Here is a 54,738-nt window from a genome sequence, read left to right as displayed (position 1 = left end):
TCGGCGCTGGGGCCCCACCGCGCCGCCTCACCGCGCTCGACGGCGACCCGGACCCGCTGCTCCCGGCCGCCGGACTGCGGGTGCTGGACCTGACCCGGGTGATCGCCGGGCCGGTCGCCACCCGCACCCTCGCGCTCCTCGGCGCCGATGTCCTGCGCCTCGACGCGCCCCATCTGCCGGAGAGCCCGGACGCCCACGCCGACACCGGCTTCGGCAAACGCTCGGCCACGCTCGACCTCGGTTCCCGTGCCGGACGCGCGGCTCTCGACGCCCTCCTCGCCACCGCCGACGTGGTCGTCACCGGCTACCGGCCGGGCGCCCTGGACCGGTTCGGCCTGGCGCCCGAGGTCCTGGCGGAACGCCGGCCGGGCCTGGTCGTCGCCCGGCTGTCCGCCTGGGGCGGCCACGGGCCGTGGGGCGGACGGCGCGGCTTCGACAGCCTGGTGCAGGCGGCCACCGGTATCGCCGTCATCGAGGGGGACACGGACGGCACCCCGGGCGCGCTGCCCGCCCAGGCCCTGGATCACGGTACGGGCTATCTGCTGGCCGCGGCGGTGCTGCGCGCCCTGACCGAACAGTCCCGTACGGGCGGTACGCGGCTGGCCACCCTCGCCCTGGCCCGGACCGCCACCTGGCTGCTCGACGAGGTCCCCCGGCCGGACCCCGCCCCGCGGCCGACCGCCACCCGGCCGTACGACCCCGCCCGCTGCCTCACCGATTCGCCCAGCCCCCTCGGCCCCCTCCGCCACGCCCTCCCGCCCGTCGCCTTCGAGGGCGGCCCGCGCAACTGGCACCGCCCGCCGGGACGCTTGGGGGCCGACGCTCCGGCCTGGGAGGACCGCTGACCCGGCGGGCCCGGAAGCACGCCCCGCGGCTCGCGCGCCCCGCCGGAATGCCTGGCGCGGCGGCTCGTCACTTCGTACGATCGGACGATGGGTGACGATCATTACCTCGCCACCGGTCCGCGGGTCGGCATCCGGCACTTCACCGCGGCGGACCGGACGGAGTTCACGGCGCGGGCGCGCGAGAGCGTGCCGCTGCACCGGCCGTGGCTGTCGCCACCGGTCACCGACGCGGCGTACGACGGCTACTTCGCCAAGCTCCAGGAGCCGACGCGCGAAGGGTTCCTCATCTGCGAGCTGGAGACCGGCGGCATCGCGGGATTCCTGACGGTCAACAACATCGTGTACGCCGCCTTCCGCAACGGCGCGGTCGGATACGGCGCGTTCGCGCACGCCGCCGGGCGCGGCCTGATGAGCGAAGGGCTGCGGCTGGCCATGCGGTACGCCTTCGACGAGCTGGGGCTGCACCGCCTGGAGATCAACGTCCAGCCGGACAACGAACGCTCCGTGGCCCTCGCCCGGCGCGCGGGCTGCCGTCTTGAGGGATACTCACCGGACTTCCTGTTCATCGACGGCGCCTGGCGGGACCACGAACGCTGGGCGATCACGAGCGACATGTTCGAGGCGGCCTGATGTCCGAGATCACCTTCCGGCACCCCGTCCCGGTGCTGCGCGTCTTCGACGTGCCCAAGGCGCACGAGTTCTACCTCGGCTACCTGGGCTGCGCCGTCGACTGGGAGCACCGCTTCGCGCCGGAGCTGCCGCTGTACACGCAGGTGTCCCGCGGCGGCCTGGTCCTGCACCTGTCCGAGCACCACGGCGACGGGACGCCCGGCTCGGTGGTGTACACGGAGCTGTCCGGCGTGCGCGCGCTGCACGCCGAACTGTCGGCCAAGGACTATCCGTTCCTCAGCCCCGGCCTGGAGGAGGACGGCGAGATCGGGCTGACGCTGACCCTCACCGACCCGTTCGGGAACCAACTGCGGTTCAACGAGCCGCCCGCGCGGTGAGCGGGCTCCCGGCCCCGAAGGCCGGCCGGACTCAGCGGCCCTTCCGGTTGATCTTCATGGTGTCCATGTCGGTGGCCGAGGAGCGCAGGTCCCGGTAGCCGTACCCGGCCGCGGTGAGCGCCGCCTCCGCCTTCTCCTCGGCGAGGGCGGCCGCCAGCTCCTCGCCGTCCGCCGCGTCCGAGACGATCACGTACCGGTAGGTGAACGAGCGCAGCGTGGCGTCGTAGACGAGCGAGCCCTCGGGTGTGAACCGGTGCTGCGCCAGGCCGTGCTGGTCCGCCTCGGCCAGCAGCTTCGCCCTGGCCCCGTCGGTCAGGCCGTCCCACCGTCCGCGCACGATCACCCGGTAGGTGTGCTGCGTCGCCATCGCCGTGTCCCTCATTCCGTTGCCTTCGTATCGATGCGCCCGCAACGGTACGACACGGCGCCCGGCCGCGCGCCTCCTTTTCCGGCGCCACCGACCCCCGCCACTCCGGAAAACCGTTGCCTCACGGCTCCCGGTGCGATGAGATGGCCGGATGCGCCGCATCGTGCTCCTCGACGCCCCCTCCAACCTGGGCCTCCGCCCGCCCGCGCCGGGCACCGTCCCCGGCTGCTACAAGCTGGCGGGCGCGCTGCGCGAACAGGGCCTGCTGCGGCGGCTCGGCGCCCTCGAAGGCGGCGTCGTCGTACCGCCCCGCTACGACCTGAACGGCTGGAAGGAGGGCGACGGCGACTTCAACGCCGCCGCCATCGCGGACTACACCCGCCGGCTCGCCGCCCGCGTCGAGACGCACGTACGCGCGGGCGAGTTCCCCGTCCTGCTCGGCGGCGACTGCTCCATCCTCCTCGGTGCCGTCCTCGGCCTGCGGCGCACCGGCCGCTACGGCGTCGCCTACCTCGACGGGCACGCCGACTTCCGGCACCCCGGCAACACCGGCCGCAACGGCCCCGTGGGCGCCGCGGCGGGCGAGGGCACCGCCCAGATCACCGGCCGCGGCCAGGCCGACCTCACCGGCATCGACGGCCTCGCACCGTACGTACGCGACACCGACCTGCACCTTCTCGGCATCCGCGACAACGACGAGGACCGCCCGGAACTGACCGGCCTGGGCATCTCCCACCGCACGGCCTCCGAGATCAGGGAACAGGGACCGGCCACCGTCGCCCGCAAGGTCCTGCGCGATCTCCAGGACACCGCCCCGGACGGATTCTGGATCCACCTGGACGCGGACGTGCTCGACCCGAGCGTCATGCCCGCAGTGGACAGTCCCGACCCCGGCGGGCTGCTCACCCCCGAACTGCACGACCTGCTCGCGCCGTTGGCCGCCTCCCCGCGCTGTGTGGGACTCGACCTCGCCATCTACGACCCGGACCTCGACCCCGAAGGCACCGGCGCCGCGCTCCTCGCCGGTCTGCTCGAAAGCGTCCTCGCGCAGCCCTGACCGTACCTGGCTTCAATAGGCCCTGTTCAGGGGCGCGCCGACAGGGTTCCATGGTCAACAGGCGGCCACCGCACCCGAGGTGGCCCGGTACAACCATGCGAGGCAGCAGTGGCCACGAGTGTGCGACGCACGACCCTGACCCTTCCCGCGGCGCCCGTCGGCCCGGTCAGTCCGCTGCCCGCCGTACGGACCCCCGGCGACGTGCACCGCGTCGAGCTGTCCGAGGATCTGGACCTGCCGCCCGACATGGCCCGCCAGCTCCGCTACGCGCCGCTGGACTCGCTGCTGCCCGAGAGCGTCCGCGACGGGTACGGAAGGACCCGAGCCGACACCGCCCTCGACGCGCTGGTCATCGAGAACGACCGGCTGCGCGCCACTGTCCTGCCCGGCCTCGGCGGCCGCGTCCACTCCCTCCACCACAAGCCCACCGGCCGCGAACTGCTCTACCGCAACCCCGTCCTGCAGCCCGCCAACTTCGCGCTCAACGGCGCCTGGTTCTCCGGCGGCATCGAGTGGAACATCGGCGCCACCGGCCACACCGCCCTGTCCTGCGCCCCGGTGCACGCCGCGACCGTACCGGCGCCCGACGGCGGTGAGATGCTGCGCCTGTGGGAGTGGGAGCGGCTGCGCGACCTCCCCTTCCAGGTGGACCTCTGGCTCCCGGAGGGCTCCGACTTCCTGTACGTCGGCGTACGCATCCGCAACCCCCACCTGAACGCGGTCCCCGCCTACTGGTGGTCCAACATCGCCGTACCCGAGGACGAGCACACCCGCGTCCTCGCCCCGGCGGACGCCGCATGGCACTTCGGCTACGAACACCGCCTGCGCCGCATCCCCGTCCCCGAGTCGGACGGCGCCGACCGCACCTACCCGCTGCGCAGCGAATTCCCCGCCGACCACTTCTACGACATCCCGGACGGCGAGCGGCGCTGGATCACCTCGCTCGACGGCTCTGGACACGGCCTGGTCCACACCTCCACCGACACACTGCGCGGCCGCAAACTGTTCCTGTGGGGCGCCGGCCGCGCCGGACGCCGCTGGCAGCAGTGGCTCACCGAACCCGGCACCGGCGGCTACGCGGAGATCCAGGCGGGCCTGGTCCGTACGCAGCTGGAGCACGTACGGCTCGACGGCGGCGCGGAGTTCGCCTGGCTGGAGGCGTACGGACCGCTCGCCGCCGACCCGGCCGCCGTGCACGGTACGGACTGGGCGGCGGCCCGGCGCGAGGTCGGCGACCGGCTCGAAGCGGCCCTGCCGCGCGCAGAGGTCGACGCGGCCTTCGCCGCCTGGCGGCCGCACGCCGACCTCGAACCGAAGGAAACACTGGCCACCGGCTCCGGCTGGGGCGCGCTGGAACGCGCGCGCACCGGCCACGACCTGCCCGGCACCCCCTTCGCCGAATCCACCATCGGCCCCGAACAGCGTCCCTGGCTGGCGCTGCTGCACACCGGCGACTTCCCGCGCGATGCCGGCGTGCCCACCGCACCCCTCGTCTCCGCGCCCTGGCGCGACCTGCTGGAGTCCGCGCCGCCCGGACCGGCCACCGACTACCACCTCGGCATCGCCCAGTGGCACGCGGGCGACCGGGCCCAGGCCGTCCGCAGCTGGGAACGGGCCCTCGCACACGGCACGGACTGCCGGCCGCTGTACTGCCTCGCCGTCGCCGAGGAGACCGAGGGGGAGACGGCGCGGGCGGCCCAGCGCTACGCCGAGGCGCTGGCCTGCGTAACCGACGACGAGACGGGGCCGGAGCACACCGCGCCGCTGCTCCCGGCCCTGGTCCGGGCCGCGGTTCCCGCACTGCTCGCCGCCGGACGGACCGACGAGGCCGCCGCCGCCCTTGACCGCATCCCGGCAGCCGCCCGTACGAACGGCCGCTTCGCCCTGCTCACCGCCCAAGTCGCCCTGGCCCGGGGCGACGCCCCGGCCGCCCGGGCCGTCTTCGACCGCGGCTTCGAGGTCCCCGACCTCCGCGAGGGCGACGAAACCCTCAGCGACACCTGGTACGCCATCGCCGACCGCCTCACCGCGGGCACCGGCCCGGTGACCCCCGCCGTCCACGCCAAGGCCCGTGCGGAACACCCGCTTCCGGAGCGCTACGAATTCCGGATGCGGGAGGTGTGAGACGCGTCGCCGACGGCCCGGCACGCCATTGATCCTTTAGGGTGAGACGGCCGCGGCGGTGATCACCGCTCCGCTTCGCGGCGAACGTCAACCAAACGGAAATGTACGGAGTACGGGGGTTTCCATGTCTCCTCTCAAGACCCTGGTCCGCTCCACGGGCGTGCTGGCCGCCGCGGGCTGTCTCGGCTTCACGGTCATGTCCGCGCCCGCGCAGGCCGCGAGCGGCGCGTGCGAGCAGAACCACGTCTGCCTCTGGTCGGGGAAGAACTTCACCGGCACGTCCGGCAAGATCGCCGCGCAGCCCGGCAAGTGCTACAACAGCCGTTCCGTGCCGGCGCAGTCGATGAACAACAACACGCGGTACTTCCTGCGCACGTTCCCCAAGGCCAACTGCAAGGGCCACGGCTGGACGATGAACTGGGGCACGAAGTCCAACGACCTTCCCCAGGGCGTCATGAGCTTTATGCCCGTCAAGTGAGCTGACCGCCAGCCGTCAGCCACCACTCAGCGGCGCGCCGGAAATCGCGTGCCGCTGGGCGGGCGGTGTCCGACACTGACGCGATGGATCAACTCGCGCAGACCGCCGGACTCGTCAGCGACGTCCTCGGTCCGGACCTCCTCGGCACCTACCTCCACGGCTCCGCCGTGCTCGGCGGCCTCGCTCCGGCCAGCGACCTGGACGTACTGGCCGTCACGCGGCGGAGCCTGGACGACCGGCAGCGTCGCGCGCTCCTCGCGGGCCTGCTGGAGATCTCCGGCCTCACGGCCGCCGTCCGGCCGGTCGAACTCACCGTCGTCGTACAGTCCGAGGTCCGCCCCTGGCGGTTTCCGCCGACCGGGGACTTCCTGTACGGCGAGTGGCTGCGCGACACACTCCGGGCGAGCGGACCCCCGATGCCCGAGCCGATGCCCGATCTGGCCCTGGTGCTCACGATGGTCCTGGCGGGCGACCACCCCCTCACCGGTCCACCGCCCGCCGAACTCCTCGACCCCGTCCCGCACCCCGACCTCGTCCGGGCGAGCGTCGAAAGCATCCCCGGACTCCTCGCCGACCTGGCCGACGACACCCGCAACGTCCTCCTGACCCTGGCCCGCATCTGGACCACCCTCGCCACAGGCCACGTCGTGCCCAAACACACCGCCGCCGACTGGGCCCTCACCCACCTCCCCGCCCAACACCGCCCCGCCCTCCAGCACGCCCGTGACCTGTACCTCACCACCCTTTACGAGGACGAGGTCTGGCCCCGAGAGCTGATGGAGCAGGTGCGTCCGCACGTGGACGAGGTGCTGGCCCGCACGCTGGCGCTTCGCCGGCACCCCCTGGACACTGTTCCTGTCGGATCCGCCTGGGCGAAGGGGGCTGTGATGGGGCATCGGCAGGAGCAGAACGGGCAGGTCGGCGGGGATTTCGCGAGTCCTGGGGAGCCGGGGAGTCCGATGCCACAGGACGATACGCCGGCGGAGGACGAGGACGACGAGTAGCGCGGTCCGGTACCGGCATGGTGGACGCGGTGGCGCTGCGGCGGGGGTGCGTGGCGGCGATCGACGGGTACGGCGGTGGGTACTTCCACGAGCGTGACTGGCTGCGGGCGGCGTTCCTGGAGGTGCCGCGCGAGCACTTCGTACCGGACCGGGTGTGGTGGCCCACCCGGCGGGACGGGCGCTTCCCGCTGCTGGACCGGAACGAGCGGCCGGGGCAGTGGCTCAAGGCCGTCTACCGGCCCCTCGCCGCGCTGATCACGCAGATCGACGACGGGCGGGTGCGCCCCGAGGACGGGCCGGCCGCAGAGGGGTGTTTCACCAGTTCCGTCTCCTGCAGCGCGGTCATCGTCGACATGCTGCACCACCTGGACCCGCAGCCGCACGAGCGGGTGCTGGAGATAGGCACGGGCAGCGGCTACACCACCGCCCTGCTGGCCCGCCGCGTCGGCGCCGCCAACATCGTCACCGTGGAGATCGACCCCGACCTGGCCCGGCGGGCCGCCGGCAATCTCGACGCCCTCGGCCTGGCCCCGCACGCCGTGGTCGGCGACGGCGAGGGCGGCTACGCGGCTGCCGCGCCGTACGACCGGATTCTGTCCACGGCCGCCGTCCGTCACATACCGGCCGCCTGGCCTCGTCAGGTACGCCCCGGTGGGGTGATCATCACGCCGATCGACACCCCGTACAACACCGACGCCCTGCTCAGACTCGTCTGCGACGGGCAGGGCAACGCCACCGGCCGTCTCATCAAACCCGTCACGTTCATGAAGACGCGCGCCCAGCGGCCCCGCCGCTCCTACGGAGAGCTGGGCTGGCCCGGGTGGAGCGAGCACCGCGTCACCGTCGGGGCGGACGGGCAGCGCATCGACATGGGCAGGCCGTGAGCTGACGGGGACACGCCCCGTATGGCCCGGTGTGGCTGGGCGGGCAGGGCGGCGGCACCCGCATAGGGTGCGGTGCGGGCGTGCTCGGCGTGATCACGCCTGCGCGTGCCGCCCGGCCGCGTCCGCCACACCGCGCCGCGGAAGAGCGAAGAGCACCGTCATGGCGAGCCGTACCCGTATCGATACGCCTGGTCGTAACGAGCACCGGCTGCACACCGTCCCCCTGCGCCATGTCCTCGGCGGCCTGCGGGCGGGTGGTCCGCTGGGGCTGATGGAACGTACCGGGCGCCGGTCGCAGGGCGCGCTGACCCGGCTGGAGCTGGGCGCCTTCCGGCCCTTCCTGGTCACCCACCCCGATCATCTGCGGCACGTCCTGCGCGACCACGGTGCGAACTACCGCCGGGGCACCGCGATGTGGAAGGCGATGGGGCGGCTGACGGGGATGGGGATCGCGGGCGAGGGGCCGCAGTGGCGGGCCAGCCGTGAGCTGTGGTGCCGGGGACTGTCGGGCGGTGCGCACGTCTTCGCCGACGGGACGGCCGACGCGGTCGCCGGGGCGGTGGCGGACCTGGAGCGGCGGGTGGCGGCGGGCGCGACGGTGGACGCGCTGACGGAGATGACCCGTGTCGTGCTCCGGGTCGTGAATCCGGCGTTCTTCGGCTCGCGCATTCCGCAGGGGGAGTGCGACCGGCTCGCCGCGGCGGTCGCCGTCGCGTTCGACTCGCTGCTGTGGCGCATGGCGCTGCCTTTCGTACCGCTCGCCGTGCCGTTGCCGGGCGATCGCGCCTTCACCCGCGCCACCCGTACGGTCAACGGCATCCTGCTGCCGCTGATCCGCCGGGCACGGCACGCGCACCACCGCGGCCCGGACCTGATGAGCACGCTGCTCGACGGGGCGGACGCGGACGGCCGGGCGCTGGGCGACGCGCATGTGGCCCAGGACATCGTGGCCATGTTCGTGGCGGGTTCGGAGTCCAGCGCCCTGACGCTGACGTGGGCCTGGGTCGCCCTCGCCGGGCATGCCGACATCGCGGCGGAGGTGCGCCGGGAGGCCGACGCGGTGCTCGGCGGCGGGCCGCCCCGGCCCGAGCACGCCCGCCGGCTGGTGTTCACCCGGAGGGTGCTGGCCGAGGTCTGCCGCCTGTACGCGATGGCGTGGGCGGTGCCGCGGACGGCCGTCGCCGAGGACGTCATCGGCGGGGTGACCGTTCCGGCCGGCGCCACGCTGGTGCTGTCCCCGTACCTGACCCACCGGCTGCCCGCCTTCTGGGAGCGGCCGCTGCGCTTCGACCCCGGCCGTTTCACCGACGAGCGCGTACGGGGCCGGCACCCGCTGGCGTACCTGCCGTTCGGCGACGGACCCCACCAGTGCGTCGGCCAGTCGTTCTTCTTCCAGCAGGCGGCCCTCGTCGTGGCCACGATGATGAGCCGTTTCCGTATCGCCGTGCCGACGCCGGCCGAGCCCAGGGCCGCGGTCGCGCTGCGCCCGCGGAGCCGTGTCGATCTGGCGCTCACCCCGCGCGGCTGACGGCGGGCGGCCTCAGAACCGGTCCCACCACCAGGCGATGGACGGGATCGGCGGCGGCGCGTCGGCGCGCGGCGCGGCCGGGGTGAAGGAGCCGGTGGTACGGACGGCGCCGGGGTGGCGGCCGTCGGGGTTGGTGTAACGTCCGGCGCGCAGGCCCCATTCGAGGTTGCCGCGGATCAGGTGGGAGAGGTGGCCGAGGTAGCGCCGCAGCGGCTCCTGCGCTCCGGGCAGCACCTGATCCCGCAGCCGTACGAAGCGCAGGGTGAGCCGGTTGCACAGGTCGACGGCCGCGGCCGTCGCCGCTTCGAGGCCCAGGCCGTGTTCGGCGGCGAGGATGTCGACGATGTTCAGCCGGCAGCGTGCGGGCCTCGGGTCACGGGCGGCCAGCCAGCGTTCCTTGCCGTAGGAGAACAGGTCGTCGTCGAAGGCCGCAGTGGTGAAGGCCAGTTCACTGAGCGCGCGCACCACGGGCGCGTCCATCACCGCGCCGGGTATCTCCGCGCCGTCGACAATCTCCGTCCAACTGGTGGTCGCCGTACCGGCCGCGGTGTGCTGGCGCAGGTGGGCGTAGTCGTCCAGGGACGGCGTACGGTCGCCCAGACGGCAGCCGAACTCCCACAGAACGCCGAGAAACCAGGCGCGGTGCCCGTCCACCATGCGCCTGACCTGCACCGGTGTGCCTTCGGCACGACAGCGCGCCGCCAGGTCGCCGGCCGCTGCCAGGAACGGGTCCCGGTCGTCGCCCGGTACCGTCCCCGGCGCCTCCAGCACCCGCAGCAGGCGCGTGGCGAAGCCCGCGAAGTCCCCGGCGCGCAGGCTGGCCGGGCCCTCGTCGCAGTGCTGGTCGTCGAAGGCGAACATCAGCGCGCACCAGTCCACCGCCAGCTGGAGGCGGTCGCCCGGCGCCCGGGGCATGATGCGGCCGTAGAAGCCCCCGACGTCGTTGCCGGTCATCCGCACCCGCTGCGCGCCGTCCCGGCACAGGCCGTACCCGTTCAGCCAGTGCGCCGCGCGCGCGTTCAGCCGGCCGGCGTCCGGGTGGACGGCGCTGGGCAGCGGGCAGTAGCGCGGGGGGAGTACGACACGGACCTGCTCGGCGCCACCGTGCTCCTGTACGCCGACGGCGGCCCGGCCGAGGACACCGTCCCGCGTGCCCGTCACGGCAGGAGGGCGCGGGAAAGCGCCCGTGCCGCCTGGGCCACGTCACCACCGGCGGTGGCGTCGAACACCGTGCCCTGGCTGGGCAGCGGGCTGGTGCCGAAGGCGTCCTGGAGCGCGTTGTGCCCGGCGGTGCCCAGGCTCAGGGCGGCGGCGCCCTCGGCGGCGCCCTTGGCGAGATCGACCTTGGTCTTGCCCACGTCGAAGGCGAAGGAGAACAGCTCCACCGACTGCCGCGGCGCCCGGCCCGCCTTGGCGCCGTCGGCGGCGGCCGTACCGTTGGCCCGGTGGGAGCCGAAGTCGAACACCACGTCCGTGAAGGACACGCTCCGGCCCCCGGCCTTACGGAAGACGATCCCGCCGTCGGCGGGCACCGAGCCCTTGCTCAGGTCGAGGGCGAACTCGCCCTTGCTGATCGGCAGCCGCACACACCGGCGCCCGTCCGAATCGACGACGATGCCCGGGCTCTTCGCCTCCAGTGTGACTCCCTGGTCGGCCAGCGCCTGGGTGACGGCGGCCGTCGGACACAGGTCCGTCTGCGCCTTGCCGACCTTCACCTGGGGAGCGGGCAGCACGCTCGGCGTCACCCCGGCCGCCGCGCCCGCCCAGGACAGGACGCAGCCCCCGGCGGCCAGCGCACAGGCGGGCACGGCGATACGGATCCAGCGGGGCACAGACATGACCGACTCCCGTCGACGGCGGCGACCGGCGGTACGCCGCTGCGCTGACCGGCCTCCGTCCCGCACGGGCCGGCCTCCCTCCACGCGAACACACCGCCCGTCCCCCGCACTACCGGGCGCGGGCCACTCGGGTGACACGGCGCGGTGCGGGTACATGTGCGGGACCTGCGCGGATACCCGTGCGGGACCGGCGCGGACCCCTGCGGGGAACCACTTGGGAGGCACGACCATGAAGGCAGTCATCGCGCACAGCTACGGCGACCCCGACACGCTCACCTGGACCGATCAGCCCGACCCCAAGGTGGGGCCGGACTCGGTGCTGGTGCGGGTGAAGGCGGCCGGGGTGAATCCGGTGGACTGGAAGGTGCTGGCGGGATATCTCGATCCGATGATGGACGTGCACTTCCCGCTGATCCCCGGCTGGGACGTGGCCGGTGTCGTGGAGGCGGTCGGCCAGGACGCGACCGAGTTCGACGTCGGTGACGAGGTCGTCGGGTACGTACGCAAGGACGAGGTCCAGCACGGCACGTTCGCCGAGCTGGTCGCCGCGCCCGTACGGACCCTGGCACGCAAACCCGCGGCCCTCGACTGGCAGCAGGCCGCCGGGCTGCCGCTCGCCGGGCTCACCGCCCTCCAGTCCCTGGACCGGGTCGGCCTGGCCAAGGGGGAGACGGTGCTGGTACACGCCGCGGCGGGCGGCGTCGGATCGTTCGCCGTGCAGATCGCGGTGGCCCGCGGCGCCCGCGTCATCGGTACGGCCAGCGAGCGCAACCACGACTTCCTGCGCTCCCTGGGCGCCGAGCCCGTGACGTACGGCGACGGCCTGGCCGACCGGGTGCGGGAGGTGGCCCCCGACGGGGTGGACGCGGCCGTGGACTTCGTCGGCAACGGCGTCATCGATGTCTCGCAGGAACTGCTGCGGGACACCTCCCGCGTCGCCTCCATCGCCGACAGCGAGGTGAAGCAGAAGGGCGGGCACATGGTGTGGGTGCGGCCGGACCACGCTGGTCTGACGGCGCTGGGCGACCTGGCCGACGCCGGGAAGCTCACCGTGCACGTCGATACGGTGCTGCCGCTGTCCGAGGCGGCCGAGGCGTTCCGCCGCAGCCAGGAGGGCCGGACGCGCGGGAAGATCGTGCTGGAGGCATCCTGACGCCGGGCACGGCGCCGCCTCCGGGCGTCAGGCCGCCTTGCGGTCGACGTACTCGAAGACCGAGCCGTCGGGATGACGGGCGACGACGTTGCGGCCGATCGGCGTCGGCAGCGGGCCCGCGATGATCTGCGCGCCGACCGCCGTCAGGTCGGCCACCGCGTCGTCCACGTCCTCGACGGCGAGCGTCGCGGTGATCTTGCGGAGGACCGACAGCTGCGCCTCCGGACCGCTCATCAGGAAGAAGCAGCCGACGGCCGCGACCGAGACGCCACCGTGGTGGAAGCGCATCGCCTCGGCGCCGGTCAGTCGTTCGTAGACGCCGACCGCGGCGTCGAGGTCGGTCACGCACACCCGCAGCGAGGTCCCCAGAATGTCCATGGGGAAAGCGTAGTTGGGGTGCCGCGCCGAACGCGATCAGTTGCGGGATTCGCCCCCGGCCGACGCCCCGGCCCCCGGTCGGCAGGTCGGCAGGTCGGCAGGTCAGCCGGTCAACCGTTCAACCGGTCATCGTCAGGCCGTCGTCGGCGGCGCCCCGCGACAGGACCACGTCGCGGATGGCGTCGCGGGCGCGCGCGTAGGCGGAGCCGCGGGGCGCCGCCTCGGTCAGCGGGAGGACACGGAAGTCGCGGTCCACGTCCGTGAATTGCGGGATGAACTCCGCCTTGGTGACGTTCCAGCGGCCGCCCGCCGCGTGCGGCGGGGCGAAGGTGAAGCGGGCCATCGAGCTCTGGTTGCCGCGGGAGTCCACCGCGCCCTGCGGGTTGTACATGTAGCCCGCCAGCTGGTCGCCCATCCCGTAGACGACCCAGGTGCCGTTGACCTTCTCGTACGCCTGCGGGACGTGCGCGTGGGTGCCGATGATCAAGTCGATGTCGGGGCGGTCGCCGGTGCGGGCGGCGGTGAGGTCACGGGCGAGGGCGCGCTGTTGCCCGTCGGGTTCCTGCTGCCATTCGGTGCCCCAGTGGAGGCTGACCACGACCACGTCGGCGCCCGCCCGGCGGGCGGCCCGCGCATCGGTGAGGATCGTGTCCCGGTCGATCAGACCGACCGTCCAGGGCTGTCCTTCGGGTACGGCGATGCCGTTGGTGCCGTACGTGTACGCGAGCTGGGCGACCGTCGCCCGCCCGGCCTTGAGCAGAGCGGGACGGGCCGCCTCGTCGGCGGAACGGGCCGAACCGGCGTGCCGTACGCCCGCCGCGTCCAGGGCTCCCAGCGTGCGGCGCACCCCGTCGGCACCGGCGTCCAGGGTGTGGTTGGAGGCGGTGGAGCAGGAGTCGTAGCCGGTGGCCTTGAGGGCGGCGGCTACTTGCGGCGGGGACGTGAACGCGGGGTAGCCGGTGAAGGGTCCGCCGTCCGCGCCGTACACCGTCTCCATGTGGCAGATCGCCAGGTCGGCGCCGGACACCTGCGGGCGTACCCCGGCGAGCATGGGCCCGAAGTCGTAGCCGCGGCCGTGCGCGTCCTTGCGGGCCTGCTCGATGATCTCGGTGTGCGGGAGGACGTCGCCGGTGGCGAGGAGGGTGAAGCCGCCGGGCTCCGCGGCCCCGGCGGGCTGCCCCGGGGTGGCGCCGTGCCGTCCGGTGGCGGGCTGCTGGGGGCCGCATCCCGCCGCCAGGAGCGTCAGCGCCGCCAGGGCGGCCAGAGCGGCGGGAGCGGCCCGCCCGTGCGTGGGTCTCACGGATCTTTCCTACCGCCGCGAGGGCGATGCGGCGCGTCGGCCGTGGCGGTCGGGTCAGGGGGCCGCCGTACGGGCCCGTACGGACCCGGGCGCGGCCCCACCGTGCGGGCCCGGCCGCCATCAGGGCGCGACTGTCCGGGCGCGGACTCTCACACCCGGCACAGCACCTCCCCGTGCAGGACCCCGAACCAGCCGTCCTCCCGCGCGCCCCACTCCCGCCAGGCGGCGGCGATCCGGTGCAGCTCGTCCTCGGTGGCGTGGCCGCCGTCCACCGCCAGCCGGGCGTAGGAGGAGGCGACCGTGCGGTCCGCCCACAGGCCGCTCCACCAGGCGCGTTCCTCGGGGGCCGCATAGCACCAGGCGGTGGCGGTCGAGGTGATCGAGGCGTCGGCGAAGCCGGCCTCCCGCGCCCAGGCGCGCAGGCGCCGGCCCGCGTCCGGCTCGCCGCCGTTGGCGCGGGCCACCCGGTGGTAGAGGTCCAGCCAGCCGTCCAGCCCCTCGACCGCCGGGTACCAGGTCATGGCCGCGTAGTCGGCGTCCCGTACGGCCACCATGCCGCCCGGCTTCGTCACGCGGCGCATCTCGCGCAGCGCCTGTACCGGGTCGCCCACATGCTGGAGGACCTGGTGGGCGTGGGTGACGCAGAAGGAGGCGTCCGGGAAGTCCAGTGCGTGGACATCGCCGGTCACGAAGCGGACGTTGGCCAGGCCGCGCTCCTCGACCGTGGCCCGCGCCCGCTCCAGCACCTCAGGTGCCCGCTCCAGCCCGGTCACCCGGCCCTGCGGCACCAGCGCGGCCAGATCGGCCGTGATGGTGCCCGGGCCGCAGCCGATGTCCAGGATCTCCATGTGCGGCTTCAGCGCGCCCACCAGGTACGCGGCCGAGTTGGCCGCGGTGCGCCAGGTGTGCGAGCGCAGGACGGACTCGTGGTGGCCGTGGGTGTAGACGGCGGACTCGTGCGGCATGGCGGACGGCTCCTTCGCGCTCCCGGTCGGTGGGCCTCCTCACCGTACGCCGGGTGACCGCATCATGAGAATGCCATCTCGCTATTCGGGCAGCAGGCGGTAGACGGTCAACGCCTCGTTCTCCTTGCAGATCGTCAACTCGCGCGGGGCGTCCGCCACTTCACCGTCGTACGCCAGCACGCTGCCCTCCGTGAGCCCGCCGATCCGCAGCGAGCGCACCCGGGACTCGCTCAGTACGGGGGAGTGCCGCAGCGCGCCCGTCAGGGCCGCGGTCAGCAGCCGCGTACGGGCCAGCCGCCCGCCGTGCACCACCCGCACGTCCAGCACGCCGTCCGCCAGGTCGTGCCGCCGCACCGGCGCCAGGCCCAGCCCGCGGTACGCGCAGTTGCCCGCGAACAGCAACCAGACCTCCCGCCGCTTCCCGTTGACCTCCACCGTCACCGGGTCGGCCGTGCGCAGCACCTTCCAGGCCGCCAGCACCCCGGCCGGCCAGGCCCCGATCCGGCCCGCCCACTCCTCGCGCACCCGCACCAGCTCCGGGTACGCGCCGACGGAGAAGGTGTTGAGGAAGTACGTCGGGTCCCCGCCCCGCGCGGTACGGAAACCGGCCAGGTCCACCGCGACCGCCTCACCGCTGGTCACCGCGCGGGCGGCGTCCCCCAGGGTCTCGATGCCCAGGTCGTACGCGAAGTGGTTGCGGGTGCCGCCGGGCAGCACCGCCAGCGGCACGCCGTGCCGTACGGCGGCCGTCGCCGCGGCGCAGACCGTGCCGTCGCCGCCCAGCACCCCCAGCGCGCCGCCCGCCCGCTTGGCCTGCCCGGCGGCCTCCTCCAGCGCCTTGTCCATCGGCGGGCACTCCGGATCGCCGCACAGCACCACCTCGGCCTCCGGCAGCACGCTGCGCACCTCCTGCTCCCGGTCGGGGCGCGGCCCGGTGCGCTGCCCGGACGCGTGGTTGGCCACCACGAACAGCCCGCGGCCCCCGGGCAGCGCGGGCGCGTCGGCCGCCGGGCGCGCCGGGGGCGCCAGCTGTGCCCGGGTCGGCGCGAGCCCCCGTACGGCCAGCGCCGCGCCCACCCCGAGCGCGGCGCCCGCCAGCACGTCGCCCGGATAGTGCACACCGGTGTACACGCGGGAGAACGCGACGGAGGCGGCGACCGGCGCCAGGGCCAGCCCCCACCACTTGTTCTCGAACGCGACACCGGTGGCGAACGCCGCCGCCGAGGCCGCGTGGCCGGACGGGAAGGAGGTGGTGAACGGCTGGCGGCTCAGCTGCCGTATCACCGGCACGGCGTCCAGCAGCGGCCGGTCGCGGCGGACGGAGCGCTTGCCCAGGGTGTTGACCGTCGCCGACGCCGTCGCCAGCGAGGCCACACCGCGCAGCGCGGCCCGCCGCATCGGCCGTCCGCCCAGGACGGCGGCGCCCGCCGCGATGCCCATCCACAGGACGCCGTGGTCGGCGGTGCGCGTCAGCCGGGGCAGCACCCGCTGCGCGCCCGGCCAGTGCCGTGACGCCACGCTGTCGAAGATCCGGCGGTCCCATGTGCTCAGCAGCTTTCGCATGCGCCACCTGTACCCCAAAGGGCGGGGCGCAGACAGTAACGCCGACGTGCCCGGCATCATCCGCTTCATCCGCAACCGGCTCCTATCAGATCAATTCGGTCGAACAGGGGCGTGATTCCGGTACGGCCCCGGCCGTCAGACGCGGCCGGGGCCCATCGTGCCGCCGTCCGGGGCGGCCCGGCTGATGTCCGCGAGCGCCGAGTCCGGGTCCTGCGCGCGGGCCAGGTCGCCGATGCTGACCACGCCCACCGGCGTCCCGTTCTCCACCACCGGCAGCCGCCGCACCGCGTTGGCGCGCATCAGCGTCACCGCCTCGCTGATGTCGTCGTCGGGGGCCACGCAGACCGGCTCGGGCGTGCACACCGAGCGGCAGGACACGGCGAGCGGGTCGACGCCGTCGGCCACCGCCCGCAGCGTGATGTCGCGGTCGGTGACCACGCCCAGCAGTACGCCGTCCTGTGTCACCAGCACGTCGCCGATGTCCTGCGCGCGCATCAGCTGCGCCGCCTCCACGAGCGAGGCGTCCGGCTGGACCGCCGCGACGCCCGACGTCATGACGTCCCTCACGAACTGTGCCATGGCTGACCGCCTTGTCTCGGGTTCCGGTCGCCGCGCCGAGCGGAGGCCGGGCTCGTACGATCGAAGGAGGCGACCGGGCGGACCGGATGGCCACAGGTGCCAAAACGGCCCGCGGAGCCGGGGCCCGTCCTGGTAGTGAGTGGGGTGAGGAAGCCGAGTTCCATGTCCGCCTCCGGGGCTCGGGCCGGGCCTGCCGCCGGACGTGTCCGGGTGGTTGAGCCGCCGGGTACCCGAACGGAGGCACCCGACACGGAGGGAGAAGCCCCGATGCCGTCCCACGACACGCCCGCGGACGTTGTGCGGCCCGCGCAGGACCTGACCGCCACGCCCGGAGTCCCGCCCGCGCGCCTCGACGAACAGCAGCTGCTGCGCGAGCTGGAGACCATCCACCGCACCCGGCACGACACGCTGCTGCACGGCTCCAGCGACGCGCTCGCCACCCACAACGCACGCATGGCCGAACTGGAAGGCGAGTACCTGCGCCGCCATCCGCGCCGCTGGGTCGCCTCCGGGCGTACCCGCTCCGGCGCCCGCGCCCGTACCGGCGCCTGACCCGGGGATGTTTGACCGCGCGCGGCCCTTGGTACCCGGGCCCCGGCCGAGCGGTCACGGAGAAGGCCGCGGAGCACAGCGGGGCACGGGAAAAGGGATGGTGGGGAGAGTCCGGGCGCGGGATGTGGGGTCCCGCGCCCGGTTCCCCGTTCGCCCGCCGCCCGCCCCTCACAGCACCCGGTACGGCGTCGCCTCCTCGTGGCGGAACCGGAGGCCGTGGCCCGGGAGGCGGTTCGCGCCGGGCCGTACGGTGCCGCCCGACGGGTCGAGGCCGCCGTCGAAGAACATCGACTCGATGCGCACATGGTCGTGGAACCACTCGATGTGCCGGAAGTTCGGCACGCACGCGGCCGGGTGGGCGTGCGCGTGCGGGGCGCAGTGCGCGGAGACCTCCAGGCCGTGGGCCTCGGCGAGGGCCGCGGCACGCAGCCAGACCGTCAGTCCGCCGCAGCGGGTCGCGTCGATCTGGAGGCAGTCCACGACCGGCGCCATGCGGGCGAAGTACGGCAGGTCGTAGCCGTACTCACCGGCCGCCACATCGCACACCACCAGGTCCCGGACCACCCGCAGCCCCTCCAGGTCGTCGGAGGACACCGGCTCCTCGAACCAGCCCACGCCCTGGTCGGCGAGGACCTGGCCGATCCGGACGGCCTGCTTGCGCGTGTAGGCGCCGTTGGCGTCCACGTACAGTTCGGCGTGCGGGCCGATGGCCGTACGGGCGTGCCGCACGCGGGTCAGGTCGCGTTCGACGGCCCGGCCCCACTCCTCACCGATCTTGATCTTGACCCGTTCGATGCCCTGGCCGTGCACCCAGCCGTTCAGCTGGGTCGCCAGATGGGTGTCGTGGTACGTGGTGAACCCGCCCGACCCGTAGACCGGCACCGCGGCGCGCACCGCGCCGATCAGATGCAGCAGCGGCAGCTCCAGCAGCCGCGCCTTGAGGTCCCACAGCGCGATGTCCACGGCCGACAGCGCGCACGCCACCAGGCCGGGCCGGCCCGCGTTGCGCACCGTCCGGCTCATCGCCTCGTACGTGCCCTGCACGTCCAGCGCGCTGCGGCCGAGGACCGGCCGGGTGAGCAGGTCGCGGACGACCGAGCCGGTGTCGGCGGCGGCATAGGTCCAGCCGAGGCCGGTGGTCGTGCCGGAGCGGGCCTCGACGACGATGACAGTGGTGGTGTCCCACGCGAGGGTGCCGTCGGCTTCGGGCGCGTCGGTGGGGACGGTGTAGGCGGTGACGTCCAGCCGCTCGACGTTCATGGCGGGGGTGGCTCCTTCCGTCTCGGTACGGGCCCGGGTCCGGCGCTCACGCCTGCCGCTCCTGCCGTCCCGGCGCTGCGGGCCGGACCATGACCCGGTGTCAGCGGCCGTCCCGCACGGGTTACCGGGCCCCGGGGCCGGAAACCTCCGGACCGGGCGCCCGGCCCGGTGGATTCGGCGCCCCGGGCGTTTACCGGCACCGGCTCCGGGCACGCGATCGGTGTGCTTCGGACCGGAGGCACGCCCGTGGGAGCGAATTCGCCCTGCGAGCGTGCACTCCGGCTGCGCTCCCACGGAGGACCCCCGTCCACCGATCAGGGAGCCGAGACCATGCCCTCTGTACGCACACCCCTACGCCAGGGCGCCTCGCGCGGCCGGCACACCGAGTGCCCGGGCGGCGCGCGCCGCACCCCCCAGAACAAGCACCCGCACGACGACGCGCCGGACACCGGCGCCGACTTCCGCAGGCTGATGGCGCTGCCCGACGGGCCGGAGCGCGACGCGCTGCGCCAGAGCATCGTCTGCGCCTGGATCCCGATGGCCGAACGCCTCGCGCGGCAGTTCCGCAACCGCGGGGAGACCACCGAGGACCTGACGCAGGTCGCGGCGCTCGGCCTGGTCAAGGCCGTCGACCGGTACGACCCGGACCGCGGCTGCGCCTTCGAGAGCTTCGCCGTGCCGACCATCGTCGGCGAGGTCAAGCGGCACTTCCGCGACCACATGTGGGGCCTGCACGTGCCCCGCCGCGTCCAGGAACTGCGCAACCGCGTCCGTGCGGCCACCATCGAACTCACCCACGCGCCCGACGACCACCGCCCCCCGGCCCGGGACATCGCCCGGCACACCGGCATGACGCTGGAGGAGGTGCTGATCGGCATGGAGGCCCTGGAGAGCTACTCGACGCTCTCCCTGGACGCCGAACTGCCGGGCGCCGACGACGGATACGCGCTCGTCGACACCCTCGGCGGCCCGGAGCCCGGCTTCGACCTCGTCGTCGACCGCGAGGCGATCCGCCCCAAGCTGCGGATGCTCCCCGAACGCGAGCGGCAGATCCTCTACCTGCGGTTCTTCTGCGACATGACGCAGAGCCGGATCGCCGACCGGCTCGGCATCTCCCAGATGCACGTCTCCCGCCTCATCAACCGCACCTGCACCCGCCTGTGCGACCAGGTGGCGGGCCGGGCGGCGTAGCCGTTCCGCTGCCGGGGCCCTCCGGAAGGGCCCCGGCCTCCTCCGCGGGCCGCTCCTCGTGAGCGGCCCGCGGCGTACGGGTGAATCCGCGCGCGGACCGTTGCGGAAGCCGCCGGGGCGTTCAACCTCCTTGCAGTACCCCGCGGCGCTCACGTGCAAGGAGACGGTGATGGGCAACACCCCGGACAAGACACTCGACGGCAAGGTCGCCTTCGTCGGAGGCGCGTCCCGCAACCTCGGCGCTCTCATCAGCACCACGCTCGGTGCCGAGGGCGCCAGGGTGGCGGTGCACTACAACAGCGACTCCTCCCGGGCGCAGGCCGAGGAGGTCGTCGAGCGGATCAACGCGGGCCCCGGCGAGGCGTTCGCGCTGCAGGCCGACCTGACCCGTGTGGCGGAGGTGGAGCGGGCCTTCGACGAGGTCGGCAGCCGGTTCGGCAAGATCGACCACAGTGTCAACACCGCGGGCATGGTGCTGAAGAAGCCGGTCACGGAGATCACGGAGGAGGAGTACGACCGGATGTTCGCGGTCAACTCCAAGGCCGCGTTCTTCGTCATGCGCGAGGCGGCCCGCCGCGTCGAGGACGGCGGCAAGATCATCACGATCGTCACCTCGCTGCTCGCCGCCTACACCGGTCTGTACTCCGTCTACGCGGGCAGCAAGGCGCCGGTCGAGCACTTCACCCGCGCCCTGTCCAAGGAGCTGTTCGGCCGCAACATCTCCGTCAACACCCTCGCGCCGGGGCCGATGGACACCCCGTTCTTCTATCCGGCGGAGGACGAGGACTCCATCGCGTTCCACAAGTCCTCGGCGATGAACGGCGACCTCACCAAGATCGAGGACATCGTGCCGTGGGTGCGGCACCTGCTGACCGACGGCTGGTGGGCGAACGGCCAGACGATCTTCCTCAACGGCGGCTACACCACCCGCTGAACCGCCCCTCAGGGGCGCAGCGACCGGCCCGTCGCTCAGGGGCGCAGCGCCCGCCCCAGATGACGGGCCATCCGGTCGACGGTGCCCGCCTCGGCCATGCTGAACGCCCGCCGCCCGCCCGTGCGCAGCAGCGTCAGCACACCGCGCACCGGCCCCGACCGCGCCCGCAGCGGCACGCACAGCAGCGAGGTCACCCCGGCGCGGGCGAGGATCGGCACCCCGTCCGCGTCGTGGCCGAACGCGCCCAGGTCCTCCGGGCGCACCTGGAGATGGGCGTTGCCCGCGCGGGCCGCCTCGACCACGACCGGGCAGTCCCCGGGCAGCTGGGAGGCCAGGGTGGCCCGCAAGGTGTCCGTGCCGTCCGGGGCCCGGGCGGCGCGCGCGGCCGGCCGGCCGGACGGGGCCGTGGCGCCGCGCCGGTCCGCAGGGGCGTCCGGTGCCGCGCCCTCACCGGCGGCGTCCTTGTCGTCGTACGCGTCGTCCCCGTCGTACGGAGCGGCCGGGCCGGCGCCCCCGTACACAGCCACCCGCACCAACGGGCCGCCGCCGCGGGTGACCAGATCGGCCGTCACCCAGTCGGCGAACCGGCCGCGCAGCACCCGGCACGCCTGGTCCAGTATCGCGATGGGGTCCCGCGGCGCCTCCAGGAGCGTCATGGTCATGTCGTCCAGGAGGTCCATCAGCTCCGTGGTGCGGGTCAGCTCGGCCAGGCCGGGCGGCATCGTCGCGCGGCCGGCGCCGCGCCCGCTCCGGCCGCCCCGGTCCGCCGCCAGCGCCTCCGGACCGGTGAGGAAGACCGTGAGCACGGACGTGCCGGTCTCGCCGCGGGGCCGCAGCGCCGTCATCGTCGCGCGCAGCGACTCGCCCTCCCGCCGCGCCCCGTCCGGCGGCGGCAGCAGCCGCACCACCAGGCTGCGGTCGCCCTCGTTGCGGGAGACCGCCGCCACCTGCGAGCGGAAGGCGGCCCGCTCCTCGGGGGCGAGCGAGGCGGTCAGCGGACGGCCCGCCGCATAGCCGGCGCGCATGCCGAACAGCCGGGTCCCCGCGAAGTTCAGCCGCCGTATCACCGTGTCCGGGCCCAGCAGCGCGACCGCGTACGGCATCCGCTGGAACAGCGCCCGCAGCAGCTGCTGTTCGTCGGCGGCGCGCCGGGCGCCGTTGTCGCGCTCCCCGGGCAGCCCCCGCTCCAGGCGCGGCAGGATCACATCGACCACGTGCTGGAGCTCCAGCAGAGCGGCGTCCAGGACGGACAGCCGCTCGGTGGAGGGCAGGGCGCGGGCGGCGCGCAGCTCGTCCACCCGTCTGCGGAAATCGGTGAGTTCCGCCGTCACACGCTCGCCCTCGGCCATGCCCTCACGCTAGCCGGTGCGCCCCCGGACCGTACCCCGCGCGGACCAAGCCGTCCGGACACCGCGGCTCCGCCACCGCAACTCGACGGGATTTTGGTGTTTTCGCCCGCCCGCACCGGGCAGCCGACCCGTTGCGGCCCACGCACCCGAAGGGACTGAGCCACAGTGGACGCAACGACGCCTATGCGCACGCTCTTCGAGGCCGGGGCGTCCGACCTCGACGAGGGCGCGCCCGCCCGTAGCCTGGCGCATCTCGCCGAGCAGGCCGCCTGGTGCACCCCCGACAGCTGCGGTGCCGCCGCCACGGTGAGCACCGGCGAGGACACCGCCGAGGCACCCACCGCGGTGACCCACCCCGATCTGTCCGCCCTCGTCAGTGTCCAGTGGGAGTCCGGCGAAGGGCCCATCCCCACGGCTCTGGACAGTGGCCGGGCCACCGGCGCCGACGACCTGCTGCACGAGCGCCGCTGGCCGGAGTACCGGGCCGAGGCACTCCAGGCGGGCGTACGCTCCAGCGCCACCCTCCCGTACCGCCGGGACGGCATCACCCTCACCATCACCGTCTACGGTTTCCGCCCCGGCCTGAAGGTCGAGAAGGGCTGTACGGCCACCGACGTGCTCGGCGAGCTGGCCGCCACCGGACTGGCCCGGGAGCGCCGCTACCGCGATGCCCTCGCCGAGGTGGACCAGCTCGACACCGCCCTGCGCACCCGGCCGGTGGTCGACCAGGCATGCGGCATCCTCATGTACGTGCTGGGGTGCGACCCGGACACCGCCTTCGACACGCTGCGCCGCCTGTCGCAGCGCACCAACCGCAAACTGTCCGACCTCGCCGGCGCCCTGGTCCGTACCCGCGGACACGGACTGGAGTCGGAGCTGCGGTGCCTGGGCGACCGGCCACGGGACCCCGGCCGCGCCGCGGCGCGCAACGGAGCGGAGCCCGGCCGTACGCCCGCACCGGGCCTTGGCCACGGCCGGTGAGTCCGCGGCCGCACGGCTCCCCGCCGCAGCCGCCTGCGCACCGGCTCTCAGCCGACCGGTGACGTGTCACCTCGCCTCCCGGCCCCTGCGACCGGCCGCGGGACACCGATCGCGCCGCGGCGGCGCAACGGGGCGGAGCCCGGCCGTGCCGCCGCCCCGGGCCTCGGCCACGGCCGGTAGGTCCGCGGCCGCACGGCTCCCCGCCGCAGCCGCCCGCGCACCGGCTTCCAGCCGACCGGTGACGTGTCGCCCCGCCTCCCGGCCCTCGCGATCTGCAAAGGTGGTCGGGGCCCGCACTCATGTGATGGGCCCACGATCGACCTGCCGTGGAGTGTGGAGGTACGGATGCAGCGGACGGCCCTGGATCCGGATCCGGCCCCGGAGCCGGATCCCCCGGCGGGGCTGCCGGTCCTCCCGGAACTCGCCGCGCACCTCACCGCCGCGGCGGACCGTACGGAACCCGAGCCGCCCGGCGGGTCCCGGCCGCTGCGCGCCGCCGCCTGCGACTACTGGGGCCGCCGGGGTCTGGCGACCGTGCCGGAGCGGGTGCTCGCCGCGCCGGGCGCGCCCGCCCTGCTCCTCGCCCTGCTCGCCGCGGCCGGCGGCGACGTGCTGCTGCCGCGCCCCTGCGCCGAGTGGTACGCGCCGGGCGCCGGGCTGCTCGGCAGACAGGTGCACCGCATCCCCGTACCGGCCGAATCCGGTGGCGTGCCGGACGCGTTCGCGCTGCTGGAGGCCGTACGCCGGGCCCGGGCGGCCGGCGAGGAACCGCGGGTCCTGCTGGTGTCCGTCGCCGACGACCCCAGCGGCACCTGCCCGCCACCCGAACTGGTGCACGAGGTGTGCGAGGCGGCCGCGGCGGAGGGGCTGTGGATCGTCAGCGACGAGACCGGCCGCGACCTGCTGCACGACCCGCACGACACGGTCGTCCTGAGCCCGGCCGAGATGCTGCCGGACGATGTCGTCGTCCTGACCGACCTGCGGGCCACCCTGGCGCCGGCCTCCTGGCCCGCCGCGCTGGCCCGGTTCCCGGACACCGGGCGCGCCGCCCGGCTGCGCGCCGCGACGCTGGACCGGCTGGCTGCGCTGCGCACCCCGGTGGCCGGCCCGGTCGCCTCCGCCGTCACCCGGGCACTCGCCGAACCGGAGGCCGTACGCGCCCGCACCGCCGCCGCGGCTCGCACCCACGGCACGCTCGCCGGAGCCTTGCACCACGCCCTCACCGCGTGCGGCGCCGTCTGCCGTCCCCCGCACGCGGGCAGCCATCTGTACGCCGACTTCGACCCGCTGCGCCCCGTACTGGCCGGCAAGGGCATCACCGGCCCGGCCGAGCTGGAGGGCGCGCTCGCGCCCTGGGCGGCGCGCGGCGGGCACCGCTTCGGTGACGACCACCGGGCGCTGCGCGTACGGCTGAGCACCGACGCGCTGCTCGGGCCCGACGCCGGACGGCGGCAGCAGCTCCTCGACGCCACCGACCCGCTGCGACTGCCGCATGTCGCCGAGGCGTTGAGCGCGCTGTCCGCCACGCTCGCGTCGCTCACGGACACCGGCCCCTCGTAGCGCCGGGACCGCCGCGTACCGCCCGTACGCCTCTCCCGGCCCTGCCGCGTACCGCCCGTACGCCCTCTCCGGCCCCGCCTTCCCGGCCGCCCCGGCTCTCGCCCGCGACCGGCACCACGACCGGTCACGCCCACCGAATGGAGCCTCTCGATGACCGAACAGACCGAACGTTCCCTCACCGAGCCTCTCCCGACCGCCGACGCCCCGCACCCGGCCGGCCCGCACCCCGAATCCCCGGCGCTCCGCCCGCTCCGCGAGGTCCGCCGGTGGCCCCGCGACTTCACCGACCGTCTCACCGCACCGCTGCCCGGCGTCCGCGCGCTCGCCCGCATCGCCCGCGAGGGCAAGCTGCGGCCCTCCGCCCAGGCACTCCTGGACATCCCAGAACTCCCCTTCGAACCGGGCCCACTGCCGGAGCCCGGCCCCCGGGAGATCGCCGTCACCTGGGTGGGACACGCCAGCTGGGTGCTGCGCGTCGGCGGCCTGACCGTGCTCACCGACCCCGTGTGGTCCCGCAAGATCCTCGGCACCCCGCCCCGCGTCACCCCGGTCGGCGTCCGCTGGCAGGACCTGCCGCCCGTCGACGCGGTGGTCATCAGCCACAACCACTACGACCACCTCGACCTGCCCACCCTCAAGCAACTGCCGCCGCACACCCCCCTACTGCTGCCCGCCGGACTCGCCCGCTGGGCCCGCCGGCGCCGCTTCACCCACGTCACCGACCTGGACTGGTGGGAGGCCGTCGAACTGCCCGGCCCCGAGGGCCCGGTCCGCTTCGACTTCGTGCCAGCCCACCACTGGAGCAAGCGCACCCTGACCGACACCTGCCGCTCCCTGTGGGGCGGCTGGGTCCTGACCGCGCCGGACGGGCGGCGGGTGTACTTCGCGGGCGACACCGGCTACGGCCACTGGTTCGAAGAGATCGGCAGCCGATACCCGGACATCGACCTCGCACTGCTCCCGATCGGCGCCTACGACCCGCGCTGGATGCTGCGCCCAGTACACACCGACCCCGAGGAGGCAGTCCGCGCCTGCCACGACCTGGGCGCCCGCGCGATGGCACCCATGCACTGGTCGACGTTCTTGCTGTCCGCCGAGGCCCCCTTGGAACCGCTGCGCCGCGTACGCGCGGCCTGGGAGGCCACCGGGCGCCCACGCGAGGATTTGTGGGATCTGGCGGTTGGGGGGTCGCGGGTGTTGGGGGAGGGGGAGGGACGGGAGGTGGGGTGAGGCGGGATCGCGAACACCCCCTCACCCACCCCTCCCACCCCGCACCCGCCGCCACACCGCAGGTGCCCCGCTGATCAGCAGTGCCAGTCCGACCGCCGTGGCCACGCCCTGCCACGGTTTGGGGAACAGGGAGCCGCCGAGTACGCCGATGAGCTGGTACGTGAGTGCCCAGGCCAGGCAGGCCGGCAGGTCGCCGTGGGCGAAGCGGCGTAGGGGGACTCGTGCCAGCAGGCATGCCAGCATCACCGGGATCCGTCCGGCCGGCACCAGGCGGGACAGCACGAGCACCAGCACCCCGTGGGCGCGCAGCCCGGCCTGGGCCTGTGCCAGCCGTTCCGGCGCGGCGCGGTCGCGCAGGCGGTCCAGCCAGCGGGAACCGTTGCGTGAGCGCACGCCGCGTCCGCCCAGCCAGTACAGCCCCAGGTCGCCGAGGAACGCGGCGAGGGCGCTCACCCCGAAGACCGACAGCAGCGCCCACGGCGAGCCCTGGTGGAAGGCCACCACCGCGGCCGAGCTGACCACCGCGCCGGTCGGCACCACTGGTACCAGCGAGCCCAGCACCACCAGCAGGAACAGTGACGGATAGCCCACCGCCTGCTGTGCCGGTTCGGCGGGCAGGCTGCCCGCCAGCCCGCCGATCACCGCGCGCCCGTCAGCCGTACGGACTCGCCGTGCGCCAGCCGGTGCACCGCCACCTCCGGCGCCAGCAGCCCGGCCTGCCGCGCGAACTCGTCGCCGGGGGAGTGGAACTCGTGGGGGCGCACCGCGTCCATGCCGATCGGCCAGTACGTGCCGTAGTGCACCGGGACCGCGCTGACCGGCCCGAGCCGGGCCGCCGCCTCGGCCGCACGCCGCGCGTCGAGATGCCCGTGCCCCAGGAACGGGCCCCAGCCGCCCACCGGCAGCAGCGCCACATCACAGGCGCCGACCTCCTCGGCCATCGTGTCGAAGAGCCCGGTGTCGCCCGCGAAGTACGTCGTCGCCGCGCCGTGCACCACATAGCCGAGCGCGGGCACCCGGTGCGGCCCGTACGGCAGCCGGCGCCCGTCGTGTGCCGCGTGCACCGCGCGGACGGTCACCTCGGCGGGGCCGTGGCCGTTCCGGGACGCGCGTACGGACACCGTGTCACCGGGTCGCACCTCGGTGACCGGCAGGCCGCGGGCCGCCGCCACCCGCCGCAGCCCGGGCACCGCGGCGGCCGCCCCGTACGGCACCACCAGCCGCGTGCCCGGCGCGAGGCGCGCCAGGGAGGCGGGGTGCAGATGGTCGGCGTGCAGGTGGGAGACGAGCACGGCGTCGGCGCGGGCCGCGGCGGGCGGCGGGAGCGCGCCCCGGCGGCGGCGCAGGTGCGCGAGGCGCCGGACGAACAGCGGGTCGGTCAGGACCCGTACGCCCGAGTCGGTGACCGTGACGGTGGCGTGCCCCCACCAGGTGACCTCCACCGCCACACCGACCTCCCGACCGGAACGGAACCGTCGCGCGGGGCGCCCGGCGCCGTACCTCCTCCTCCGTACGCCCTTCTTCGATCCTGCCTCATCACGCGTCGGCCCGGGTGCCCCGGTGCGGCGGCTCCCCGGCGCGCCGGACGAAGATCGCGTGCAGATCCCGGGCCGCCCGGGGCACCGAGCCGGCGCGGCGCCGCTGGATCACCATGCGCACCTCGGTGGCGTCGTCCGCCAGCGGACGGCAGGTGATCGCCCCGCTGCGCTCCAGCGGATCGCCGAGCACGCTGTAGTCGGGCAGTACGGTGGCGCCGAGCCCTTCGGCCACCATCAGCTTGCCCATCTCCGCGCCGTCGGTCGAGTACGAGAAGGACGGTGTACGGCCCCGGAGCAGCCGGTGGACGTAACGGTGCATGACGTACCCCGAGCGCATCACGATCAGCGGCTCGGCCAGCAGGTCCGCGACGGTGACCGACTCCAGCGCCGCCAGCGGGCTGTCCGGGCGCACGCACACGACCGGGCGCCCGCGCAGCAGCTCGGTGGTGTGCAGGCCGGGCGGCAGGTCGTCGCCCCGCAGGTAGTTGACCAGCCCGAGGTCGAACCCGCCCTCCATCAGGCCCTGCTGGATGGCGTCCTGCTGGGCGGTGACCACCTCCACCTGGGTCAGCGGATGCGCGGCGCGGAACTCCCGGACGGCCGGGACGAGCAGCGGGACCGTGGCCGCGTTGACCGTGCCCAGCCGCACCATCCGGCTGACCTGGTGCTGGTCGTCGGCCGCACGGCGCAGCCGGTCGACCGCGTCCAGCACCCCGGCGATGTGCGGCAGCAGCTCCCGCCCCTCGTCGCTGATCTTCGCCCCGGACCGCTTGCGGTCCAGCAGCCCCACGCCCAGCTCCCGTTCCAGGTTGCGGACGGTCTCGCTCAGCGCCGGCTGCGACAGATGCAGCTCCTCGGCGGCCCGGCGCAGCGACCCGAGCCGGGTGACCGCCGCCAGATATTCCAGTTGTTCTATTCGCACGGCAAGCCGCCTCCAAGCATGGCCGGACGCCGGTGAATTCCCCGGTCGGGGGCCGGTGATATTCCCCGCTCGGGGCCCGGTGGAAGGGGGACCCTATCACCACCTCGCGGATGCCTTGTCGACCTGCGGCGGCAGCCTGGGTAAACTCCCGGAAGTGGCGGGAAACGGCTGGCCGGACCGTGGCCCTACCGCCGAATTGTTGCGAGGAGGTGACGCGTTGATGAAGAAGCTCGGGCAGCTCACACAACGCCGTCATGTGGACCTCGTACGGGTCTCCAGCGCCCTGTGTCGGCGCGCCGGCCGGTAAGGACGCCACCGTTCCGGATACTCCGACGGTTTTCCGGCGAGCCGGTTGATCTTTTTCCGGAACCTTCCGGATTTCCCGTCATGCCATCTGTAACGGCCGGTTCGCCACGTCTCCTGTTCGCCATGTCCGTGCGCTGATTTCCGCATTCCGAAACGCATGGAATGCACGTCCCGGCCGATGCCGCAATTCCCCCTGCCCGCCCAGACCCACCGGGAGTACCTGATGCCCGTCCCGCCCGCCTTCGACCCGCTGCGCTTCGCCTACTGGGTGCCCAACGTCAGCGGCGGCCTCGTCACCAGCACCATCGAGCAGCGCACCGACTGGGGCTACGAATACAACCGCGAACTGGCCGTCCTGGCCGAGCGCAACGGCTTCGACTACGCGCTCACCCAGGTCCGCTACATGGCCAGTTACGGCGCCGAGTACCAGCACGAGTCCACCTCCTTCAGCCTCGCGCTGCTGCTCGCCACCGAGCGTCTGAAGGTCATCGCCGCCGTCCACCCCGGGCTCTGGCACCCCGGCGTCCTGGCCAAACTCGGCGCCACCGCGGACCAGCTGTCCGGCGGCCGGTTCGCGGTCAACGTCGTCAGCGGCTGGTTCAAGGGCGAGTTCACCGCGCTCGGCGAGCCCTGGCTGGAGCACGACGAACGCTACCGGCGGGCCGAGGAGTTCATCACCGCGCTGCGCGGCATCTGGACCGAGGACCGCGCGCGGCTGGCCGGCGACTTCTACCGGATCCGCGACTTCTCGCTCAAGCCCAAGCCGGTCACCTCCCCGCTGCGCCCGCACCCGGAGATCTTCCAGGGCGGCAACTCCACCGCCGCCCGCGCCATGGCGGGCCGGGTCTCCGACTGGTACTTCAGCAACGGCAAGGACTTCGCGGGCGTCACCGAACAGCTCAACGACGTGCATGCCTCGGCCGCCGCGGCCGGACGGCCCGCGCCCCGCTTCGGACTGAACGGCTTCCTGATCGCCCGCGACACCGAGGTGGAGGCCCGCGAGGTGCTGCGGGAGATCGTCGCCAAGGCGGACACCGAGGCCGTACACGGCTTCTCGGACGCCGTGCGGCAGGCGGGCCGCTCCACCGCCGACGGCAAGGGCATGTGGCAGGACTCGTCGTTCGAGGACCTCGTGCAGTACAACGACGGGTTCCGTACGGGGCTGATCGGCACCCCGGAACAGATCGCCGAACGCATCGTCGCCTACAAGCGCCTCGGCGTGGACCTCTTCCTGCTCGGCTTCCTGCACTACCTGGAGGAGGTCGAGTACTTCGGCAAGCGCGTCCTGCCGCTCGTACGCGAGCTGGAGGCCCAGGAGCCGGACGCGCGGCCGCGGCCCCCGGCTGCCGTCGTCGCCTGACCGCCCCCCCGTACCCGCCCGCAACCACCGACATACGAAGGAGAGCCTTATGAGCGCCGTGGCCCCCACCACCTGGCAGTCCCGGCCCGCCCCCACCGACGCGGACGCATGGATAGCCCGCGCCACCGAGGTCGCCGCGATCCTCGCCACCGACGCCGCCGCCCGCGACCGGGCCGGCGCCACCCCGTACGCCGAGGTGCAACTCCTGAAGGACTCCGGCCTGGTCACCCTGCTCGGCCCGGCCGCACACGGAGGCGGCGGACAGCGCTGGACCACCGCCTACCAGGTCGTACGCGAAGTCGCCAAGGCCGACGGCTCGATCGCGCAGCTGCTCGGCTACCACTACCTGTGGAACTGGGCGGCCCGCCTGGTCGGCACCCGCGAGCAGTGGGAGCACGTCGAGGCCGAGGCGGCGCGCAACCGGTGGTTCTTCGGCGGCGCCGTCAACCCGCGCGACGCCGACGTGGTCGTACGGGACGAGGGCGACACGCTGGCCTTCAGCGGCCGCAAGTCCTTCTCCACCGGGAGCAAGGTCTCCGACGTCACCGTGCTCGAAGGCGTCCTGGAGGGCACCGACGATCATGTCTTCGCCATCGTGCCCTCCGACAGCGAGGGGCTGGCCTTCCACGACGACTGGGACAACATCGGCCAGCGGCTCACCGAGAGCGGCGGCGTGACCCTCGACAACGTCCGCGTGGGCTGGGGGAGCGCGGCGGGCTATGTCGACAAGACGTTCCGGCCGCGCGTCTACAACACCCTCAACGTGCCCACCATCCAGCTGGTGTTCGTCAACTTCTACCTGGGGATCGCCGCGGGCGCCCTGGAGACGGCGGCGGGCTACACCCGCAACACCACCCGCCCCTGGCTGCACGGCGGCCACGACCGGGCCGTGGACGAGCCGTACATCATCGACATCTACGGCGACCTGACCACCCGCCTGTGGGCGGCCCAGGCGTTCGCCGACCGGGTCGCCGAGGAGGGCCAGCGGCTGCACGACGACCCCGACGCGGTGACCGAGCGGGACCGCGGCGAGTTCGAGGTACGCGTCGCCGCGGCCAAGGCGCACGCCACCGACGTGGCCCTGGAGGTCACCAGCCGGATCTTCGAGGCTACCGGCGCCCGCTCCACCGCCACGGCCGAGGGCCTGGACCGCTTCTGGCGCAATGTGCGCACGCACACCCTTCATGACCCGGTGGCGTACAAGAGGCGGGAAGTCGGCCGCCATGTCCTCATCGGCGAACTGCCCACCCCCACTTGGTACTCCTGACCGCCCTTCCCGCTCTCACCGACCCCCGAGGTGACCGCCATGCCCACCGTCCTGTCCGTCTCCGGAAGCCCCTCCGCCACCTCCCGCACCGCCCGCCTGCTGCGCCACCTGGACGCCCGGCTCACCGCCGAAGGCCACCGCGTCGTCGAACTCGACGTCCGTACGCTGTCCGCCGACGCGCTGCTCGGCGCCGACTTCCAGCACCCCGACATCGTCGCCGCCACCGAGCTGTTCGCGCGGGCCGACGGCGTGGTCATCGGCACTCCCGTCTACAAGGCCGCCTACTCGGGGATCCTCAAGTCGCTGCTCGATCTGCTGCCCCAGTACGCGCTGGCGGGCAAGACCGTGCTGCCGCTGGCCACCGGCGGTACCACGGCGCACGTCCTGGCCATCGACTACGCGCTGCGGCCGGTGCTCTCCTCCATGGGCGCCGCGCACATCGTCCAGGGCTGGTTCGTCCTGGACCGGCAGCTCGACGTGCGCGAAGACGGCACGCTCGGCATCGAGCAGGGCACCGCCGAAGCCCTTCACCAGGTCCTCGACCAGTTCTCCGGCGCCCTCGGCCGAGCCCCGCTGCTCGCTGCCGCGAGCTGAGACGGCAGGGGTACGCACATGACCACCACCACCGGACCCGCCACGCCCCGGACCGATACGGCCCACGTCATCGCCGACGACGCCGAAGCACGCGCCGTCGCGGCCGAACTGGCCGACGCCTTCCGCCCCGGCGCGGCGGAACGCGACGCGCGGCGGCGGCTGCCGCGCCGCGAACTCGACCGGCTCTCGGCCAGCGGCCTGCTCGGGATCACCGTGCCGCGCGCCCACGGCGGCGCCGAGGTCTCGGCTGCGACCCTGGCCGAGGTCTTCCGGCTGCTCGCCACAGCCGACCCGAGCCTCGCGCAGATCCCGCAGAGCCACTTCGTGTACATCAACGTGCTGCGTGCCCAGGGAAGTTCCCGGCAGCGGGAGTTCTTCTTCCGCGAGGTGCTGGCCGGGCGCCGCTTCGGCAACGCGCAGTCTGAGGCCGGCACCCGGCACGTCCAGGACATCCGCACCCGCCTGGAGCCCACCGAGGACGGCTACGTCCTGACCGGAACCAAGCACTACTCCACGGGCGCCCTGTTCGCCGACTGGATTCCGGTGCTGGCCCGCGGCGCCGGGGACAAACTGCACGTCGCGTACGTACCGCGCGACGCGCCCGGCGTCACCGTCGTCGACGACTGGGACGGCATGGGGCAGCGCACCACCGCCAGCGGCACCGTCCGGCTGGAAGCGGTCACCGTACCGGCCGACCGCGTCGTCCCGCACCACCTCACCTTCGAGGGCCCGCAACTGCACGGTGCAATCGCCCAGTTGCTGCACACCGCCATCGACACCGGCATCGCCCGCGGAGCGCTGACCGAAGCGGCGGAGTTCGTCCGTACGCAGAGCCGGCCGTGGTTCGAGAGCGGCTTCGCGACGGCGGCCGAGGACCCGCTGCTCGTGCAGCGCTTCGGCGAACTGGAACTGCGGGTCCGGGCCGCGCAGGCCCTCCTGGAGGCCGCGGCCCGCGCCGTGGACGCCGCCACCGGCCGCCTCACCGACGACACCGCCGCCGAGGCGTCGATCGCGGTCGCCGCGGCGAAGGCGTACGCGGGGGAGACGGCGGTGGAGACGGGCAGCGCCCTGTTCGAAGTGGCCGGCACCCGGGCCGCGCTGGACGGGCTCAACCTGCACCGGCACTGGCGCGACGCGCGGACCCACACGCTGCACGACCCGGCGCGCTGGAAGGTGCAGCACCTCGGCCGGTACGTCCTCAACGGCACCCGGCCACCCCGGCACGGCCTCCTCTGACACCCCTTTTCACTGTTCCCCTTCCTCCTTTGCTTCCGGAGACCTCGTGAGCCTCACGTTCCACTGGTTCCTGCCGACCTACGGCGACAGCCGGCACGTCGTCGGCGGCGGCCACGGCCTGCCCGCCGGCGCGGCGGGCGGCCAGCGCCCCGCCACCCTCGGCTACCTCACCCAGATCGCCCGCGCCGCCGAACAACTCGGCTTCGAGGGCGCGCTGACCCCGACCGGCGCCTGGTGCGAGGACGCCTGGCTCACCACGGCGATGCTCGCCCGGGAGACCGAGCGCCTGAAATTCCTGGTCGCCTTCCGGCCCGGCGTCATCGCGCCCACCCTCGCCGCCCAGATGGCGGCCACCTTCCAGCGGCACGCTCCGGGGCGGCTGCTTCTGAACGTCGTCACCGGAGGCGAGAGCCACGAGCAGCGTGCGTACGGCGACTTCCTCGACAAGGACGCGCGCTACGCCCGTACCGGCGAATTCCTGAGCATCGTGCGGGACCTGTGGCAGGGGAGGACGGTCGACTTCGACGGGGAGCACCTGCGCGTCGAACAGGCACGGCTGGCCCGTGTCCCCGACCCCGTACCGCCGGTCTACTTCGGCGGGTCCTCGGCGGCGGCGGGCGAGGTCGCCGCCCGCTTCAGCGATGTGTACCTGACCTGGGGAGAGCCGCCCGAGCAGGTGGCCGAGAAGATCACCTGGATACGGAAGCTGGCCGCCGACGCCGGGCGCACGGTGCGCTTCGGCATCCGGCTGCACGTGATCACCCGGGACACCGCCGACGACGCGTGGGCCGAGGCACGCCGCCTGCTGGCGGGATTCTCGCCGGAGACGGTGCGCGCCGTACAGGAGGGGCTGGCGCGCAGCGAGTCCGAGGGGCAGCGGCGGATGCTGGCGCTGCACGGCGGCAGCACGGACGGGCTGGAGGTCGCGCCCAACCTCTGGGCGGGCATCGGCCTGGTACGGGGCGGCGCGGGCACCGCCCTGGTCGGCAGCCACGCCGAGGTGGCCGAGCGGATTGCCGAGTACCACCGCCTCGGCATCGAGGAATTCGTCCTCTCCGGGCATCCGCACGTCGAGGAGGCGTACTGGTTCGGGGAGGGCGTGCTGCCGCGGCTGGCGGAGGCGGGGCTGTGGCGGTGGCCGGGGGAGGGGGAACCGGCGGAGGCGGCCGAGGCGCAGGTGCCGTTCGCGGGGCGCGGCTGACCGGGCCGGAAGCCGCGGGACACGGGCGCCCCGCCCGGTCGCCCGGCCGGACCCGCCGCCCGGCCGGACTGTCAGTGGGCTGTGACACGCTGTAGGCGTGATGCCCGGTGCGGGTGTCCGAGCGTGACGGGCGGCGGGAGCGAGGTGAGCGCGGATGCGACGGCCCCGGTGGCGGACGGCGGGTGGCGCCCTGCTGCGGGTGACCGCGGTCTGGGCGGTGTCCTCGCTGACGCTGCTCCTGCTCGCCGCCGTGCTCCCCGACTTCCGCCTCCAGTCCGCGAGCGGTGAGAGCATCACCCGGACCTTCCTCACCGCCGCGCTCGGCGCCGGCGCCTTCGGCCTGCTCGGCGCCCTGGTGTGGCCGCTGCTCGTCCGGGCCCTGCTGCTGGTGCCGGCCCTCGTCCTCGGGCTGCTGGTCTTCTTCCTGAACGGCTCCCTGCTGCTGGTCGCCCTCGGCCTGATCCCCGAGGGCGGCCAGGCAGCGCCCGAGACCGCGGTGATCGTGGCCGCCGTGATGTCCGCGACCTCCTCCGCCACCTCCACCTTCCTCGCGGTGCGCGACGACGACGCGTACCGAAGACGCCTGGTGCGGCTGGCCGGACGCCGGCACGGCCGCCGCCGCGGCGCCCCCGGCGATGTGGGCCCCGTCGCGCCCGGCACGGTCTTCCTCCAGCTCGACGGCCTGGGCCACGACGTACTGCGCGAGGCGACGGCCGGCGAGCGGCCCCTGATGGGCACGGTCGCGGGTTGGCTCCGCAGCACCCACCGGCTGACCCCGTGGCGTACGGACTGGTCCAGCCAGACCGGCGCCAGCCAGCTCGCCCTGCTGCACGGCACCAACCACGACCTGCCCGCCTTCCGGTGGTACGAAAAGGAGACCGGCCGGCTGATCGTCAGCAACCGGCCCAGCAGCGCGGCCGAGCTCCAGCGCCGCGCCGTGGCCCGCACGGGCGACGCCGGGCTGCTGAGCTACGACGGCGCCAGTCGCGGCAACCTCTTCAGCGGCGGCGCCGACCAGCTCGCGCTCGTGATGTCGGTGGCCGCCCGCCGCGGCCGGCACAACCGCTCCCGCGCCGGCTATTTCGCGTACTTCTCCGACCCGGCCAACGCGACCCGCACGGCCGTCTCCTTCGCCGCCGAGGTCGTCCGGGAGACGGGCCAGTCCCTGCGCTCCCGCATCCGAGGGGAGCGCCCGCGGGTGAAGCGCGGCGGCCTCTACCCCTTCATCCGGGCCTTCGCGACCGTCGTCGAGCGTGACGTCGTGGTCGCCGCCGTGATCGGCGACCTGCTCGCGGGCCGCACGGCCGTCTACGCCGACCTCGTCGCGTACGACGAGGTCGCGCACCACTCCGGCCCCCGGCACCGGGACACCCACCAGGTCCTGCGCCGCCTGGACCGTGCCGTCGGCCTGATCGCCGACGCCGCGCAGTACGCCCCCCGCCGCTACCGGATCGTGCTGCTCTCCGACCACGGCCAGAGCCCGGGACCGACCTTCCTGGAGACCTACGGACTCGGGCTGGAGGACCTGGTGCGCGCGGGCTGCGGTCTGCCGGTGTCCCGGCGCGCCGGGCGGTCCGCGAGCGGCGCGGAGGCGCGCGAGGCGGCCCGCGCCGCACTGCACCGCCCGGAGGGCAGGGACGGCTGCGGCACCTCCGACCCCGTCGTGCTCGCCTCCGGGAATCTCGGCCTGGTGTCCTTCCCCGACCTGCCCGGACGGGTGACGCGCGAGGAGATCGACCGCCGCCACCCGGCGCTGCTGCCCACCCTCGCCAACCACCCGGGCATCGGCTTCCTGCTCGTACGCTCCGCCGCGCACGGCGCCGTGGTGCTCGGGCCGGACGGCGCCGAACACCACCTCGACAGCGGCCGGATCGTGGGCCGCGACCCCCTCGCCGGGTTCGGTGCGGGCGCGGCGGAGGCCGTGCGGCGCACGGACGGCTTCCCGCACGCCGCCGACATCATGGTCAACTCCGCCTGCGACCCGCGGACGGGCGCGGTGCACGCCTTCGAGGAGCAGATCGGCTCGCACGGCGGACTGGGCGGCGAGCAGAGCCGCCCCTTCCTGCTGTGGCCCGCCGAACTGTCCCCGCCGGCCGCCGACGGGCGGGAGCCGGCCGGGGCGGAGCAGGTCCACGCGGTCCTGCGGCGCTGGCTGCGCGAGGTGGACGGGCCGCAGATACCCCTCGGGGGCCCGGCGGACGAACTGCGGCCGGAAGGCCCCCGGCCCGAAGTATTTCCGCCCGCCGACGGCACCGTGCGGGACAAAACCCGCTGATTTTGTGCAACGTCGCAGGTCGAAGACCATATGCAGTCGCCCGGCAACTCCGGGCCCGCACAGCACGACGAGAGGCCCACCCTGCCATGCACGACCGGCACACCCGCCGTTTCGGTCTGGGGACCGCAACCTGCCTAGTGATGGGCAACATCATCGGCGGCGGTATCTTCCTGCTGCCCGCCTCGGTGGCCCCGTTCGGCACCGTGAGCCTGGTCGCCTTCGGTGTCCTGACCGTCGGCGCCATCGCGCTGGCCCTGGTCTTCGGGCGGCTGGCCGAGCGCCACCCGGACACCGGCGGCCCGTACGTCTACGCCCGCGAGGCGTTCGGCGACTTCGCCGGCTTCCTGTCGGCCTGGTCGTACTGGACCATGACCTGGGTGAGCAACGCGGCCCTCGCGGTCGCCGCCGTCGGCTATGTCCATGTGCTCTTCCCCGGCCATGACTCCAAGGGCACCGACCTGCTGGTGGCACTGGTCGCGCTCTGGCTCCCGGCGCTCTCCAACTTCGCCGGGACGCGCTATGTGGGCGCCGTCCAGCTGGTCTCCACGGTCCTGAAGTTCGTCCCGCTGCTGTTCATCGCGGTCGTCGGACTGTTCTTCTTCGACCCGGACAAGCTCGGCTCGTTCCACGAGGGCGGCGGCAGCGCGATCGGCGGCATGTCGGCCGCGGCGGCCATCCTGCTCTACAGCTACGTCGGCGTGGAATCCGCGGCGATGAGCGCGGGCGAGGTGCGCGACCCGGAGCGCAACGTGGGCCGCGCCACCGTCCTCGGCACCATCGGCGCCGCCGTCGTCTACCTGCTCGGCACGGTCTCGGTCTTCGGCACGGTCGCCCACGACAAGCTGGTGGACTCCAAGGCGCCGTTCTCCGACGCGGTCAACGCCATGTTCGGCGGCCAGTGGGGCGGCACCGTCATCGCGGTCGCCGCGGTCATCTCCATCGTCGGCGCGCTGAACGGCTGGACGCTGATGAGCGCCCAGTCGCCGTACGCCGCCGCCAAGGACGGCCTGTTCCCGGCCGCCTTCCTGAAGAAGCAGCGCGGTGTGCCGACCTTCGGCGTGCTGGCCGCCTCGGTGCTGGCCACCGCCCTGACCGTGATCAACTACCTGATCGGCGCGGGCGGCGTCTTCGAGATCCTCGTACTGATCACGACGTTCTCCGCGACCGTGCCGTATCTGCTCGCCGCCGGCGCCCAGATCTACTTCCTGCTCACCGGACGCCGCGACCAGGTCCGCCCGGCCCGCTTCGCCCGCGACATGGTGCTCGCCGTGGTCGCCTTCGGCTTCACCTTCTGGCTGGTCGCCGGCGCCGGATACGCGGCCATCTACCAGGGCGTGCTGTTCCTGTTCGCCGGCATCCTCGTCTACGCCTGGATGGCCGCCCGCCGCACGGTCCGCGGCCGGGCGGCCGGGGAGGATCAGGCGGTGACCCCGCCGTCCACCACCAGCTCGGCGCCCACGGTGAACGCCGCCTCGTCGGACGACAGGTAGAGCACCGCCGCCGCGATCTCGGCGGTCGCGGCCGAGCGCCCTACGGGCACCTCGCGCCGCATCCGCTCGGCCTTCAGCTCCGCGGTCTCGCCCGGCAGCGTCGACATGGACGTGTCGACCTTGCCGGGCGAGACCGCGTTGATGCGTACGCCGTCCTTGATGTGGTCGAGCGCGGCGTTCCGGGTCAGGGCGCTCACCGCGGCCTTGGCCGCGACGTACGCGCTGATCCCGGGGCGGCGCAGCGAGGCGCCCAGATTGGACGCGATGTTCACGATCGCGCCGCCGCCGTGCGCCCGCATATGGGCGATCTCGTGCTTCATCGACAGGAACGTGCCGGTGAGGTTGGTGTCCAGGGCACGCCGCCAGTCCTCCTCGGGGATGTCGGCGGTGGGCGCCGGGGGCACGAACACCCCGACGTTGTTGACCGCCACATGCAGCCCGCCGAAGCGGCGCACCGTCTCCTCGACCAGCGCGGCCACGTCAGCGCCCCGGGTCACGTCGGCGGTGACGGCCGCCGCCCGGCCGCCCGCGGCCTCCACCAGGGCGACCGTCTCCTTCAGCGTCTCCTCGGTACGCCCGGCGACCACGACGTTCGCGCCTTCGCCGGCGAACGCGAGGGCGACCGCCCGGCCGATACCGGTGCCGCCGCCGGTGACCAGGACCGACTTTCCGGCGAAGCGTGCGGGGGTGGGGGCGGTGGTCATGGGGGGTGGTCCCTTCTCGGGTCGTGCTCGTGGTGATGTCGTGGTCGTACTCGTGCGGTGATCGTGTTTGTGGTGCGTGGTGCGTGGTGCGTGCTGTGCTCGCGGGCGCCTTCTATCGAGAACGATCAGTCTCGAATCGAGGCGTGCGGAGGCGCGGAGGAGGCCCCGGAGTCCGGCCCCCGGTCAACCCACCCGCGCCCTCAGTCCAGCAGCGCCAGCGCCTGTTCCGCCGCGTCGCGGAGCCGCCCCGGTTCCTGGCCCGACTTGCCCATCAGGCGCAGCCCCTGCATCAGGACGAGCAGCATCCGGGCCAGCGCCCGCGGGTCGCGGTCGGCGGGCAGCTCGCCCTGGGCCCGTGCCCGCGTCAGCGCCGAGGTCAGCGCCGTTTCCAGTACGGTCCAGCTCGCCTCGACCTGCCGGGCGGCGTGCCGGTCGTGCGCGGCCAGCTCCGCGGCCGTGTTCGTCACGAAGCAGCCGCGCCCCAGGTCGTCGCAGGCGGCCTCCTCCGCGAACCGGTGTACCAGCGCCCGTACGGCGGGCAGGGCGGGCCCCGGCTGTGACAGTTCCTCGATGAGTCCCGGGTCCGAGAGCCGGCTGTAGCGCTCCAGGGCCTTGAGGTAGAGGTCGTGCTTGCTGCCGAAGGTCGCGTAGATGCTGGCGCGGGCGATGCCGAGATGGTCGACGAGGTCGGCCATCGAGGTCGCTTCGTAGCCGCGCCGCCAGAACAGTTCGAGGGCTGCCTGGAGGGCGGCGTCCGGATCGAATGCCTTGGTCCGTGCCATGAGGGAACCCTAGGCTTTCGAGACCGACCGGTCAATAATCAGTGGGGATCCATGACCCCCCGTCACCGCCCCAGCGCCTCCGTCACATTCCGGTCCAGTTCCGCGCGCAGGTGGGTGCACTCCCGTACCGGATCGTTCTTCGGGCAGGTCAGCAGGTGGGCGAGGCGCCGCTGGGCGGCCTGGAGGTCCGCCATGCGCGCTTCGATCCGCTGGATGGTGCCGGTCAGCACCGCCCGCCCCGGCGGGCGCAGCACCCCGTCCGGGCCGCGCTCGCCGAGCGCGGCGGCGGTGTCCGCGAGGCTCAGCATGCCGCCGTGGTGGAGGTGCTGGATCAGCGCGAGCCGCCGCAGTTCGCGCCGGCCGTAGTGCCGTACGTTCCCGCGGCGTCCGGCGGGCGGCAGCAGCCCCAGCTGGTCGTAGTACCGCAGCGTGGCCACCGACAGGCCGAAGCAGCGGGCCACTTCGCTGATCGGATACAGCTGGTCGTCCTCGTCGCCGGGCAGCACGGAACCATCTTGCGCTCAAGCCGACTTGAGCGTCCAGGCTGGGCGGATCGGGCCCGGCGACGGACCGGGCCGGGGGAAGGACGGTGTGCTGTGCGCATACGGGAAACGACGGGGGAGCGGCCGCTCCCCCGCAGGGTGCCGGTGCTGGTGGCCGGGGGCGGCCCGGTCGGCCTGGTCACCGCGATGTTCCTGGCACGGTGGGGCGTGCCCGCGCTCGTCGTCGACAAGCGGGACCCGCTCACCGGCCCGCCCAGGGCGATGAGCAGCATCCGCACGCTGGAACTGCTCCGGTCGGCGGGCCTCGGGGACGCCGTCGAACGGACGGGCTGGTACGGGGCCGAGCCCTTCCAGGCGGTGTTCAAGGACAGCGCGCTGGGCACCGTACGGCAGCGGGTGGCGCCGCCCGAGCCGTATGTCCGCTGGCTGCGGGCCTGCAGCCCGGTCGACAGCCGGCTGGTGCTCAACCATCTCCAGGTGCAGCGGCTGGCGCTGGACGAACTGCTGCGGCGCGGCGGTGACGCGCGGTCCGGCCTCGGCGTGACCGCCCTCGAACAGGGCGCGGACGGCGTACGGGTGCGGCTCGCCGACAGCGGCAGCGGCGAGGAGTACGACATCGCCGCGGACTACGTGATCGGCGCCGACGGCGCGCACAGCACCGTACGCCGCCTGCTCGGCATCACCATGCCCGACCGCGAGGTGGTCGCCCGGCTGCACACCGCCTTCTACCGCGCCGTCCTCCCGGCCGGGGCGGACGGCCGGCGCGACCTCATATGCTTCATACGCACCGCGGACCTCTACGCGACGGTCTTCTCCATGAACGGCCGCGACCAGTGGGTTTCCCACCTCATGGACTACCCGGACCGCCCCGACGACACGGACGGCATCGCGCCCCTGCCCGCCGACCGCGCCCTGGCCCTGCTGCGGACCGCCATCTGCGACCCGGACCTGCCCATCGACCTGGTGACGGTGAACGCCTGGGAAGCGGCCGTCGGCGCGGCCTCGTCCTTCCGGGACGGCCGGGTCTTCCTCGCCGGGGACTCCGCGCACGTACAGAGTTCGGCCGGCGGCCTCGGGATGAACACCGGTATCCAGGACGGCCACAACCTCGCCTGGAAACTCGCCGCGGTCCTGCGCGGACAGGCCGGGGAACGGCTGCTGGACACGTACGAGCCGGAGCGTCGCGCCGCGGTACGGGCCTCCCTCGCCCTCTCCCGCGGCATGCACCTGGGGTACCGGACCCTCGGCGGGGCCGACCCGAACGAGCTGTACGCGCGGGCGGCGCGGGACTACGTACGGGCGATGATGCGCTACGCGTACCCGTCCGGGGCTATCGTCCCGCCCGACGGCGACTCCGGGCCCGCCCCGGGCACCCTCTCCGACCACGTACACCCGGGCCACCGGCTCCCGCACCGCACGCTGGAGCACCCGGGCCACCCGGAGCACGCCAACGACGGCCGGACCTCCACCCACGACCTCGTCGCCGCGGACTGGGCCCTGATGGCCGGGCCGCAGGGTGAGCCCTGGCTCCCCGCCGCCACGGAGGCGGCCGCCGCCTTCGGCATCACCCTGACCGCACACCGGGTCCCGGCCGGCACCCTGCCGGGGCTCGCCCCCGAAGGCGCCGTACTCGTCCGCCCCGACCACTTCGTGGCCTGGCGCGCGGACGCTCTCCCGGCCGATCCGGACACTGCCGTCAAGCGGACGCTGGCGGCGCTGCTCGGCCGGTGACGCTCATGCGGCCCGCAGCCGGAAGACCATGTCCGTCGCGTCGTCCGCGGCGGCGCGGCCGTCCGCGTCCGTGACCGACACCGTGGCCAGCCCGGCCGCCGCGGCCAGCTCCTCGAACACCGGGCGGGGGTACCAGTGCAGCAGCCACGGACGCTCCACGACCGTGGGCTCACCGGCGCCGTGCCGCTCGTAGCGCAGCACGGCGGTCTGGGTCCGCGCGGTCTCGTCGCGCTCCTCGGAGACGATGGAGAAGCGCATCTCGGCGCCGTCGTCGGCGACGGCCGTGCGGACCCGGCCCACCTTCCCGGCGGGGGTGGGGGAGGGGACGTGCAGCGGGATCAGCGCGGAACCGCCGTCGGTCAGATGGCGGCGGATGCCGTGGAGCGCGGCGGCCGCGGCCGCGTCGTCCGGCAGCAGGTTGAAGGTCGGCCCGGCCAGAAAGACCGCCCGGAACCGGCGCGGCAGGCTGAGCGCTTCCATCCGCTGGTGGTGGACGGTGACGGAGACGCCCGCAGCGTCGGCCCGGCGACGGCAGCGCTCCAGCATGTCCGCGGAGGAGTCGACGCCTTCGACGTCCAGACCGTCCCGGCGCAGGGCGAGCAGCGGGTCACCGTCTCCGCAGCCCAGTTCCAGCGCCGGGCCGCCCGCCTCACGTACGAAGGCCGCGTAGATCTCCGGATCGTAGGAGAAGGTCTTCAACGGGGCGTAGGACTCCGCGACGATACCGGTGTAGAAATCCGCCGGATCCGTGTGCTGCCGCTCCAACAACCGCTTCCTCGTCTCTCGTTACCGGCCACCGCGTGACCGGCGCAGCGTAGGCCGCGGTTGACCGCCACCACCAGCGAATATCCGGTGGTCGTCAGGCGCCCCATTACCCCGCACGTAATCGCGCCTTTCCCCGCGCCCCGGCATCTTTGGGGCATCGGCCGGCGGGCCGGCGCACTCCGGCCCGCCGACCGGCCCGAACGCGGGCCCGCGACGCACCGCGGACCCGCACCATTTGACGAGATTCGAGGAGTCGGCCATGGCACAGACCAAGACGCGGCAGACCGGCACGGAGCGCTACGCGGACGCGGTCGCGCGGTACCTCGCGGCATGGAACGCGAGCGGGGACGGTGCGGCCGGGGCCGTCGCCGCGGCGTTCACCGAGGACGCCACGTACACCGACCCGTTCTCCGACGTCGCCGGGCACGAGCAGCTCGCCGCCGTCATCGCCGCGACCCACGCGCAGTTCCCCGGCTTCGTGTTCCGGCCGCTGGGCGAGCCGGACGGGCACCACGACCTGGTCCGGTTCGGCTGGGAGCTGGTGGCGCCGGACGGCTCGGCCCCGGTCGCCGGGTTCGATGTCGCGACGCTCGCCGCGGACGGCCGGATCCGCTCCGTATCCGGCTTCCTGGACCGCGTACCCACCGCCTGAACCGGCGCCGGCGTGGCCGCTACGGCAGCCACGTCCGCAGATGGTCGGCCGTCTCCTGATCCGCCGGAAGGAAGGTCTCCAGGGCGAGTTCGGAGACGGTCACGTCCATCGGGGTGTTGAAGGTGGCGATGGTGGAGATGAACGACAGCACCCGGCCGTCGTGTTCGATCACCATCGGCAGGGCGTACGGCGCGTGGCCGCCGTCCGCGGCGGTCTCCCGGCCGCCCGCGGGCAGCGGATAGCCGCTCACCTCCTCGAACAGCGCGCGCAGCGGCGCCGAGCGCACCACGGCCAACTGCCGCTGCATCTGCGTGAGCAGGTGCTCCCGCCACTCCAGGAAGTTGCGGATACGGGGAGCGAGGCCGGCCGGGTGCAGGGTGATGCGCATGGCGTTCAGCGGCGGCTCCAGCAGCTCCGCCCCGACGCCCGCGATCAGCGCCTGGATGCCGCGGTTCGCGGCGACGACGTGGTACGTACCGTCCACGACCAGCGCCGGGAACGGCTCGTAGACGGCCAGCAGCCGTTCCACGCCGCCGCGCAGCGCGTCCATCGACGGGTCGTTCAGCGGTGTCTCGGGGAAGCCGGGCGCGTAACCGGCGGCGACCAGCAGGACGTTGCGGTCCCGTACGGGTACGTCCAGGTGCTCGGCCAGGCGCAGCACCATCTCCCGGCTGGGCCGGGAGCGGCCGGTCTCGACGAAGCTGATGTGCCGGGCGGAGGAGTCGGCGCGCAGGGCCAGATCGAGCTGGCTGACCCGGCGCCGCAGCCGCCACTCGCGCAGCAGAGCGCCCACACCCGCCGCCTCGGACGCCGTCTTCGGAGAGACCACAGCAGTCGTCATGGGCCGAACGGTAGCCGATTCCGTACGCCTGTACGGATAAGGTGCGGTGTCGCCGGACGCCGGTGCGGCGCCGCCGGAAAAATTCTCCGAAGAAAATCCGGCGGACCTGTCGATCCGGCGGTCTCCCGATCGACGCACGGGTGAGAGGCGGGGAAAGCCCGCCGTACGACCGAGGAGTGACCATGCCGCGCTTCCTGACGCTGATCCGTATCGACGAGAAGAACGTCCCCGAGGGCGGCCCCAGCCCCGAACTCCAGAAGCGGATGGGCGAGCTGCTGGAGGAGATCACCAAGGCCGGGGTCATGCTGGACAACGGCGGGCTCGCCGCCACCTCCGAGGGCACCCGGGTCACCTGGTCCGGCGGGAAGCTCAGCTCGACCGACGGGCCCTTCACCGAGACCAAGGAGGTCGTCGGCGGCTACTCCATCGTCCAGGCCAAGGACAAGGCCGAGGCGCTGGAGTGGGCCAGCCGGTTCCTGCGGGTCCACGAGGACCACTGGACCGTCACCGCCGAGGTGCGGGAGATCATCGAGGGCTGCTGACCCGGCCCCGCCGGGGACCGCCGTGCCGAACGCGCTTGCCGCTCCCGCGTCCGGCTGCTCTGATGGGTGGCCGTGACGGCAGGACGTACGACGGCAGGCACGGCCGAAGCGGTCGAGACGGTGTTCAGGATCGAGTCCGCGCGGATCATCGCCGGTGTCACCCGCGTCGTGCGGGACGTGGGCATCGCCGAGGAGATCGCGCAGGACGCCCTGGTCGCCGCGCTGGAGCGGTGGCCGGAGTCGGGCGTGCCGGACAACCCGGGCGCCTGGCTCATGGCCACCGCCAAGCACCGCGCCATCGACCTCGTACGCCGCAAGGAGACCTACGCGCGCAAACTGGCCGAGGTCGGGCGGACGTTGGAGGACGCGCCGCCACCGCCCGAACCGGCGGGCCCGGAGGACATCGACGACGACCTGCTGCGGCTGATCTTCACGGCCTGCCACCCCGTGCTGGCCGCACCCGCCCGTATCGCGCTCACCCTGCGGCTGCTGGGCGGGCTGACCACCTCGGAGATCGCCCGCGCATTCCTGGTGCCGGAGGCGACTGTTGCGCAGCGGATCGTCCGCGCCAGGCGGGCGCTCGCCAAGGCTCAGGTCCCCTTCGAGGTCCCGTACGGCAGCGACCGGGCGGACCGCCTCTCCTCCGTCCTGGAGGTCATCTACCTCGTCTTCAACGAGGGGTACTCCGCGACGGCCGGCGACGACCTGGTGCGCCCGGCCCTGTGCGAGGACGCGCTGCGCCTGGCCCGAGTCCTGGCGAACCTGATGCCCGGCGAGCCCGAAGTGCACGGCCTCGCCGCGCTGCTGGAGTTCCAGGCGTCGCGCATCCCCGCCCGTACGGGGCCGGACGGCGAGCCGGTGTTGCTCGCCGACCAGAACCGCGCCAGGTGGAACCGCATGCTCATCCGCCGGGGCGTGGACGCCCTGCACCGCGCGGGCCGCGGCCCGTACTCCCTCCAGGCCGCGATCGCCGCGTGCCACGCCATGGCCGCCCGTTACGAGGACACCGACTGGGCCGCCATCGCCGCCCTCTACGACCAGTTGCTGGCCCTGTGCCCCTCCCCGGTGGTGGAGCTGAACCGGGCGGTCGCCGTCTCGATGTCCGAAGGCCCCGCCGCCGCCCTGAAACTGGTGGACGCGCTCACCGGCGAACCCGCCCTGAAGAGCTACCACTTGCTGCCGAGCGTCCGCGGCGAGCTGCTGGACCGCCTGGGGCGGGCCGCCGAGGCGCGCGAGGAGTTCGAGCGGGCAGCGGCCCTGGCACACAACGTACGCGAGCGGGAACTGCTCCTGGGGAAGGCGGCCCGCGCCGGCTCCGGGTAGGACCTCGCTCTCACCCCAGGTCGAACGCGTTGGGCAGCCCGAGCCGGTAGCGGGTCTCGTCGTGCCGCTTCAGCGCCGCGAACTCCGGGGCGCGGTACAGGGGCGTGACCGTGCACCGCCCGGCGCCGGAACCGGACGCGTCCAGCAGCGCGTTCACGGCCTGGCGGGCGGACGCGTTGGCGCCCTCCATGGTCGCCAGGTCGATGTCGACGGCCACGTAGTCACCGGCGAGGAAGAGGTTGGGAATCGCCGTACGGGACGCGGGCCGGTTGAACCAGGTGCCGGTGGGGTGGATGAGCAGCTGCTCGTCGTTGGTGGGGTGCGGGGTGCCGAGCCCGCCGACGGCCGGGTCCAGGAACCAGGAGTGCAGCTTCGCGTCGAGCAGCACATGCTCACCGGTGTCGTTGAGGCCGCCCTTCATCTGCGCCCAGACTTCCTGCGCGATCTCCTCGCGGGTGCACTGCTTGGCCGTCTTCCCGTACAGGATGCCCGGCTTGTCCCACTCCGAGATGTCCACGGACAGGCAGTCGGCGACCGTCCCGTCCCCGTAGTCGGCCGGGACATCGCGGCTCTTCCAGTACTGCGCCTGACCGACCGAGGTCAGCGACCACGGCGAGTCGATGTGGTTGATGTGCCCGTGGATGATGGGCGTCGGCTCGGTCAGGTAGAACTGGATGCCCGTCATCCAGTCGGTCGCCAGCTTGTCGCAGCGCGCCAGCTGGGGATCGGCTGCGCGGACGGCGACGTTCCAGGTCCTGCGGGCGTGCTCGACCGGCATCGCCTGGACGAAGTGGTCGGCGACGACCGACTGCCGCGCCCCCTGCGGGTCGGTGACGACCGCCTCCGCGATCCGGCCGCCCGCGAGCCGCAGATCCCGTACGGACCACCCGACGCGGAACGCCACGCCCAGCGACCGCAGATGCGCCACCCACGGGTCGATCCACGCCTCGTTGGTGGGCAGGTTCAGCACCCGGTCGGGCTGCCCGTCGGCGCCCCGGCCCAGCACGTTGAAGACGAACGCCTCGGCGCAGGTCGCCACGGTCCGGGTGGACGCGATCTCCGCCTTGGTCGCCACGATGTTGCGGGTCAGGCCGATGGCCAGCAGCCGCTGGTAGTCCGGCGACATCGACGCGGCCCGTACGAACCGCCACCACGGCGTGTGCTCCCACACCTCCAGCCGGCGCCGGTCGCAGCTGGTCAGGAACACCAGCAGCCGGTTGGCGAAGTACGCGATCTCGTGGGCGGGCAGATGCGTGGCGGTCTGCAACAGCCCGGTCAGCATGCGCAGGAACGCGTCGGGGGTCAGGACGGGCGGGGGAGTGCCGATCATGGAGAACGGGAGGCGGATGTCCTCCCGGCCGCCGGTACGGGCGAACATCACCTCGGTGGAGGCGACGAGGTTGTCGTGGCAGCCGTTGGCGTTGCCGGGGAACGGGATGCGGCGCAGGGTGTCCGGCAGGTTGTGGTAGATGCCCGGAATGAAACGGAAGCCGTGCTCGCCGGGCAGCGGCTTGCGCCCGCCGCGCGCGCTGCCCGGTACGTCCATGCTGCGGGCCTTGCCGCCCAGCCCGCCCGGCTTGCGCTCGTAGACGGTGACCTGGAAGCCGCGTTCGGCCAGTTCGTGGGCGGCGGTCAGCCCGGCCACACCGCCGCCGAGCACGGCCACGGTCCGGCCCGCCCTGCGGCGACGGGCCCCGGCCGGCGCGGGCGCGGCGACGGCCGTCCCCCCGGCCCCCAGGGCGAGCGCGCCGCCCACCGCGGCGGCCCGGCCGAGGAACGCTCGCCGCGGACTCCCCTTACCGTCTGTGCACTGGTGCTCCATACGGTTCACGCTGCCCACGGTCACTCCCCACTACGCCGCGTAACGGCCGACTCGTCAGGCGCAGGAGCATAGGAGCGGCCCCCGTGTCCCGGAAGCCCGTCGCGTGGCCGTGCGCACATTGGCGCGAAAGCGTCCTCGGCGTGCCACGCTGGAACTGCTGGAATCAATGCCATCAACACGACGCGGACGGCCCGGTGATGCGGACGGTGCGCCGGGACGTATGCGGTGGACGGAGAGGCGGAGCGAGATGGACGCATCGGTGGACCCGCTGACGGACAAGGAGATCGAGGACCGCCTCGCGGAGCTGCCCGGCTGGTCGGTGGCGGACGGCAGGCTGACCCGCACGTACAGCTTCGAACGGCACCTGCCGGCCGCCGCGATGGTGGTGCACGTCGCCCAGATCCAGGAGGAGCTGGGCCACCACTCCCAGCTGACCCTCGGCTACAACACCCTCACCCTCGCCGTGAACACCCACAGCGCCGGCAACGCGATCACCGGACTCGACTTCACACTGGCGCGGCGGGTCGAGGAGATCGCCACCGGCCACGGGGCGAGCTGAGCGGGCGCGCCCGGCCGTCCGTACGGCTGCGGGCGGGTGCGCTCAGCCGTCCGCGGCCTTGCCGGTTTTGTCCTCCGGGGCGCTGTCCGCGTTCTCCATACGGGCCAGCTCGGCGTTGAACTGGGCGCCGCTCAGCAGGGACAGGTGGGAGAACCACAGCCATATCAGGAAGACCACGGGCCCGGCGAGCGACCCGTAGAGGCGGTTGAAGGTGCCCACGTACGACGCGTAGAACGTGAACCCCGCCGAGGACACCAGCCACAGCAGCACCGCGACCACCCCGCCGGGCACCGCCCGCCGCCCGCGCGTGCGGGAGGGGCCCGTACGGAAGAGCACCATCACCAGCACGATCGCCAGCAGCAACAGCAGCGGCCACTGCAACAGGTCCCACACCGCCCCGCTGCCTTCGCCCAGGCCCAGCCCCCGCGCGGCCGCGTGCGCCAGCGGGCCGCTGACCACCAGGGCCCCGGCGCTGCTGATCAGCAGCGCCATCAGCAGCAGCGCCGTCGCCAGGATGCGCGGCGCCTTGTGCCACGGCGGCCGGTCGTCGCGCACCCGGTGCATGGCGTGCAGGGCCCGCCGGAACACCGCCAGATAGCTGCACGAGGACCACAGGGCGCTCACGGTCCCGCCGCCCACCAGCATCCACGCGGCGGTCCGCTGGTGGGCCATGGTCACCAGCGCCCGGCGGACGGTCGCGCCGGACCCGGCCGGGGCGAGCGAACTGACGTGGTTGATCAGCTCCTCGGTGGCCTCCGGAGCGGCGATGCCGATCAGCGAGATGGTGACGATCACGGACGGCAGCAGGGCCAGCACCGAGTAGTACGTCAGGCTGGCCGCCCAGTCGGACACGTCGTCGTTCCAGATCGAGACCGGGGTACGGCGGGCCGCGGTCCGGATCCGGGGCCAGCTCGGCAGCGCCGCGCTCCGCGCGCGCGTACGGCCGGCTCCGGTGGTCAGCAGCGCCCGCTGCGGCCCGCGGCCGTTACCGCTCCCGCTCATCGTCTGTCCGTCCTCTCCCCGATGCGGCCGGGCTGCTCGCCCGGCCTGGTCCGTCTGCCCGTTCGCGCAGCGTACAAGCGTGTACGGCGCACCAGAACGCCCGGTACGCGGCGGAACGGCCGCGCAGCGGTGCCGGGCCGCCGGGCGGATGCCGGTGTCCGCGTGACGTTCGGCGCCGGCAGGTGTCCAACGGGGCGTACGGGGCTATGACCTAGGGCGTGTCTTTTGGATCAGCCTGGAGCAGCCCGCGGCGTCTGGTGATGGGGGCACCTCCCGCGCCCGTCCAGGGCTGCGGGGGAGCCTCGCAAGGCGGAGCATTGCCCTCGGACTGGGTGTCCGTGGGTGATGCGACAACGCCGCGTGGGGGCACCTCCCAGCGGTAGCTGGGGGAGTGCCGTGCCAGGCGTCGCGGGCCCAGGATGATCCGAAAGACACGCCCTAGGCGTGGCGGCGCGGCCCCGTGCGCACGGCAACAGCGAGGAAGGAGCCGGTGAGTGCCCGAACCCAGCGATGCCCTGCTGGCCGTACGTGCCGGGGAGGGGGACGAGGGGGCCTTCGAGGTGCTCGTACGCCGGCACAGCGCTCAGCTCCTGCGCCTGGCGACCCGGCTGCTCGGCAGCCGCACCGACGCGGAGGACGCCGTACAGGACGCCTTCGTGAGCGCCTGGCGCAGAATCCCGGAATTCCGCGGCGACGCCGCCTTCGCGACCTGGATGTACCGCATCGTCACCAACCGCTGCCTGAATCTGCTGCGGACCCGCAAACCCCTCACCCAGGACCTCGGCTCCGTCCCGGAGCCGACCGCGCCCGAGCACGCGTCGTCACCGGTGCGGGCGGCCGAGTCGACCGCCGCCGTCGAGGCGCTGACGCGGGCCATGGACGGGCTCACCCCGGAGCAGCGCGCCTGCTGGGTGCTGCGCGAACTGCACGGCCTGCCGTACGAGGAGATCGCCGACGTGGTGGGCATCAGCCACCAGGCGGTCCGTGGCAGGGTCTTCCGAGCACGCCGCTATCTGACGGAGGCGATGGGCGCATGGCGCTAGGCGAGCACGACGACCCGACCCTGCCGTGCGGCCGCACGCTGTCATCCGTGTGGGCGGAGCGGGATGGCGACCCGGGCGGGGACGCGGGCACGGCCCCGCTCACCGGCCCGCACGCCGAGGAGTGCCCGTACTGCCAGGAGGCCCTGGACGGACTCGGCGTGCTGGACAGCTACGTACGCGAGGCCCGGGAGGCTGCCGGAGAGGCCGGGCGCGACACCGAGGACCAGGACACCGAACGCTTCACGGCCCGGGTGATGGACCTGGTCAGGACCGAACTCCGCCCGGGGCGGACGCTGCCGCTGGGTGAGCCCGAGGACGACGCGTGGATCACCGAAGCCGCGGCCGCCAAGGTCATCCGCGCGGCGGCCGAGATGCTGCCGGACGTACAGGCGGGCAGCTGCCGTGTCACCCTGCTGGCGCCGCGGGGGCCCATGAAGGTGGCGCTGGAACTGGTCGCCGGGTACGCGTGGCCGCTGCCCGCCCTCGCCGACCGGGTACGCGAACGGGTCCGCGCGGCGGCGCGGGACGGCGTCGGCCTGGCCGTCGAGCACATCGACGTCAGGGTGGTCGACCTCATGGAGAGCGACACCGGCGACGGCCCGGACACGGGGGAGAGGAGCACCTCATGAACGGTGACGCGCAACTGCGCGGGGCGGTCCTGCGGGCCGCGGCCGGTGCCGCCAAGGACACGCCCGGTGTCGCCTTCCTCCGGCCCGGGTTCGGCGAACTGCTGCGGGGGACGGTGGCCGGGCGAGCGTCGCGTACGGGCTCCGCGGCGGCCCCTTCGGCGGTACGGAACGGCCGCGTCGCGGGCGTACGTGCCGAGCACGGGCCCGGCCCCGGCGAGTGGCGACTCCGCGTCCACCTGGCGGTCCGGCGCGGCCACCGCGCCCTGGACGTGACCCGCGCGGTCCGGCCGCGCGTCGTGGCGGCGGTGCGCGAGGTGCTCGGGGAGGCGTCGGGGGAGGAGGGCGGAGGCGCTCCGACGGTCACCGTGACGGTGACGGTCACGGACATCACCTGACGGCGGTACGGTCGCCCGCGTACGTGCCCCTCAGGCCAGCGGCAGGCCCACCCACGGCGAGGCCGGGTCCTGGGTGAGGACACGGTGAATGTGCACGGCCTCCTGGTACGCCGCGCCGAACCAGCCGTTGTCGAAGGCCAGCGCCCGGCCCAGCGCGTACCCGGCCGAGAACTCCTGCCACGAGCCGTACGCCGCCCGCGCCAGCTCCCCGGCGCGCAGCACCGCCTGCTCGGCCTCCGGCGGCGCGCAGAGGCGGGCGCCCAGTCCCCAGCGGACGAGGGCGACGGCGTGCGCGTAATCCAGGGCGACGAGCGACTTCACCCGCCCGTCGGCGGGCAGTACCCCGTCCGCGCGGAACCGCTCCTCGTACTTCTCCACCAGCTCCGGCACCTCGCCGGAACCCGCCCCGGCCTTCTCCTCTTCCCGCTCCCCGCCGCTCCGGGCCCGCAGCGCGGCCTCCGTCCCGGCAGGCACGAACTGCGCGTCGAGCAGCTGGCCGAGGCGCTGCTGCCAGGACGGCGGATCGACCACCGACCACTGCTCGCGCAGCAGCTCGGCGTCGGCCGAGTAGTCGAGGAAAGCGGTGCCCAGCTCGTTCCACGGCACGCTGTGGTGCACCGCGACAGGCGCGCCGCAGGCGAGCCCCTGGGCGAGCGGGCCGTGCAACGGCCCGCCGAAGTGGGTGCTCAGCAGCCCGCCGGGCCGTACGCCGTACTGGGCCCTGATCCGCGTCCAGGCGGCGCGGTGCGCGGCGGTGGCCGGCAGGTACGCGGCGCACGGCGTGCCCGGGTTGACCGCCAGCTTCCACTTGTCGTTCGGCCAGTCCATCGCCAGTTCCTCGATCGTCACCCGGTCGAAGAACTGCTGCGGGTGCCAGGGCGGCAGCATGCCGCGGGTCGTCACCGGGATACAGGTGCCGCCCACGGCCGGGTCCTCGTAGACCGGCAGCGGGTCCTGGCCCTGCTGGGGCACCACCAAATACAGGTCCTCGCCCGCCACCGCCGCGATCTGGCCTTCCCAGTCGCCCCGCGCGCCCGCCTCACACAGCCGCCGTTCCGTTTCGGTCGGCGGTATCCATCCTGGAGTTCCCACGGCCCAAGACCTTACGGTGGCCGGCTCACCGGGCCGGACGCGGGGTGTCTTGCCGGACCGGCAACAAAGGTTGCCCTTGGGTGCGCCCTGCCGGACCCTCGGTCCATGACCGACCACAGCCACGGCACCACCACCCCGGCACCCGGCGTACCCGGCCACGACCACGGCCCGGCCGACCACCGGCACCAGCATCACCACGACCACACCACCGTCGACTGGGAAGCGCTCGCCGCCCACCTCGAAGGCGAGGCGGAATTCCAGACGTCGATGCTCGACCAGGCCACGGCCTGGCTGCGCGACCTGCTGACCGAGCCGTCCGGGCCGGGCCGCGACGCGGTACGCCGGGTACTCGACGTCGGCAGCGGCCCCGGAGTCACCAGCTGCCTGCTCGCCCGCGCCTTCCCGCAGGCCGAAGTCGTGGCGGTGGACCCGACCGAGGCGCTCCTCGAACGCGCCTGGGACCGCGCCGCCCGCCTCGGCCTCGGCGACCGCTTCCGTACCCACGTCGGTGAACTGCCCGACGGCCTCGGCGGCCTCGGCGACGCCGACCTCATCTGGTCCAGCAAGGCCCTGCACCACGTCGGCGACCAGGCCGCCGCGGTGGCCGCCCTGGCCGGCCGGCTGCGCCCGGGCGGCCTGCTCGTCGCGTCCGAGGGCGGCCTGTCGTCGCGCATGCTGCCCCGCGACTTCGGCTTCGGCCGCCCCGGCTTCGAAGCCCGTCTGGAGGCGGTGCGCGAGGACTGGTTCGCCCGGATGCGCGCGGCGCTGCCCGGCGCCCGCGGCGTCGTGGAGGACTGGCCCGCCCTGCTGACCGGCGCGGGCCTGGTGTCCCCGCGCAGCCGCAGCTTCCTGCTGGACGTGCCCGCCCCGCTGGACGCGGCCCAGCGTCGGCACATCACCCGGCAACTGGACCGCGCCACCGAGGTCTTCGCCGAGTTCCTGGACGAGGACGACCGCGCCACCCTCGCCCGCCTCCTCGACCCGGACGACCCGCTCGGGGCCACCCGGCGCCCGGACCTCTTCTGGCTCTCCGCCCAGACGTTCCACACGGCGCGGGCGGCTTAGGCGGGGCTGTGTGCGGGGCGGGTGGCGCAAGCGGGCTGCGTGCGGGGCGGGGCGCCGTCCGGGGAATGAACCGGTGCCCGCCTCCGGTTGATCTTCACGCCACGACGACCGGACGATCGCCCGCCCCCGAGCGGGACGACCGCCTTGCCGAAGGGACCCGTACAGCATGAGCGCCACCCCGCCCCCGCACGCCCCACTCGCCGAACGCACCGTGGTGATCATCGGCGGCTCCTCCGGCATCGGCCTGGAAGTGGCCCGCCGCTCCGTCGCCGCCGGAGCCTGCGTCGTCCTCGGCGGCCGCAACGAGGACCGCCTCGCCGAGGCCGCCCGCGAACTCGGCCCGGCGGCCCGGTGGCACCCCGTCGACAACACCGACAAGCAGTCCCTCGCCGCCTTCTTCGCCACCATCGACCACCTGGACCACCTGTTCACCCCCGCCGCCTCCTACCGGACCGGCCCCCTGCGTGAGTTGTCCGACGAGGATGCGGAGAGCCCGTTCGTGTCCAAGTTCTGGGGCCAGTACCACGCCGTCCGCCACGCCGCGCCCCGGCTCTCCCAGGACGGCTCCATAGTCCTGATGTCCGGCGCCGCGAGCGTCCGCCCGGCCGGTCCGGCACCCGCCTACGTCGCCTGCAACGCGGCGATCGAGGGCCTGGGACGCGGCCTGGCCGTCGAACTCGCGCCCATCCGCGTCAACGTCGTCTCACCCGGCATGATCGACGGCAACCTCTGGTCCGGCCGCCCCGCCGGCATCCGCGAACAGGCCGCCGCGCACTACCGCGACGCCGCCCTCCTCAACCGCCTCGGCACCGAACCCGAAGTAGCCGAAACGGTCCTCTTCCTCTTCACCAACGGCTATATGACGGGCTCGACGCTGTATCCGGACGGGGGGTATGCGTTGCGGTGAGGGGCGGGGAGGCAGGCGTCTGGGGCTGGTCCGGGCTGTACAAGGCCGCCTGGTTGTGCGCTGAG

General features: G+C 73.8%; 55 protein-coding genes (1 of these 55 only partly in view). 34 read left to right on the top strand and 21 right to left on the bottom strand.

Going from position 1 to position 54,738, the window contains the following annotated elements; genetic code table 11:
- The 3 genes from CP984_RS06985 to CP984_RS06975 all read left to right on the top strand — a co-directional run.
- A protein-coding gene (locus CP984_RS06985) for a CoA transferase (protein ID WP_003981783.1) crosses the window boundary here: on the top strand, nucleotides 1–845 show its 3' portion. 646 nt of this gene lie to the left of the window's left edge; only the last 845 of its 1,491 coding nucleotides appear in the window; the start codon falls outside the window, past its left edge; its stop codon occupies nucleotides 843–845.
- Nucleotides 846–932: 87 nt separating this feature from the next.
- Nucleotides 933–1,475 carry a GNAT family N-acetyltransferase gene (locus CP984_RS06980; RefSeq protein ID WP_003981782.1) on the top strand — a complete coding sequence of 181 codons (543 nt, stop codon included), beginning with the start codon at nucleotides 933–935 and terminating at the stop codon, nucleotides 1,473–1,475.
- A complete protein-coding gene (locus CP984_RS06975) occupies nucleotides 1,475–1,852 on the top strand; it encodes a glyoxalase superfamily protein (RefSeq protein ID WP_003981781.1) in 378 nt (125 codons plus the stop codon). Before CP984_RS06980 ends, CP984_RS06975 begins: the two co-directional genes overlap by 1 nt.
- A 31-nt stretch (nucleotides 1,853–1,883) precedes the next feature.
- Here the strand turns inward: CP984_RS06975 and CP984_RS06970 are convergent, their stop codons facing one another.
- Nucleotides 1,884–2,219 carry a DUF6204 family protein gene (locus CP984_RS06970; protein WP_003981780.1) on the bottom strand — a complete coding sequence of 112 codons (336 nt, stop codon included), beginning with the start codon at nucleotides 2,217–2,219 and terminating at the stop codon, nucleotides 1,884–1,886.
- Nucleotides 2,220–2,370: 151 nt separating this feature from the next.
- Here CP984_RS06970 and CP984_RS06965 point away from each other — a divergent pair, with 151 nt between their 5' ends.
- From CP984_RS06965 to CP984_RS06940, 6 genes are all read left to right on the top strand, one after another.
- Entirely contained in the window at nucleotides 2,371–3,276 is a 906-nt protein-coding gene (locus CP984_RS06965) for an arginase family protein (protein WP_003981779.1), read from the top strand.
- A 120-nt stretch (nucleotides 3,277–3,396) separates the two neighbouring features.
- Nucleotides 3,397–5,400 carry a DUF5107 domain-containing protein gene (locus CP984_RS06960; RefSeq protein WP_003981778.1) on the top strand — a complete coding sequence of 668 codons (2,004 nt, stop codon included), beginning with the start codon at nucleotides 3,397–3,399 and terminating at the stop codon, nucleotides 5,398–5,400.
- 124 nt (nucleotides 5,401–5,524) lie between these two features.
- Nucleotides 5,525–5,878, top strand: coding sequence for a peptidase inhibitor family I36 protein (locus CP984_RS06955; RefSeq protein WP_003981777.1), 354 nt, complete (start codon nucleotides 5,525–5,527; stop codon nucleotides 5,876–5,878).
- 83 nt (nucleotides 5,879–5,961) lie between these two features.
- Nucleotides 5,962–6,882, top strand: a complete 921-nt coding sequence (locus CP984_RS06950; RefSeq protein ID WP_078575378.1) for an aminoglycoside adenylyltransferase family protein — start codon at nucleotides 5,962–5,964, stop codon at nucleotides 6,880–6,882.
- A 17-nt stretch (nucleotides 6,883–6,899) separates the two neighbouring features.
- Nucleotides 6,900–7,766, top strand: coding sequence for a methyltransferase domain-containing protein (locus CP984_RS06945; RefSeq protein WP_003981775.1), 867 nt, complete (start codon nucleotides 6,900–6,902; stop codon nucleotides 7,764–7,766).
- Between the two features lie 160 nt (nucleotides 7,767–7,926).
- A complete protein-coding gene (locus tag CP984_RS06940) occupies nucleotides 7,927–9,294 on the top strand; it encodes a cytochrome P450 (RefSeq protein WP_003981774.1) in 1,368 nt (455 codons plus the stop codon).
- 12 nt (nucleotides 9,295–9,306) lie between these two features.
- On the opposite strand, the gene CP984_RS06935 is transcribed toward CP984_RS06940, so the two are convergent.
- A complete protein-coding gene (locus CP984_RS06935) occupies nucleotides 9,307–10,455 on the bottom strand; it encodes a terpene synthase family protein (protein WP_003981773.1) in 1,149 nt (382 codons plus the stop codon).
- Entirely contained in the window at nucleotides 10,452–11,132 is a 681-nt protein-coding gene (locus tag CP984_RS06930) for a hypothetical protein (RefSeq protein WP_003981772.1), read from the bottom strand. Before CP984_RS06930 ends, CP984_RS06935 begins: the two co-directional genes overlap by 4 nt.
- Before the next feature lie 229 nt (nucleotides 11,133–11,361).
- Here CP984_RS06930 and CP984_RS06925 point away from each other — a divergent pair, with 229 nt between their 5' ends.
- Nucleotides 11,362–12,285, top strand: coding sequence for an NADP-dependent oxidoreductase (locus CP984_RS06925; protein ID WP_003981771.1), 924 nt, complete (start codon nucleotides 11,362–11,364; stop codon nucleotides 12,283–12,285).
- A gap of 27 nt (nucleotides 12,286–12,312) precedes the next feature.
- Here CP984_RS06925 and CP984_RS06920 read toward each other — a convergent pair whose 3' ends face one another.
- The 5 genes from CP984_RS06920 to CP984_RS06900 all read right to left on the bottom strand — a co-directional run bounded on the left by CP984_RS06920 (nucleotide 12,313) and on the right by CP984_RS06900 (nucleotide 17,070).
- Entirely contained in the window at nucleotides 12,313–12,663 is a 351-nt protein-coding gene (locus CP984_RS06920; RefSeq protein WP_003981770.1) for a VOC family protein, read from the bottom strand.
- Between the two features lie 118 nt (nucleotides 12,664–12,781).
- Nucleotides 12,782–13,963, bottom strand: a complete 1,182-nt coding sequence (locus CP984_RS06915) for a CapA family protein (protein WP_003981769.1) — start codon at nucleotides 13,961–13,963, stop codon at nucleotides 12,782–12,784.
- A 149-nt stretch (nucleotides 13,964–14,112) separates the two neighbouring features.
- The gene (locus CP984_RS06910; protein ID WP_003981768.1) at nucleotides 14,113–14,928 is read right to left on the bottom strand and encodes a class I SAM-dependent methyltransferase; all 816 of its coding nucleotides are present in this window, start codon (nucleotides 14,926–14,928) and stop codon (nucleotides 14,113–14,115) included.
- A gap of 81 nt (nucleotides 14,929–15,009) precedes the next feature.
- A complete protein-coding gene (locus tag CP984_RS06905) occupies nucleotides 15,010–16,491 on the bottom strand; it encodes a bifunctional phosphatase PAP2/diacylglycerol kinase family protein (RefSeq protein WP_030184989.1) in 1,482 nt (493 codons plus the stop codon).
- Between the two features lie 135 nt (nucleotides 16,492–16,626).
- On the bottom strand, nucleotides 16,627–17,070 hold the full coding sequence (locus CP984_RS06900; RefSeq protein ID WP_003987153.1) for a CBS domain-containing protein: 444 nt from the start codon (nucleotides 17,068–17,070) through the stop codon (nucleotides 16,627–16,629).
- A gap of 267 nt (nucleotides 17,071–17,337) precedes the next feature.
- Here CP984_RS06900 and CP984_RS06895 point away from each other — a divergent pair, with 267 nt between their 5' ends.
- Entirely contained in the window at nucleotides 17,338–17,622 is a 285-nt protein-coding gene (locus CP984_RS06895; protein ID WP_003987154.1) for a DUF6158 family protein, read from the top strand.
- 168 nt (nucleotides 17,623–17,790) lie between these two features.
- Here CP984_RS06895 and CP984_RS06890 read toward each other — a convergent pair whose 3' ends face one another.
- Nucleotides 17,791–18,882 carry an enolase C-terminal domain-like protein gene (locus CP984_RS06890; protein ID WP_003987155.1) on the bottom strand — a complete coding sequence of 364 codons (1,092 nt, stop codon included), beginning with the start codon at nucleotides 18,880–18,882 and terminating at the stop codon, nucleotides 17,791–17,793.
- Nucleotides 18,883–19,212: 330 nt separating this feature from the next.
- Between CP984_RS06890 and CP984_RS06885 the strand changes: the two genes are divergently transcribed.
- On the top strand, nucleotides 19,213–20,073 hold the full coding sequence (locus tag CP984_RS06885) for a SigB/SigF/SigG family RNA polymerase sigma factor (RefSeq protein WP_003987157.1): 861 nt from the start codon (nucleotides 19,213–19,215) through the stop codon (nucleotides 20,071–20,073).
- A 169-nt stretch (nucleotides 20,074–20,242) separates the two neighbouring features.
- The gene (locus tag CP984_RS06880) at nucleotides 20,243–21,007 is read left to right on the top strand and encodes an SDR family oxidoreductase (RefSeq protein WP_003987158.1); all 765 of its coding nucleotides are present in this window, start codon (nucleotides 20,243–20,245) and stop codon (nucleotides 21,005–21,007) included.
- Nucleotides 21,008–21,042: 35 nt separating this feature from the next.
- Here CP984_RS06880 and CP984_RS06875 read toward each other — a convergent pair whose 3' ends face one another.
- Nucleotides 21,043–22,356, bottom strand: coding sequence for a PAS domain-containing protein (locus CP984_RS06875; RefSeq protein ID WP_030184997.1), 1,314 nt, complete (start codon nucleotides 22,354–22,356; stop codon nucleotides 21,043–21,045).
- A 183-nt stretch (nucleotides 22,357–22,539) separates the two neighbouring features.
- Between CP984_RS06875 and CP984_RS06870 the strand changes: the two genes are divergently transcribed.
- The 3 genes from CP984_RS06870 (at nucleotide 22,540) to CP984_RS06860 (ending at nucleotide 26,127) form a co-directional block, all read left to right on the top strand.
- Complete coding sequence (locus CP984_RS06870) at nucleotides 22,540–23,337, top strand: ANTAR domain-containing response regulator (RefSeq protein ID WP_003987455.1); 798 nt, start codon at nucleotides 22,540–22,542, stop codon at nucleotides 23,335–23,337.
- Between the two features lie 345 nt (nucleotides 23,338–23,682).
- Entirely contained in the window at nucleotides 23,683–24,897 is a 1,215-nt protein-coding gene (locus CP984_RS06865) for an aminotransferase class I/II-fold pyridoxal phosphate-dependent enzyme (RefSeq protein ID WP_030185000.1), read from the top strand.
- A gap of 150 nt (nucleotides 24,898–25,047) precedes the next feature.
- On the top strand, nucleotides 25,048–26,127 hold the full coding sequence (locus CP984_RS06860) for an MBL fold metallo-hydrolase (RefSeq protein WP_030185003.1): 1,080 nt from the start codon (nucleotides 25,048–25,050) through the stop codon (nucleotides 26,125–26,127).
- Between the two features lie 21 nt (nucleotides 26,128–26,148).
- Here CP984_RS06860 and CP984_RS06855 read toward each other — a convergent pair whose 3' ends face one another.
- The 3 genes from CP984_RS06855 to CP984_RS06845 all read right to left on the bottom strand — a co-directional run bounded on the left by CP984_RS06855 (nucleotide 26,149) and on the right by CP984_RS06845 (nucleotide 28,587).
- Complete coding sequence (locus CP984_RS06855) at nucleotides 26,149–26,769, bottom strand: DedA family protein (protein ID WP_003987388.1); 621 nt, start codon at nucleotides 26,767–26,769, stop codon at nucleotides 26,149–26,151.
- Nucleotides 26,766–27,575 carry an MBL fold metallo-hydrolase gene (locus CP984_RS06850; RefSeq protein WP_030185616.1) on the bottom strand — a complete coding sequence of 270 codons (810 nt, stop codon included), beginning with the start codon at nucleotides 27,573–27,575 and terminating at the stop codon, nucleotides 26,766–26,768. Before CP984_RS06850 ends, CP984_RS06855 begins: the two co-directional genes overlap by 4 nt.
- An 88-nt stretch (nucleotides 27,576–27,663) precedes the next feature.
- A complete protein-coding gene (locus tag CP984_RS06845; protein WP_003985378.1) occupies nucleotides 27,664–28,587 on the bottom strand; it encodes a LysR family transcriptional regulator in 924 nt (307 codons plus the stop codon).
- 220 nt (nucleotides 28,588–28,807) lie between these two features.
- On the opposite strand from CP984_RS06845, the gene CP984_RS42985 reads away from it, so the two are divergent.
- The 8 genes from CP984_RS42985 to CP984_RS06810 all read left to right on the top strand — a co-directional run bounded on the left by CP984_RS42985 (nucleotide 28,808) and on the right by CP984_RS06810 (nucleotide 38,316).
- Nucleotides 28,808–28,894, top strand: a complete 87-nt coding sequence (locus tag CP984_RS42985) for a putative leader peptide (RefSeq protein WP_351860154.1) — start codon at nucleotides 28,808–28,810, stop codon at nucleotides 28,892–28,894.
- Between the two features lie 222 nt (nucleotides 28,895–29,116).
- Complete coding sequence (gene sfnG, locus CP984_RS06840; RefSeq protein ID WP_032921818.1) at nucleotides 29,117–30,253, top strand: dimethylsulfone monooxygenase SfnG; 1,137 nt, start codon at nucleotides 29,117–29,119, stop codon at nucleotides 30,251–30,253.
- Between the two features lie 49 nt (nucleotides 30,254–30,302).
- The gene (locus CP984_RS06835; protein WP_003985380.1) at nucleotides 30,303–31,520 is read left to right on the top strand and encodes an acyl-CoA dehydrogenase family protein; all 1,218 of its coding nucleotides are present in this window, start codon (nucleotides 30,303–30,305) and stop codon (nucleotides 31,518–31,520) included.
- 39 nt (nucleotides 31,521–31,559) lie between these two features.
- Complete coding sequence (gene ssuE, locus CP984_RS06830; RefSeq protein ID WP_003985381.1) at nucleotides 31,560–32,114, top strand: NADPH-dependent FMN reductase; 555 nt, start codon at nucleotides 31,560–31,562, stop codon at nucleotides 32,112–32,114.
- Between the two features lie 18 nt (nucleotides 32,115–32,132).
- A complete protein-coding gene (locus CP984_RS06825) occupies nucleotides 32,133–33,350 on the top strand; it encodes an SfnB family sulfur acquisition oxidoreductase (protein WP_003985382.1) in 1,218 nt (405 codons plus the stop codon).
- 46 nt (nucleotides 33,351–33,396) lie between these two features.
- Nucleotides 33,397–34,551 (top strand): LLM class flavin-dependent oxidoreductase, encoded by a 1,155-nt coding sequence (locus CP984_RS06820; protein ID WP_003985383.1) that lies wholly within the window; start codon nucleotides 33,397–33,399, stop codon nucleotides 34,549–34,551.
- Between the two features lie 154 nt (nucleotides 34,552–34,705).
- Nucleotides 34,706–36,826 carry a phage holin family protein gene (locus CP984_RS06815; RefSeq protein ID WP_003985384.1) on the top strand — a complete coding sequence of 707 codons (2,121 nt, stop codon included), beginning with the start codon at nucleotides 34,706–34,708 and terminating at the stop codon, nucleotides 36,824–36,826.
- An 86-nt stretch (nucleotides 36,827–36,912) separates the two neighbouring features.
- Nucleotides 36,913–38,316 (top strand): amino acid permease, encoded by a 1,404-nt coding sequence (locus tag CP984_RS06810; RefSeq protein ID WP_032915130.1) that lies wholly within the window; start codon nucleotides 36,913–36,915, stop codon nucleotides 38,314–38,316.
- On the opposite strand, the gene CP984_RS06805 is transcribed toward CP984_RS06810, so the two are convergent.
- The 3 genes from CP984_RS06805 to CP984_RS06795 form a co-directional block, all read right to left on the bottom strand.
- On the bottom strand, nucleotides 38,244–39,020 hold the full coding sequence (locus tag CP984_RS06805) for an SDR family NAD(P)-dependent oxidoreductase (RefSeq protein WP_003985386.1): 777 nt from the start codon (nucleotides 39,018–39,020) through the stop codon (nucleotides 38,244–38,246). The genes CP984_RS06810 and CP984_RS06805 overlap by 73 nt on opposite strands.
- A gap of 200 nt (nucleotides 39,021–39,220) precedes the next feature.
- Nucleotides 39,221–39,802, bottom strand: coding sequence for a TetR/AcrR family transcriptional regulator (locus CP984_RS06800; protein ID WP_003985387.1), 582 nt, complete (start codon nucleotides 39,800–39,802; stop codon nucleotides 39,221–39,223).
- Between the two features lie 62 nt (nucleotides 39,803–39,864).
- Nucleotides 39,865–40,308 carry a helix-turn-helix domain-containing protein gene (locus CP984_RS06795; protein WP_003985388.1) on the bottom strand — a complete coding sequence of 148 codons (444 nt, stop codon included), beginning with the start codon at nucleotides 40,306–40,308 and terminating at the stop codon, nucleotides 39,865–39,867.
- Between the two features lie 90 nt (nucleotides 40,309–40,398).
- Between CP984_RS06795 and CP984_RS06790 the strand changes: the two genes are divergently transcribed.
- Complete coding sequence (locus CP984_RS06790; protein WP_226048625.1) at nucleotides 40,399–42,036, top strand: FAD-dependent monooxygenase; 1,638 nt, start codon at nucleotides 40,399–40,401, stop codon at nucleotides 42,034–42,036.
- Nucleotides 42,037–42,039: 3 nt separating this feature from the next.
- Here the strand turns inward: CP984_RS06790 and CP984_RS06785 are convergent, their stop codons facing one another.
- Nucleotides 42,040–42,801, bottom strand: a complete 762-nt coding sequence (locus CP984_RS06785) for a class I SAM-dependent methyltransferase (protein WP_003985390.1) — start codon at nucleotides 42,799–42,801, stop codon at nucleotides 42,040–42,042.
- Nucleotides 42,802–43,060: 259 nt separating this feature from the next.
- On the opposite strand from CP984_RS06785, the gene CP984_RS06780 reads away from it, so the two are divergent.
- The gene (locus CP984_RS06780) at nucleotides 43,061–43,453 is read left to right on the top strand and encodes a nuclear transport factor 2 family protein (protein WP_003985391.1); all 393 of its coding nucleotides are present in this window, start codon (nucleotides 43,061–43,063) and stop codon (nucleotides 43,451–43,453) included.
- Nucleotides 43,454–43,472: 19 nt separating this feature from the next.
- Here CP984_RS06780 and CP984_RS06775 read toward each other — a convergent pair whose 3' ends face one another.
- The gene (locus CP984_RS06775; protein ID WP_030185633.1) at nucleotides 43,473–44,294 is read right to left on the bottom strand and encodes a helix-turn-helix domain-containing protein; all 822 of its coding nucleotides are present in this window, start codon (nucleotides 44,292–44,294) and stop codon (nucleotides 43,473–43,475) included.
- Nucleotides 44,295–44,476: 182 nt separating this feature from the next.
- Between CP984_RS06775 and CP984_RS06770 the strand changes: the two genes are divergently transcribed.
- Together CP984_RS06770 and CP984_RS06765 are read left to right on the top strand one after the other, a co-directional pair.
- Complete coding sequence (locus tag CP984_RS06770) at nucleotides 44,477–44,836, top strand: YciI family protein (RefSeq protein WP_003985393.1); 360 nt, start codon at nucleotides 44,477–44,479, stop codon at nucleotides 44,834–44,836.
- Nucleotides 44,837–44,908: 72 nt separating this feature from the next.
- Nucleotides 44,909–46,159, top strand: a complete 1,251-nt coding sequence (locus tag CP984_RS06765) for an RNA polymerase sigma factor (RefSeq protein WP_003985394.1) — start codon at nucleotides 44,909–44,911, stop codon at nucleotides 46,157–46,159.
- 10 nt (nucleotides 46,160–46,169) lie between these two features.
- Here CP984_RS06765 and CP984_RS06760 read toward each other — a convergent pair whose 3' ends face one another.
- Nucleotides 46,170–47,981, bottom strand: coding sequence for a hydroxysqualene dehydroxylase (locus CP984_RS06760; RefSeq protein ID WP_030185636.1), 1,812 nt, complete (start codon nucleotides 47,979–47,981; stop codon nucleotides 46,170–46,172).
- 247 nt (nucleotides 47,982–48,228) lie between these two features.
- Between CP984_RS06760 and CP984_RS06755 the strand changes: the two genes are divergently transcribed.
- Nucleotides 48,229–48,540 carry a 4a-hydroxytetrahydrobiopterin dehydratase gene (locus CP984_RS06755; protein ID WP_003983644.1) on the top strand — a complete coding sequence of 104 codons (312 nt, stop codon included), beginning with the start codon at nucleotides 48,229–48,231 and terminating at the stop codon, nucleotides 48,538–48,540.
- A gap of 42 nt (nucleotides 48,541–48,582) precedes the next feature.
- Here CP984_RS06755 and CP984_RS06750 read toward each other — a convergent pair whose 3' ends face one another.
- On the bottom strand, nucleotides 48,583–49,542 hold the full coding sequence (locus tag CP984_RS06750; protein WP_003983643.1) for a YihY/virulence factor BrkB family protein: 960 nt from the start codon (nucleotides 49,540–49,542) through the stop codon (nucleotides 48,583–48,585).
- A 494-nt stretch (nucleotides 49,543–50,036) separates the two neighbouring features.
- Between CP984_RS06750 and CP984_RS06745 the strand changes: the two genes are divergently transcribed.
- From CP984_RS06745 to CP984_RS06735, 3 genes are read left to right on the top strand one after another with little or no spacing between them, the layout of a single operon-like run.
- Entirely contained in the window at nucleotides 50,037–50,585 is a 549-nt protein-coding gene (locus CP984_RS06745) for an RNA polymerase sigma factor (RefSeq protein WP_003983642.1), read from the top strand.
- Nucleotides 50,576–51,214, top strand: coding sequence for an Asp23/Gls24 family envelope stress response protein (locus CP984_RS06740; RefSeq protein WP_003983641.1), 639 nt, complete (start codon nucleotides 50,576–50,578; stop codon nucleotides 51,212–51,214). Before CP984_RS06745 ends, CP984_RS06740 begins: the two co-directional genes overlap by 10 nt.
- Nucleotides 51,211–51,609, top strand: a complete 399-nt coding sequence (locus CP984_RS06735; RefSeq protein ID WP_003983640.1) for a hypothetical protein — start codon at nucleotides 51,211–51,213, stop codon at nucleotides 51,607–51,609. Before CP984_RS06740 ends, CP984_RS06735 begins: the two co-directional genes overlap by 4 nt.
- Nucleotides 51,610–51,639: 30 nt before the next feature.
- On the opposite strand, the gene CP984_RS06730 is transcribed toward CP984_RS06735, so the two are convergent.
- Complete coding sequence (locus tag CP984_RS06730; protein WP_063726404.1) at nucleotides 51,640–52,701, bottom strand: DUF1266 domain-containing protein; 1,062 nt, start codon at nucleotides 52,699–52,701, stop codon at nucleotides 51,640–51,642.
- Between the two features lie 105 nt (nucleotides 52,702–52,806).
- Here CP984_RS06730 and CP984_RS06725 point away from each other — a divergent pair, with 105 nt between their 5' ends.
- Together CP984_RS06725 and CP984_RS06720 are read left to right on the top strand one after the other, a co-directional pair.
- Entirely contained in the window at nucleotides 52,807–53,766 is a 960-nt protein-coding gene (locus CP984_RS06725; protein ID WP_003983638.1) for a class I SAM-dependent methyltransferase, read from the top strand.
- 166 nt (nucleotides 53,767–53,932) lie between these two features.
- Entirely contained in the window at nucleotides 53,933–54,673 is a 741-nt protein-coding gene (locus CP984_RS06720; protein ID WP_003983637.1) for an SDR family oxidoreductase, read from the top strand.
- Nucleotides 54,674–54,738 lie beyond the last annotated feature (65 nt).

Origin of the sequence: Streptomyces rimosus (genome assembly GCF_008704655.1) — a bacterium.
GTDB classification, from domain to species: Bacteria; Actinomycetota; Actinomycetes; order Streptomycetales; family Streptomycetaceae; genus Streptomyces; species Streptomyces rimosus.
This window is presented reverse-complemented; position numbering and strand designations above follow the sequence as displayed.

Excerpts from the sequence above, each read along its gene's own strand:
- CP984_RS06980 (WP_003981782.1), top strand. The coding sequence starts at position 933 with ATGGGTGACGATCATTACCTCGCCACCGGTCCGCGGGTCGGCATCCGG.
- CP984_RS06975 (WP_003981781.1), top strand. The coding sequence starts at position 1,475 with ATGTCCGAGATCACCTTCCGGCACCCCGTCCCGGTGCTGCGCGTCTTC.
- CP984_RS06970 (WP_003981780.1), bottom strand. The coding sequence starts at position 2,219 with ATGGCGACGCAGCACACCTACCGGGTGATCGTGCGCGGACGGTGGGAC.
- CP984_RS06965 (WP_003981779.1), top strand. The coding sequence starts at position 2,371 with ATGCGCCGCATCGTGCTCCTCGACGCCCCCTCCAACCTGGGCCTCCGC.
- CP984_RS06955 (WP_003981777.1), top strand. The coding sequence starts at position 5,525 with ATGTCTCCTCTCAAGACCCTGGTCCGCTCCACGGGCGTGCTGGCCGCC.
- CP984_RS06950 (WP_078575378.1), top strand. The coding sequence starts at position 5,962 with ATGGATCAACTCGCGCAGACCGCCGGACTCGTCAGCGACGTCCTCGGT.
- CP984_RS06945 (WP_003981775.1), top strand. The coding sequence starts at position 6,900 with ATGGTGGACGCGGTGGCGCTGCGGCGGGGGTGCGTGGCGGCGATCGAC.
- CP984_RS06940 (WP_003981774.1), top strand. The coding sequence starts at position 7,927 with ATGGCGAGCCGTACCCGTATCGATACGCCTGGTCGTAACGAGCACCGG.
- CP984_RS06930 (WP_003981772.1), bottom strand. The coding sequence starts at position 11,132 with ATGTCTGTGCCCCGCTGGATCCGTATCGCCGTGCCCGCCTGTGCGCTG.
- CP984_RS06925 (WP_003981771.1), top strand. The coding sequence starts at position 11,362 with ATGAAGGCAGTCATCGCGCACAGCTACGGCGACCCCGACACGCTCACC.
- CP984_RS06920 (WP_003981770.1), bottom strand. The coding sequence starts at position 12,663 with ATGGACATTCTGGGGACCTCGCTGCGGGTGTGCGTGACCGACCTCGAC.
- CP984_RS06910 (WP_003981768.1), bottom strand. The coding sequence starts at position 14,928 with ATGCCGCACGAGTCCGCCGTCTACACCCACGGCCACCACGAGTCCGTC.
- CP984_RS06905 (WP_030184989.1), bottom strand. The coding sequence starts at position 16,491 with ATGCGAAAGCTGCTGAGCACATGGGACCGCCGGATCTTCGACAGCGTG.
- CP984_RS06900 (WP_003987153.1), bottom strand. The coding sequence starts at position 17,070 with ATGGCACAGTTCGTGAGGGACGTCATGACGTCGGGCGTCGCGGCGGTC.
- CP984_RS06895 (WP_003987154.1), top strand. The coding sequence starts at position 17,338 with ATGCCGTCCCACGACACGCCCGCGGACGTTGTGCGGCCCGCGCAGGAC.
- CP984_RS06890 (WP_003987155.1), bottom strand. The coding sequence starts at position 18,882 with ATGAACGTCGAGCGGCTGGACGTCACCGCCTACACCGTCCCCACCGAC.
- CP984_RS06885 (WP_003987157.1), top strand. The coding sequence starts at position 19,213 with ATGCCCTCTGTACGCACACCCCTACGCCAGGGCGCCTCGCGCGGCCGG.
- CP984_RS06880 (WP_003987158.1), top strand. The coding sequence starts at position 20,243 with ATGGGCAACACCCCGGACAAGACACTCGACGGCAAGGTCGCCTTCGTC.
- CP984_RS06875 (WP_030184997.1), bottom strand. The coding sequence starts at position 22,356 with ATGGCCGAGGGCGAGCGTGTGACGGCGGAACTCACCGATTTCCGCAGA.
- CP984_RS06870 (WP_003987455.1), top strand. The coding sequence starts at position 22,540 with ATGCGCACGCTCTTCGAGGCCGGGGCGTCCGACCTCGACGAGGGCGCG.
- CP984_RS06865 (WP_030185000.1), top strand. The coding sequence starts at position 23,683 with ATGCAGCGGACGGCCCTGGATCCGGATCCGGCCCCGGAGCCGGATCCC.
- CP984_RS06860 (WP_030185003.1), top strand. The coding sequence starts at position 25,048 with ATGACCGAACAGACCGAACGTTCCCTCACCGAGCCTCTCCCGACCGCC.
- CP984_RS42985 (WP_351860154.1), top strand. The coding sequence starts at position 28,808 with ATGAAGAAGCTCGGGCAGCTCACACAACGCCGTCATGTGGACCTCGTA.
- sfnG (WP_032921818.1), top strand. The coding sequence starts at position 29,117 with ATGCCCGTCCCGCCCGCCTTCGACCCGCTGCGCTTCGCCTACTGGGTG.
- CP984_RS06835 (WP_003985380.1), top strand. The coding sequence starts at position 30,303 with ATGAGCGCCGTGGCCCCCACCACCTGGCAGTCCCGGCCCGCCCCCACC.
- ssuE (WP_003985381.1), top strand. The coding sequence starts at position 31,560 with ATGCCCACCGTCCTGTCCGTCTCCGGAAGCCCCTCCGCCACCTCCCGC.
- CP984_RS06825 (WP_003985382.1), top strand. The coding sequence starts at position 32,133 with ATGACCACCACCACCGGACCCGCCACGCCCCGGACCGATACGGCCCAC.
- CP984_RS06815 (WP_003985384.1), top strand. The coding sequence starts at position 34,706 with ATGCGACGGCCCCGGTGGCGGACGGCGGGTGGCGCCCTGCTGCGGGTG.
- CP984_RS06810 (WP_032915130.1), top strand. The coding sequence starts at position 36,913 with ATGCACGACCGGCACACCCGCCGTTTCGGTCTGGGGACCGCAACCTGC.
- CP984_RS06805 (WP_003985386.1), bottom strand. The coding sequence starts at position 39,020 with ATGACCACCGCCCCCACCCCCGCACGCTTCGCCGGAAAGTCGGTCCTG.
- CP984_RS06800 (WP_003985387.1), bottom strand. The coding sequence starts at position 39,802 with ATGGCACGGACCAAGGCATTCGATCCGGACGCCGCCCTCCAGGCAGCC.
- CP984_RS06780 (WP_003985391.1), top strand. The coding sequence starts at position 43,061 with ATGGCACAGACCAAGACGCGGCAGACCGGCACGGAGCGCTACGCGGAC.
- CP984_RS06775 (WP_030185633.1), bottom strand. The coding sequence starts at position 44,294 with ATGACGACTGCTGTGGTCTCTCCGAAGACGGCGTCCGAGGCGGCGGGT.
- CP984_RS06770 (WP_003985393.1), top strand. The coding sequence starts at position 44,477 with ATGCCGCGCTTCCTGACGCTGATCCGTATCGACGAGAAGAACGTCCCC.
- CP984_RS06760 (WP_030185636.1), bottom strand. The coding sequence starts at position 47,981 with ATGGAGCACCAGTGCACAGACGGTAAGGGGAGTCCGCGGCGAGCGTTC.
- CP984_RS06755 (WP_003983644.1), top strand. The coding sequence starts at position 48,229 with ATGGACGCATCGGTGGACCCGCTGACGGACAAGGAGATCGAGGACCGC.
- CP984_RS06750 (WP_003983643.1), bottom strand. The coding sequence starts at position 49,542 with ATGAGCGGGAGCGGTAACGGCCGCGGGCCGCAGCGGGCGCTGCTGACC.
- CP984_RS06740 (WP_003983641.1), top strand. The coding sequence starts at position 50,576 with ATGGCGCTAGGCGAGCACGACGACCCGACCCTGCCGTGCGGCCGCACG.
- CP984_RS06735 (WP_003983640.1), top strand. The coding sequence starts at position 51,211 with ATGAACGGTGACGCGCAACTGCGCGGGGCGGTCCTGCGGGCCGCGGCC.
- CP984_RS06725 (WP_003983638.1), top strand. The coding sequence starts at position 52,807 with ATGACCGACCACAGCCACGGCACCACCACCCCGGCACCCGGCGTACCC.
- CP984_RS06720 (WP_003983637.1), top strand. The coding sequence starts at position 53,933 with ATGAGCGCCACCCCGCCCCCGCACGCCCCACTCGCCGAACGCACCGTG.